The organism is Kutzneria buriramensis, assembly GCF_003387475.1.
Classification (GTDB): domain Bacteria; phylum Actinomycetota; class Actinomycetes; order Mycobacteriales; family Pseudonocardiaceae; genus Kutzneria; species Kutzneria buriramensis.
Genome location: NZ_QUNO01000010.1, coordinates 1 through 57,671, shown reverse-complemented (window position 1 = coordinate 57,671; position 57,671 = coordinate 1). Strand labels below are relative to the sequence as shown.

The 57,671-nt window shown below is 70.4% G+C and carries 48 protein-coding genes and 1 pseudogene (1 of these 49 running past the window's edge); 32 read left to right on the top strand and 17 right to left on the bottom strand.

Annotation, left to right across the window (positions count from 1 at the left end; all coding sequences use genetic code 11):
- Window positions 1-157: the 5' portion of an HC3 family zinc finger protein gene (locus tag BCF44_RS59310; protein WP_116177385.1), read on the bottom strand. 140 nt of this gene lie to the left of the window's left edge; only the first 157 of its 297 coding nucleotides appear in the window; it begins with the start codon at window positions 155-157; the stop codon falls past the left edge of the window.
- A 211-nt stretch (window positions 158-368) separates the two neighbouring features.
- Here BCF44_RS59310 and BCF44_RS27915 point away from each other — a divergent pair, with 211 nt between their 5' ends.
- Window positions 369-1,553 (top strand): NsdA family TPR-like regulatory protein, encoded by a 1,185-nt coding sequence (locus BCF44_RS27915; protein ID WP_246015633.1) that lies wholly within the window; start codon window positions 369-371, stop codon window positions 1,551-1,553.
- 268 nt (window positions 1,554-1,821) lie between these two features.
- On the opposite strand, the gene BCF44_RS59305 is transcribed toward BCF44_RS27915, so the two are convergent.
- The 3 genes and pseudogenes from BCF44_RS59305 to BCF44_RS54830 form a co-directional block, all read right to left on the bottom strand.
- Window positions 1,822-2,205, bottom strand: a complete 384-nt coding sequence (locus tag BCF44_RS59305) for a pentapeptide repeat-containing protein (RefSeq protein WP_246015631.1) — start codon at window positions 2,203-2,205, stop codon at window positions 1,822-1,824.
- Window positions 2,206-2,220: 15 nt separating this feature from the next.
- Window positions 2,221-2,934: pseudogene (locus tag BCF44_RS59300) on the bottom strand (hypothetical protein); the annotation flags it as partial.
- Complete coding sequence (locus BCF44_RS54830; protein ID WP_147328658.1) at window positions 2,935-3,429, bottom strand: hypothetical protein; 495 nt, start codon at window positions 3,427-3,429, stop codon at window positions 2,935-2,937.
- 466 nt (window positions 3,430-3,895) lie between these two features.
- On the opposite strand from BCF44_RS54830, the gene BCF44_RS27905 reads away from it, so the two are divergent.
- Window positions 3,896-4,234 (top strand): hypothetical protein, encoded by a 339-nt coding sequence (locus tag BCF44_RS27905; RefSeq protein WP_246015629.1) that lies wholly within the window; start codon window positions 3,896-3,898, stop codon window positions 4,232-4,234.
- A 23-nt stretch (window positions 4,235-4,257) separates the two neighbouring features.
- Here BCF44_RS27905 and BCF44_RS27900 read toward each other — a convergent pair whose 3' ends face one another.
- Entirely contained in the window at window positions 4,258-5,100 is an 843-nt protein-coding gene (locus BCF44_RS27900) for a LysR family transcriptional regulator ArgP (RefSeq protein ID WP_211353284.1), read from the bottom strand.
- Window positions 5,101-5,169: 69 nt separating this feature from the next.
- On the opposite strand from BCF44_RS27900, the gene BCF44_RS27895 reads away from it, so the two are divergent.
- Both BCF44_RS27895 and BCF44_RS27890 read left to right on the top strand, forming a co-directional pair.
- Window positions 5,170-5,781 (top strand): LysE/ArgO family amino acid transporter, encoded by a 612-nt coding sequence (locus BCF44_RS27895; protein WP_116177382.1) that lies wholly within the window; start codon window positions 5,170-5,172, stop codon window positions 5,779-5,781.
- 292 nt (window positions 5,782-6,073) lie between these two features.
- The gene (locus BCF44_RS27890) at window positions 6,074-7,567 is read left to right on the top strand and encodes a TROVE domain-containing protein (RefSeq protein WP_116177381.1); all 1,494 of its coding nucleotides are present in this window, start codon (window positions 6,074-6,076) and stop codon (window positions 7,565-7,567) included.
- Window positions 7,568-7,611: 44 nt separating this feature from the next.
- Here the strand turns inward: BCF44_RS27890 and BCF44_RS56835 are convergent, their stop codons facing one another.
- The 4 genes from BCF44_RS56835 to BCF44_RS27870 form a co-directional block, all read right to left on the bottom strand.
- On the bottom strand, window positions 7,612-9,042 hold the full coding sequence (locus BCF44_RS56835; protein WP_116177380.1) for a glycosyltransferase 87 family protein: 1,431 nt from the start codon (window positions 9,040-9,042) through the stop codon (window positions 7,612-7,614).
- A gap of 114 nt (window positions 9,043-9,156) precedes the next feature.
- Window positions 9,157-10,515, bottom strand: a complete 1,359-nt coding sequence (locus tag BCF44_RS27880; protein WP_116177379.1) for an MFS transporter — start codon at window positions 10,513-10,515, stop codon at window positions 9,157-9,159.
- Window positions 10,512-11,978: an FAD-dependent oxidoreductase gene (locus BCF44_RS27875; protein ID WP_116177705.1), complete on the bottom strand. Its 1,467-nt coding sequence runs from the start codon at window positions 11,976-11,978 to the stop codon at window positions 10,512-10,514. The genes BCF44_RS27880 and BCF44_RS27875 overlap by 4 nt, the downstream gene beginning before the upstream one ends.
- Window positions 11,975-14,047 carry a molybdopterin oxidoreductase family protein gene (locus tag BCF44_RS27870; protein ID WP_116177378.1) on the bottom strand — a complete coding sequence of 691 codons (2,073 nt, stop codon included), beginning with the start codon at window positions 14,045-14,047 and terminating at the stop codon, window positions 11,975-11,977. The genes BCF44_RS27875 and BCF44_RS27870 overlap by 4 nt, the downstream gene beginning before the upstream one ends.
- A 435-nt stretch (window positions 14,048-14,482) precedes the next feature.
- Between BCF44_RS27870 and BCF44_RS27865 the strand changes: the two genes are divergently transcribed.
- The 19 genes from BCF44_RS27865 to BCF44_RS27775 all read left to right on the top strand — a co-directional run bounded on the left by BCF44_RS27865 (window position 14,483) and on the right by BCF44_RS27775 (window position 35,578).
- Window positions 14,483-16,897: a sensor histidine kinase gene (locus BCF44_RS27865; protein ID WP_246015627.1), complete on the top strand. Its 2,415-nt coding sequence runs from the start codon at window positions 14,483-14,485 to the stop codon at window positions 16,895-16,897.
- Complete coding sequence (locus tag BCF44_RS27860) at window positions 16,894-17,322, top strand: roadblock/LC7 domain-containing protein (protein ID WP_116177377.1); 429 nt, start codon at window positions 16,894-16,896, stop codon at window positions 17,320-17,322. Before BCF44_RS27865 ends, BCF44_RS27860 begins: the two co-directional genes overlap by 4 nt.
- Window positions 17,319-17,747, top strand: coding sequence for a DUF742 domain-containing protein (locus BCF44_RS27855; RefSeq protein WP_116177376.1), 429 nt, complete (start codon window positions 17,319-17,321; stop codon window positions 17,745-17,747). The genes BCF44_RS27860 and BCF44_RS27855 overlap by 4 nt, the downstream gene beginning before the upstream one ends.
- Window positions 17,731-18,324, top strand: a complete 594-nt coding sequence (locus tag BCF44_RS27850) for a GTP-binding protein (protein WP_116177375.1) — start codon at window positions 17,731-17,733, stop codon at window positions 18,322-18,324. Before BCF44_RS27855 ends, BCF44_RS27850 begins: the two co-directional genes overlap by 17 nt.
- A gap of 13 nt (window positions 18,325-18,337) precedes the next feature.
- Window positions 18,338-21,199, top strand: a complete 2,862-nt coding sequence (locus tag BCF44_RS27845; protein WP_116177374.1) for an AfsR/SARP family transcriptional regulator — start codon at window positions 18,338-18,340, stop codon at window positions 21,197-21,199.
- 240 nt (window positions 21,200-21,439) lie between these two features.
- Window positions 21,440-21,913, top strand: a complete 474-nt coding sequence (locus BCF44_RS27840) for a hypothetical protein (protein ID WP_170217794.1) — start codon at window positions 21,440-21,442, stop codon at window positions 21,911-21,913.
- A gap of 242 nt (window positions 21,914-22,155) precedes the next feature.
- Window positions 22,156-23,058 (top strand): ATP-binding cassette domain-containing protein, encoded by a 903-nt coding sequence (locus BCF44_RS27835; RefSeq protein ID WP_116177372.1) that lies wholly within the window; start codon window positions 22,156-22,158, stop codon window positions 23,056-23,058.
- A gap of 4 nt (window positions 23,059-23,062) precedes the next feature.
- Entirely contained in the window at window positions 23,063-23,755 is a 693-nt protein-coding gene (locus tag BCF44_RS27830; RefSeq protein ID WP_116177371.1) for a hypothetical protein, read from the top strand.
- Window positions 23,756-23,771: 16 nt separating this feature from the next.
- Window positions 23,772-24,932: a sensor histidine kinase gene (locus tag BCF44_RS27825; protein ID WP_147328657.1), complete on the top strand. Its 1,161-nt coding sequence runs from the start codon at window positions 23,772-23,774 to the stop codon at window positions 24,930-24,932.
- Window positions 24,929-25,579, top strand: a complete 651-nt coding sequence (locus BCF44_RS27820; RefSeq protein ID WP_116177369.1) for a response regulator transcription factor — start codon at window positions 24,929-24,931, stop codon at window positions 25,577-25,579. Before BCF44_RS27825 ends, BCF44_RS27820 begins: the two co-directional genes overlap by 4 nt.
- Before the next feature lie 181 nt (window positions 25,580-25,760).
- On the top strand, window positions 25,761-26,459 hold the full coding sequence (locus BCF44_RS27815) for a hypothetical protein (protein WP_147328656.1): 699 nt from the start codon (window positions 25,761-25,763) through the stop codon (window positions 26,457-26,459).
- 380 nt (window positions 26,460-26,839) lie between these two features.
- Window positions 26,840-29,269, top strand: a complete 2,430-nt coding sequence (locus BCF44_RS27810) for an MFS transporter (RefSeq protein ID WP_116177703.1) — start codon at window positions 26,840-26,842, stop codon at window positions 29,267-29,269.
- A 2-nt stretch (window positions 29,270-29,271) separates the two neighbouring features.
- Window positions 29,272-29,721, top strand: coding sequence for a MarR family winged helix-turn-helix transcriptional regulator (locus BCF44_RS27805; RefSeq protein ID WP_116177367.1), 450 nt, complete (start codon window positions 29,272-29,274; stop codon window positions 29,719-29,721).
- The gene (locus BCF44_RS27800; protein WP_116177366.1) at window positions 29,721-30,476 is read left to right on the top strand and encodes an MSCRAMM family protein; all 756 of its coding nucleotides are present in this window, start codon (window positions 29,721-29,723) and stop codon (window positions 30,474-30,476) included. The genes BCF44_RS27805 and BCF44_RS27800 overlap by 1 nt, the downstream gene beginning before the upstream one ends.
- A 12-nt stretch (window positions 30,477-30,488) precedes the next feature.
- Window positions 30,489-31,316: a YceI family protein gene (locus BCF44_RS27795; protein ID WP_116177365.1), complete on the top strand. Its 828-nt coding sequence runs from the start codon at window positions 30,489-30,491 to the stop codon at window positions 31,314-31,316.
- A gap of 215 nt (window positions 31,317-31,531) precedes the next feature.
- Window positions 31,532-33,799 (top strand): sensor histidine kinase, encoded by a 2,268-nt coding sequence (locus BCF44_RS27790; RefSeq protein WP_116177364.1) that lies wholly within the window; start codon window positions 31,532-31,534, stop codon window positions 33,797-33,799.
- Complete coding sequence (locus BCF44_RS27785) at window positions 33,796-34,215, top strand: roadblock/LC7 domain-containing protein (RefSeq protein ID WP_116177363.1); 420 nt, start codon at window positions 33,796-33,798, stop codon at window positions 34,213-34,215. The genes BCF44_RS27790 and BCF44_RS27785 overlap by 4 nt, the downstream gene beginning before the upstream one ends.
- A gap of 32 nt (window positions 34,216-34,247) precedes the next feature.
- Window positions 34,248-34,805 carry a GTP-binding protein gene (locus tag BCF44_RS27780; RefSeq protein WP_116177702.1) on the top strand — a complete coding sequence of 186 codons (558 nt, stop codon included), beginning with the start codon at window positions 34,248-34,250 and terminating at the stop codon, window positions 34,803-34,805.
- Window positions 34,805-35,578, top strand: coding sequence for an MHYT domain-containing protein (locus BCF44_RS27775; protein WP_116177362.1), 774 nt, complete (start codon window positions 34,805-34,807; stop codon window positions 35,576-35,578). Before BCF44_RS27780 ends, BCF44_RS27775 begins: the two co-directional genes overlap by 1 nt.
- On the opposite strand, the gene BCF44_RS27770 is transcribed toward BCF44_RS27775, so the two are convergent.
- From BCF44_RS27770 to BCF44_RS27750, 4 genes are all read right to left on the bottom strand, one after another.
- Window positions 35,522-36,991, bottom strand: a complete 1,470-nt coding sequence (locus BCF44_RS27770) for a sensor histidine kinase (protein WP_116177361.1) — start codon at window positions 36,989-36,991, stop codon at window positions 35,522-35,524. The two genes, BCF44_RS27775 and BCF44_RS27770, sit on opposite strands and share 57 nt — an antisense overlap.
- Entirely contained in the window at window positions 36,991-37,719 is a 729-nt protein-coding gene (locus BCF44_RS27765; protein ID WP_116177360.1) for a response regulator transcription factor, read from the bottom strand. The genes BCF44_RS27770 and BCF44_RS27765 overlap by 1 nt, the downstream gene beginning before the upstream one ends.
- Before the next feature lie 95 nt (window positions 37,720-37,814).
- Window positions 37,815-40,073, bottom strand: coding sequence for an ArnT family glycosyltransferase (locus BCF44_RS56830; protein WP_211353262.1), 2,259 nt, complete (start codon window positions 40,071-40,073; stop codon window positions 37,815-37,817).
- Complete coding sequence (locus BCF44_RS27750; RefSeq protein WP_116177359.1) at window positions 40,070-41,341, bottom strand: bifunctional glycosyltransferase family 2/GtrA family protein; 1,272 nt, start codon at window positions 41,339-41,341, stop codon at window positions 40,070-40,072. Before BCF44_RS27750 ends, BCF44_RS56830 begins: the two co-directional genes overlap by 4 nt.
- Window positions 41,342-41,610: 269 nt before the next feature.
- Here BCF44_RS27750 and BCF44_RS27745 point away from each other — a divergent pair, with 269 nt between their 5' ends.
- Window positions 41,611-42,363, top strand: a complete 753-nt coding sequence (locus tag BCF44_RS27745; protein ID WP_116177358.1) for a hypothetical protein — start codon at window positions 41,611-41,613, stop codon at window positions 42,361-42,363.
- A gap of 148 nt (window positions 42,364-42,511) precedes the next feature.
- On the opposite strand, the gene BCF44_RS27740 is transcribed toward BCF44_RS27745, so the two are convergent.
- The 3 genes from BCF44_RS27740 to BCF44_RS27730 all read right to left on the bottom strand — a co-directional run bounded on the left by BCF44_RS27740 (window position 42,512) and on the right by BCF44_RS27730 (window position 44,853).
- Window positions 42,512-43,021 carry an RNA polymerase sigma factor gene (locus tag BCF44_RS27740; RefSeq protein ID WP_116177357.1) on the bottom strand — a complete coding sequence of 170 codons (510 nt, stop codon included), beginning with the start codon at window positions 43,019-43,021 and terminating at the stop codon, window positions 42,512-42,514.
- A gap of 350 nt (window positions 43,022-43,371) precedes the next feature.
- Window positions 43,372-43,827, bottom strand: a complete 456-nt coding sequence (locus BCF44_RS27735) for a MarR family winged helix-turn-helix transcriptional regulator (protein WP_170217792.1) — start codon at window positions 43,825-43,827, stop codon at window positions 43,372-43,374.
- A 354-nt stretch (window positions 43,828-44,181) separates the two neighbouring features.
- The gene (locus tag BCF44_RS27730) at window positions 44,182-44,853 is read right to left on the bottom strand and encodes a hypothetical protein (RefSeq protein ID WP_246015624.1); all 672 of its coding nucleotides are present in this window, start codon (window positions 44,851-44,853) and stop codon (window positions 44,182-44,184) included.
- Between the two features lie 703 nt (window positions 44,854-45,556).
- Here BCF44_RS27730 and BCF44_RS27725 point away from each other — a divergent pair.
- The 5 genes from BCF44_RS27725 (at window position 45,557) to BCF44_RS27705 (ending at window position 53,620) form a co-directional block, all read left to right on the top strand.
- Entirely contained in the window at window positions 45,557-48,349 is a 2,793-nt protein-coding gene (locus tag BCF44_RS27725) for an AAA family ATPase (protein ID WP_116177354.1), read from the top strand.
- Between the two features lie 284 nt (window positions 48,350-48,633).
- The gene (locus BCF44_RS27720; RefSeq protein ID WP_116177353.1) at window positions 48,634-50,229 is read left to right on the top strand and encodes a S53 family peptidase; all 1,596 of its coding nucleotides are present in this window, start codon (window positions 48,634-48,636) and stop codon (window positions 50,227-50,229) included.
- A gap of 278 nt (window positions 50,230-50,507) precedes the next feature.
- Window positions 50,508-51,146, top strand: a complete 639-nt coding sequence (locus BCF44_RS27715; protein WP_246015623.1) for a TetR/AcrR family transcriptional regulator — start codon at window positions 50,508-50,510, stop codon at window positions 51,144-51,146.
- A 33-nt stretch (window positions 51,147-51,179) separates the two neighbouring features.
- Window positions 51,180-52,178 (top strand): D-cysteine desulfhydrase family protein, encoded by a 999-nt coding sequence (locus BCF44_RS27710; RefSeq protein ID WP_116177352.1) that lies wholly within the window; start codon window positions 51,180-51,182, stop codon window positions 52,176-52,178.
- 47 nt (window positions 52,179-52,225) lie between these two features.
- Window positions 52,226-53,620 (top strand): dihydrolipoyl dehydrogenase family protein, encoded by a 1,395-nt coding sequence (locus BCF44_RS27705; protein WP_246015621.1) that lies wholly within the window; start codon window positions 52,226-52,228, stop codon window positions 53,618-53,620.
- A 12-nt stretch (window positions 53,621-53,632) separates the two neighbouring features.
- Here BCF44_RS27705 and BCF44_RS27700 read toward each other — a convergent pair whose 3' ends face one another.
- Window positions 53,633-54,781: a hypothetical protein gene (locus tag BCF44_RS27700; RefSeq protein WP_116177351.1), complete on the bottom strand. Its 1,149-nt coding sequence runs from the start codon at window positions 54,779-54,781 to the stop codon at window positions 53,633-53,635.
- 275 nt (window positions 54,782-55,056) lie between these two features.
- On the opposite strand from BCF44_RS27700, the gene BCF44_RS27695 reads away from it, so the two are divergent.
- The 3 genes from BCF44_RS27695 to BCF44_RS27685 all read left to right on the top strand — a co-directional run bounded on the left by BCF44_RS27695 (window position 55,057) and on the right by BCF44_RS27685 (window position 57,510).
- The gene (locus BCF44_RS27695) at window positions 55,057-55,560 is read left to right on the top strand and encodes a DUF3145 domain-containing protein (protein WP_116177350.1); all 504 of its coding nucleotides are present in this window, start codon (window positions 55,057-55,059) and stop codon (window positions 55,558-55,560) included.
- A gap of 20 nt (window positions 55,561-55,580) precedes the next feature.
- On the top strand, window positions 55,581-56,168 hold the full coding sequence (locus BCF44_RS27690; RefSeq protein WP_147328655.1) for a hypothetical protein: 588 nt from the start codon (window positions 55,581-55,583) through the stop codon (window positions 56,166-56,168).
- A gap of 112 nt (window positions 56,169-56,280) precedes the next feature.
- Window positions 56,281-57,510, top strand: a complete 1,230-nt coding sequence (locus BCF44_RS27685; protein ID WP_211353261.1) for a cytochrome P450 — start codon at window positions 56,281-56,283, stop codon at window positions 57,508-57,510.
- The last annotated feature ends 161 nt before the right edge of the window (window positions 57,511-57,671 follow it).

The window sequence follows — 57,671 nt, the reverse complement described above, 5'->3', positions numbered from 1 at the left end:
TCCACTCGGTTGATCCGAGTCGCTGGAGCGGTACCGTCACGCGCTCGCCGACCAACGTCGTGATCTCTTCGCCTGGTTCGACCCGGCCTCCAGGGACGGCATGCCGCTTACCGCAGGCAGGCAGCCACCGAAAGGTCCGAGTCTCGGCCCCAGTCAATCCGCCTCACCTCCAGTCGTCAGACCACGGCGGAAGCCGGAAGGACGGCCGGCTCCCGCCGTGGCGTGGTTGTCCGGCGTGTGCGGAGCGGTGCACGTGACGGAATCGCCGGACGGCCTGCTGACCAGCAGTGAGTGGCCGTGGCAGACTGAAATCAGACTGTCGTCATCCCGCGTCGGGGTCCAGGACGCGGGCATGACATAGGCACGACATGGCGGAGACGGGAGGCGGCGAGATGCCGCAGGGCGACACGTCGGCACGGCCGCCGCGAACGGTGCTCGAACAGAGAATCAGGGAACGTCGGCAAACCTTCGAGGAGTTCGCCCAGTTCGCCGAGCAGTTCGCAGTCGAGCACGGTGAACCTGGGACCCTCAGCGCTCGCCACCTGCAAAGGCTCGTCTCTGGTCGCCACCCGGACGGTCGCCCGATTGGCCAGGTGCGTCCCGCAACTGCCCGCCTGCTCGAACGCATCTTCGGCATTAGTGTTGACGAGCTGCTCGCTGTGCCTGTCGCGAGCGAGGCAATTGTCGATTCAGACCGCGAACTACAGCTAATGCTCAGCGTCTCACGGCGAGTTGACGGTGCTGTAATCAGGCTGCTGACGGAGCAACTCAACGCCATACGACGGCTTGACCGTCAGCTGGGCGCGATAGTCGCGTACGAAGAGGTTAAGACGAAGGCTCGGCAGGTGGAGCGACTGATGTCGTACAGCCTGTCTCCGGTCGTCCGAAACCAACTAGCTGCCCTGCTCTCCGAGCTTCACACCCTCGCGGGTTGGCAAGCCTTGGATGTCGGCAGTCTCTCCGAGTCCTGGCAGCACTACGAAACGGCGAAGTCGGCTGCGGCTGAATCCGGAATCCCGTCGTTCGAGACGCATTCTCTCGCGGAACAAGCCTTTGTGTTGCTCGACATTGGCCGGTCGGGTGATGCCGTCGATGTACTCGCTTACGCTAGGACGCGGACAGATGACTCGTGTTCGCGCCTGGTTCGTGCGTGGCTCGCTGCCGCTCACGGCGAAGCACTGGCGGCGAAGAGCATGCGTAGTGAAAGCCTGTGCGCGTTCGATGAAGCAGAAATTCTGCTTCCCGCGGACTCGACAAGCGCCGACGGTCCTTACGTCGTGCTCGACTCAATTCATCTTGCACGGTGGCGTGGGCATGCGCTTGCGCGGTTCGGGGACGCCTCAGCTGTCGACGTCCTTTCCGGTGCGCTCGACCGCCTTGATCCGTCGTTTACCCGTGCCGCAACTGCTCTCCATGTCGATCTAGCAACTGCGTTTGCCGTCCTCGGTGAACACGCCGAGGCTAGGATCCAAGCCTGTCGCGCCGTCGAGCTTGCCGATCAGATAGGATCGAAGCGTCAGAAGAGGCGTCTACGAATATTTAATGGGCTATAGAACGCGGGCGCGCTGTTGCTGAATGAATGAATTCGGCAGCGGGGTGAAGGTGGATACGACGCCTTGGCGCTAATGTTAACCATCATGATCTTCACCTGTGACCCTGTGTAGATCTATTTGTTTGGCTGGTCGCGGTTTTGCAAGGGGTGGCGTGGGTAATTGGTTGGACATTCTTCGCTTATGTGTGCGACGTTTGGCGGGTTGGTCGGAGGTGTTACCCTCGCGTGAACCACGCGGTACGTTGGTGGTCAACTGGAGCGTGGGCGCTTTATTCTGTGGCTGGATCCGAATGTAACTCTTTCTTGATGCCGGCTCGCTTCCAATCGAAGTGCTCTGGCCATTCTGTATTATCGTCGGCCACTGCCTCGAGCAAGTCTGTGCTCGAGAGGTCGACATTGACCAACTTGGCTCCTTGAAGCTCCGCTTTTCGGAGATTGGCTCCGTGGAGTTTCGCCTCCTGTAGCTCCGCGCCACGAAGCTTTGCCTCCTGGAGATTTGCGCCTCGAAGGTCGGCGGCATGGAGGTTGGCGCCACCCAGATTTGCCGAATTCAACTCTGCGCCACGTAATTGTGCATCACGGAGATTTGCCCAGCCTAGGTCGGCGAACATCAACTTAGTATCAGATAAATCCGCGCTCTCCAGATTGGCCACGACCATGCGCGCTCCGGACATGTCTGCGCCCGCGATCCTAGCCGAGACCAGGTTTGCGTGTCGGAGGTCAGTTCCGACTAGATCGATCTTGACTATTGCTGCCCCGTGGGGTAATCCCCCCAAAATGGTTAAGATAGCTTGGATATCTGGTGACCGCTTTTTTAGTGGCGGAATACCGCCTTGGGACGCGCCTTTGTCAATTATGTCAGGATGCGAGGGTGGCCATGGCGAATGTGTACGAACATATGCAGTGAGAATATCTACGACTGCTAAGCAGTCTTCTTTGGAGTCGCGAGCAATGCGGGCCAGAGCCTGGATGCCGCCAAGACGGACGTCAAGTGTGTTGCTGCCAAGCTGTTCCACCGCCCGGGTAAATCGCTCTGTCACCTGGCTGGATCGAGCGATGTCAAGCTGTTCTTGGGTGTTACGGAGGGTTTGGAGCGTAAAATAGGCGCCAATGATAGCGCTTGTTAGAACAAGGAGGCCGCCGACAGCCTGGAGGAGGGTAGTGCGTACGTCGTTCTGACTACGGAGGGCGTCGGCTTTACTTGGGAAGTCCCGGGGTGGGTCGAAAAGGGGTGGAAAGATGACAACGACCAGCCATATTAGCACCACCAAAGCGACGCCTGTGGCTGACAGCCAGAGAAGGGGTCGAATAGACCACTGTTGCCGATGATCTCGGTACGCGTAATCTGAAGATGGTCGGATGCTCGAAGGCAAAAATCGCATCTACAACCCCCTGGCGAGTTTGCTGGCGCTGGTATCCATAAGATAGGCGTCCCTCTCAAGTCCGTCTGCCCTTAGTTTTGATGCCCAATCGCGGAGCGCCTTGGCTGCCTCGACGCGCTGCCCATTTTTATGTGCGGCCTTCTGTATGAGGTCATATGCCGACGTATCCATAAGAAAGGCGCCGTCTTTAAACCCGTCTGCCCTTAGTTTTGATGCCCAATCGCGGAGCGCCTTGGCTGCCTCAAGGTACAACCCTTGCTTATGTGCGGCGTTTTGGATAAGTTCGTATGCCGCAGTCTCGAGGAGATGACGGTCTTGATCTTTTCCTTGGCGCCTACAGATATGTGCAACTTCGAGCTTCTTTCTGGCCGCCGCGATGTAGTCTCCATGCTTAATAGATTCTTGTGCAGCCAAAGATAGAATATATTTCGTCTGTTCTATCTGTGGCGGTTTTGGGCCCCGGTAATTCTGGTACGCGCTGAGGTCATCGTTCACTGGCTACATCTCCTGTGGGTCAGCTATTGGAATATGACTCTGGTGGTACATCGCGACATTCGCTGATGGCTGGAACATCGTTACTGTCGCACTCCTCAAATCACCCATTCGGTCGCAATGATATGAACCCGTCTCACGTAGTCGCATGTCTGCGCGTGGTTCGTTGCCTGACATCTGGCAGGTTCTGTGGTCGAATGGTAGAGCCTGGTCAGCTAGCATCCATAGTGGACAAACCTGTCCATGGGACTGTCCATGAACTCGGCTGGGCGAGTGCCTCTGGTGCGGTATTTTCTTCCTCAACTACCGGCGAACTGCCTGCTCAGCTACTCCTGCCGGGTGAACTTGGACACTCATAATCTGTCAGGTCGTGGGTTCGAGCCCCACCCGCCCTACAGAGATCGCCTGGTCAGTGCATGGTTGTGCAATTTGCGCACGGGCGGGTGGCGTTGTCGGTAGCCTTCGGGCGGTGGCGGCCATGGACGTGGTCAACGACTCGATCGGGTTGTTGGTGCTCTTTCTGGAGCCGGTGGGTGAGGATCGGTGGCTGAGGCCGGGGGAACGGTTCCGGATCCGGACGGACTACCGCGGCGACGAACCGGCGTTCTCGGTGACCTACTGGGTCAACGACGGGGATCGCGCGGCCGGTATTGAGAATGTCACGGTGTGGGTGGAGAACGGTGGCGTCGATGCAGAGGTCTCCGATGTGGACGGCGCGGACGTGGACTGCGGCCACCAACGCCCGGAAGATATCGACCGGAAGTGGCAGGCGAATCTAGAGAAGGCTAAGAGTCCCGAGAAGCGTTGAAAAAGGCCGGCGGCGGCGGTGGGTTACTGGATGAGGGTCGCGGTGGCCACGGACACGATGGCGGCGGCTGCGGCGGCTAGGGCGGGGGAGTCGAGTTTCCACTGCTGCCAGAAGAGCGGGACGTCCATGTGCCGGCTGGGGGCGAGGTTGACGAGGGTGCCGGCGGCGAAATGGGGGAGGGCGTGGGAGACGGGGATGAGCCCCCATCCCATGCCGCTGACGACGGCCTCGAGGTAGGCGGCGGACGACGGCATGTAGTGGCGGAAAGGGCTGGCGCCGCCGACGAAGCGGTCCTGGAGCTGGTCGTGGCGATCGAAGAGGATCACGGGCGTCTCGGCCAGCGACGTGACGGGGAGCGTGGGGGCGGCGCAGGCGAGGTAGCGGAGGGACCCGAGCGGACGCACGGAGCAGCCCTGCACGGGATCGGGCGTCGAGGTGACGGCGGCCATGACGAGGCCCTCGCGCAGCAGCTGGGTGGTGTGCCCCTCGTCCTCCCGGTGCAGCTCGAAGCACACGCCGGGCACGCCGAGCACGGCGGGGAGGAACCAGGTGGCGAGGGAATCGGCGTTGACGGCGATGGACAGCCGGGTGGGCTCGCCGGCGGTGGTGAGGCCGAGTTCGGTCTGTGCATCGCGTTCGAGCTGGGCTAGTTGGCGGGCGAAGCGCACGACGACCTGACCGGATTCGGTGAGCTGCACGGGTTTCGTACGCATCAGCAACACCCGGCCGGTCCGCTGTTCGAGGGCCTTGATCCGCTGGCTCACGGCGGACGGCGTGAGGTGCAGGGCCGCGGCGGCGGCGTCGAAGGTGCCGGCGTCGACGACGGCCAGCAGCGTCCGAACCTGGTCGACGGGCAGGTCTGTCATCACGAGCGCTAATGATACGTAAGAATAGTTAGCTGGACTGTTGACAAGGGTCTGCTTAGCGTCGACGGCATGACCAACGTGGCGCTCGTCGTGCTGGCGGGCTTCGGCACCTGTATGTCCCTGATCGCCGCGATCGGCGCGCAGAACGCATTCGTGTTGCGCCAGGGCATCCGACGAGACGCGGTGCTGACGGTGGTGGCGATCTGCGGCGCCTCGGACGCGGTGCTGATCGGCCTGGGCGTGGGCGGCGTGGGCGTGCTGGTCCAGGCCTGGCCGACAGCGGTGACGGCGGTGGCCGTGGTGGGCGGTCTTTTCCTGCTGTCGTACGGATTTCTGGCGGCCAAGCGGGCGATGAAGCCGTCGAGCATGTCGGTGGACGGCGCGACGACGGGCTCCCGCAAGCGGGCGGCGCTGACCTGCCTCGCGATGACCTGGCTGAACCCGCACGTCTATCTGGACACGGTCCTGCTGATGGGCTCGATCGCGGCCGGCTACGGCGCGCTGCGCTGGGACTTCGCGATCGGCGCGGTGCTGGCGAGCCTGTGCTGGTTCACGGCGATCGGCTTCGGCGCTCGCCTGCTGAGCTCGTTGTTCACCAAGCCCTCGTCCTGGCGCGTGCTGGACGGCCTGGTGGCGGCGACGATGGCGGTGGTCGGGATCGGCCTGCTCGTCGGGGCGTGAGTAAATCCGTCGCGCGCGACGCGCCGAGAGATCTAGCATTGCGGAGCACTTCCGGTGCGAAGCCCAACGGTTACTTCCTCTAATGAAAACACTGTCGGGCGTGAATGAACTCGGGAGTGCTGGTCGCGGGCGTGTCCGGTGCGCAGGCGACGGTTACTTCCGGATCGACGGGTTGCGGGTTCGAGTCCCGCCCGGGCAACCGGTAGCTCAATTGGCAGAGCAGTTGGCATAAAAACCGTCACCGACATTGATCTCGGACGCGTCCGCGATCGCCGAAAGGGGGTAGGAACAAATGGCCAAGTTCAACGTGCTGCGTCGACCGGTCACGCACGAGGGTGGCGTGGCGCTCAAGCGCGGCGTCAAGCACGAGCTGTTCCTGCTCGCCGTGGCGAACATGGTCGGCGAGCGCAGCTTCTACGAGACCGCCGAGCAGCGGGACGACCGGTTCACGCAGCTCGTGCGTACCGCGACGGTCGAGGACCCGGAGTGGACGGCGCGGCTGCTCGGCTGGCTCCGCGGCACCGCGAACATGCGCTCGGCGTCGATCGTGGGCGCGGCGGAATTCGCGCACGCCCGCACCGAACCCGGTCTGACCCGTCAGGTCGTGAATTCGGTTCTCCAGCGGGCGGATGAGCCGGGTGAGTTCCTGTCCTATTGGCTGGCGCGGCACGGACGCGCGATTCCGAAGCCGGTTCGGCGCGGTATCGGCGACGCGGTGCGCCGCCTTTATGACGAGCGTTCGCTGCTGAAGTGGGACAGTGAGGCGCGCGGCGTCCGAATGGGCGACGTGCTGAACCTGACGCACCCGAAGCCGGCGGAGAACTGGCAGGGTGCGCTGTTCACGCACGCCCTCGACCGTCGATACGGAAACGTGGCGGAAATCCCCACGAATCTGCCGGTGGTCAAGGCGCGCGAGGAACTGCTGGCGTGGCCGGTGGAGCGCCGCCGTGAGCTGTTCGCGGGCGACGCCGTGGCGGTGCTCAAGGGCGCCGGCATGACGTGGGAGGCGGTCGCCGGCTGGCTCCAGGGCCCGCTGACGGCGGAGGTCTGGACGGCGCTGATCCCGACCATGGGCTACATGGCGCTGCTGCGGAACCTACGCAACTTCGACCAGGCGGGCGTCCCGGACGACGTGGCGGCGACGGTCGCGGCGAAGCTGGCGGATCCCGAGCAGGTGGCGCGGTCCCGGCAGCTGCCGATGCGGTTCCTGTCGGCGTACCGGGCGGCCCCGTCGCTGCGCTGGGCGTGGGCGCTGGAGCGGGCGCTCGACGCCAGCCTGGCCAACGTGCCGAGCCTGCCGGGCCGCACGCTGGTGCTGGTCGACCGGTCGGGATCGATGTTCTACAGCAAGGTGTCCCGCAACTCCGACCTGACCAGGGCGGACGCGGCGGCGGTGTTCGGCACGGCGATCGCGCGGCGCGCGGCGAAGGCGGAGCTGGTGCAGTTCGGCAGCACGGCGGCGCGGGTCGCGCTGCGGTCGGGCGAGTCGGTGCTGCCGGTGGTGCAGAAGCGGTTCAGCGACCTCGGCGGCACGGACACGGTCGGCGCGCTGCGGAAGTTCTACCGTGGCCACGACCGCGTGGTCATCGTGACGGACGAGCAGCACAACGGCCGCACGCTGCCGACCGCGGTGGTGCCGGCCGGCGTGCCGGTCTACACGTGGAACCTGGCCGGCTACGAGTTCGGGCACACTGAAGGGCGGTTCACGTTCGGTGGCCTGTCCGACGCGGCGTTCGGCATGGTGCCGCTGATGGAGGCCGGGGGCCGGGACATCTGGCCGTTCTGAGGGAAAGGCGGTCCGCCGAGGCGGGCCGCCTTTCTGCCTGAAACCTACATTCGTTCTGTCTGAGAGCGCGACTCGCGGGGGTCGTGGCGGAACTCCTGGATGGTGACCCAGAGGGCGAGGACCAGGGCGGCGAGCATGGCGGTGGCCAGGATCCGCATGTCGATCATGGACGTGTTGACGGCGCCGCCGCCGAAGCCGCCGCCCCCGAACCCGCCGGAGCCGAGCGCCGCGCCGCCGCCGGGCCGGCCGCCGAAACCGCCGCCGGAGCCGCCCGGAAAGCCGCCGGACCCCGAACCGCCGAATCCGCCTGAGCCCGAGCCGCCGCCTGAGCTTGAGCCGCCTCCGGGGAACTGCCCGCCGCCGCGGAAACCGCCGCCGGGACGCCGACCACGTCCGCCGCCACCGCCGCTGCCCAGCAGGAACGGCAGGTACGCGCAGAACGACGCGAACTGCTCCAGCACCGGCAGCGCCCACAGCCGCCGCGGCAGGTAGAACGCCGCCACCACCGTCATGGCATCGGCCAGGAAGAAGTACCGCTCATGCATGGCCGGCAGGAAGAACGGCACCAGCAGCACGGAAACCGTTGCCGCCAGCACGATCCGGGTCGGGGTGAGCTGCACCCGACGCCACCACGCCAGGCCGATCAGCCCCAGCACGAGCACCCCGGTCACCACGATCCCGGCGATGCGCAGCGGCGACGACGTCACCGACGTCCCCAGGTACTCATACACGTTGGGGGCGTTCAACGTCAGCAGGTCGAAGGTCCCGGTCTGCGAGACGTACACGGAGATCAGCTGCGACGGACTGGTGCCGATGATCAGCGCCGGGATGTCCAGCACCACGTACACCAGCGGGATCGCCAGCAGCGCCTTCCACGGCACGAAACGCAGCAGCACCAACAGAAGCAGCACCGGGAACACGAACACCGTCTGGAGCTTCAACGCGAACGCGACGCCGATGAACGCGCAGGCCAGCCAGGGCTGCCGACGCAGCACGAAGTACACGCCGCCGACGGCGAACGCCGCGTACATGGCGTCGGCCTGCCCCCACATCGAGGCGTTCACGACGACGGTCGGCAGGAACAGGGTGATCGCCCCGGCCAGCACCGGCCACCACTTGCCGGGGTAGCGCAGCGCCACGATCCGGTAGACGAAGTACCCCAGCAGGAAGTCGAACGCCGCCGACACGACCTTGATGCCGATCAGCGGCGTCACCGGCAGATAGCTCAGCGCCGCCAACACGTACAGGTAGGTGACGTTGTAGTTGGCGAACGAGATGTCCTTCAGCGCGGCGAAGCCGCCGCCGGAGGCGATGTGCTCGTACCAGGACAGGAAGATCCGCGAGTCGCCGGTCTCGTAGTTCAGGAACGCCATCCGCAGCGCCGCCGCGGCGATCACCACCACCGCGACCACGCCGATCTTCGCGACGGATCGTCGCGGCGGCGCCGCGGACGGGGCGGCCAGAACGCTCGCCATGCTGGAGTTCCTCTCCGCTCGACACAGAAAACAGCCTGCACTCGAGTCTCGCGGGCTCGACTGAGTGCAGGCTGTGAGCGGAGCGGTGCTACCTGGGAACTGTGTGTGAGAACGCTAGACGTTCGCGGTGGCCAGGCTGGGCGCCGAGGCGAAGCTGCGCCGCAGGTAGAACCACCAGGTGATGGCGAAGCACAGCACGTAGAACACAATGAAGCCGTAGAAGGCGTTGTCGGCGGCCTTGGTGGCGGCCACCGAGCTGGCGATGATCCGGGTCACGAAGAACCCGCCGAACGCGCCGATCGCCGACACGATGCCGATCGCCGCGGCCGCCTCGCGCTTGCCCTTGCGCACGGCCTCGGCGGCGTCCGCGCCCTCGGCGGTCTCGCGCTTGGCCTGTGCCACGAAGATCGCCGGGATCATCCGGTACGTGGAGCCGTTGCCGACGCCGGCCGTCACGAACAGCACCAGGAACGCGCCGAAGAACAGGCCGAAGCTGCCGGACCGCTCGCCGGCCACGACCACCGCGGCGGCCACGCCCATCAGCACGAAGTTCCACAGCGTGACCCGGCTGCCGCCGACCTTGTCGGCCAGCCAGCCGCCGGTCGGCCGCGCGAGCGACCCGACCAGAGCGCCCAGCCACGCGAAGTACGTGCCGTGCACGGTGGGGAACTGCGTCTGGATCAGCAGCGGCAGCGCCGCCGAGAAGCCGATGAACGAGCCGAAGGTACCGATGTACAGGAAGGACATCACCCACGTCTGGGACCGCTTGACCGCCGCGGCCTGGGCCGGGAAGTCGGACTTGGCGGTGGCCAGGTTGTCCTGGTACAGGGCCGAGCAGATCGCCGCCGCGATCACGAACGGCATGTAGAACAGGCCGGCGACCGCGAGCCCGACACCCGTCGTCGCGGAGATCACCAGCGGGATGACCAGCTGCACCACCGCGGCCCCGAGGTTACCGCCGGCGGCGTTCAGGCCGAGCGCGAACCCCTTGCGGCTCTCCGGGTAGAAGAACGAGATGTTGGTCATCGACGACGCGAAGTTGCCGCCGCCCACGCCCGCGGTGGCCGCCGCGAACAGGAAGAACCCGAAGCTGGCGTGCGTGCCGACGGCGACCGTGAGCAGCGCGCATGGGACCAGCAGCATCACCGAGCTGAAGATGGCCCAGTTGCGGCCGCCGAAGCGCGGCACCGCGAACGTGTAGGGCAGCCGAAGCGCGGCGCCGACCAGGTTGGGCAACGCGACCAGCCAGAACTTCTGGTCCACGGTGAAGGCGAAGCCGGCGGCGGGCAGCGACAGCACCACCACGCTCCAGATGCCCCAGAGCGAGAAGCCCAGGTGCTCGGAGAAGATGGAGAAGATCAGGTTGCGGTTGGCGATGCGGCGGCCGGTGGCCGCCCAGAACCCCTCGTCCTCGGGGTCCCACTGCTGGATCCAGGTGCGGCCGGCGCGGAGGGGTGCCTCGGTAGTGGTCATGTGTTGCAGCCCAACTTCTCGGGATCGGGATCGGGATCGGGATGGGGGTTCTGCTCGGCCAGCCGTTGCGACAGCGCGCTGACGGTGTCCCGACAGCTGCCGCAGCCGGTGCCGGCCTTGGTGGTGCTGACCAGGCAGTCGAACGACCGGGCGCCGTCGCGCCACGCGCCGAGCAGGCCGCCCAGGTCGACGGTGTTGCAGCGGCAGATCACCGTCGATGCCGGCAGCGCCGCCGGATCTGACGACGGTTCCCCGGCGGGCATGGCGCGGCCCAGCAGCAGCGCCATCCGGTCGGGCGGGGCGGGTGTGCCCCGGTCGTGCAGCTGCGTGACGGCGGCGGCCACGTCGGGCGCCCCCAGCACGATCGCGCCCGTGACCCGGTCGTCACGCAGCACGAGTTTGGTGTAGCGGCCGCGACTGGGGTCCTCCAGCCGGATGACCTCGGCGTCGGTGGTGTGCGGCTCCACGTGCACCTCGCCCATCGAGGCCAGGTCCACGCCGCGGGTCTTGAGCCGGGTCACCGATGCCGTGCCCCGGTAGCGGGCCTGCGGGTCCGCCCCGGTCAACAACTTGGCCAGCGCCGCCGCCTGCTCCCAGGCCGGCTGCACGAGGCCGCCGACGGTGCCGGGATGCCTTGTGCAGTCGCCGATCGCGTACACGTCGGGGGCGCTGGTGCGTAACGAGTCGTCGATGAGAATGCCGTGGTCCACGGCAACGCCGGCGGCCTCGGCGAGGGAGGTCTCGGGACGGGCGCCGGCGGACACCACCACCAGCTCGGCCGCGACCAGCGAGCCGTCGTCGAGCTGGAGACCCTTGCCCGGCAAGTAGTTCGTGGCCACCTGGCCGAGCCGGAACTCGAGGCCCATGGCGCCGAGCACCCGGGCCAGCACATGCCCGCCGGCCGGATCCAACTGCCGTTCCATGAGGTGGCTGACGGCGTGCACCACGGTCACCGCGCAGCCGCGACCGGCCAGGCCGCGGGCCGCCTCCAGCCCGAGCAGGCCGCCGCCGATCACGGCGACGGGCGTGTCGCGCGTGGCCAGGTCGACGATCTGGCGGCAGTCGTCGAGGTTGCGGAAGGCGACGACGCCGGGCGCGAGCGTGCCCTCGTCCGTGACCAGGCCGTCCGTCGGCGGAATCCACGAGTTGCTGCCGGTGGCCAGCACCAGCGCGTCGTAGTCCACAGTGGACTCATCGGTCAGGCGGATCCGGTGTGCGCCGGGATCGATCGCCGCGACGGCGACGCCGAGCCGGAGATCGATGCCGTTGTCGGCGGCCCAGTCCGGCGCGTGCAGCAGCACGCTCGCCGGGGCCATCGAGCCGGCGACCACGTTCGAGAGCAGGATCCGGTTGTACGCGGGGTGTTTCTCCGCGCCGATCACGGTGATCGACGCGCCCGAACCGCGCAGGTGGTCGGCGAGGCGGGCGCCGGCCATGCCGTATCCGACGATGGTGATCTTCATGCCGGCCCCAGCCGCACGGCGCACACCTTGAACTCGGGCATGCGGCTGGTCGGGTCGAGCGCCGGGTTGGTGATCAGGTTGGCGCGCTGCGCGCCGGGGAAGTGGAACGGCAGGAACACGGTGTCCGGCCGGATGGTCGGCACGTAGCGGGCCCGGGCGCGCACCGAGCCGCGCCGGGACGTCACGGTCGCCCACTGTCCATCCTGGACACCGAGGCGCAGGGCGGTGTCCGGGTGGACCTCGACGAACGCCTCGGGGCTGGCGTCCAGCAGTTCCGGCACGCGGCGGGTCTGCGCGCCGGACTGGTAGTGCTGGAGCACGCGTCCGGTGGTGGCGTGCAACGGGAACTCCGGATCCGGCGGCTCGGCCGGGCCGGTGTGCTCGACCGGCTGGAACCGGGCCCGGCCGTCGGGGTGGCCGAACCGATCCAGGAAAAGCCTTGGCGTGCCGGGATGATCGGCCGCGGGCACCGGCCAGTGCAGCGCCTCGCCGTCGCGCAGCCGGTCGTAGCTGATTCCCGAATAGTCGGCGGGACCGCCGGCGGAGGCGCGGCCGAGTTCGGCGAAAACGGTTTCCGGATCGGTCGGAAAACGCTCCTCCGGTTGGCCGAGTCGGATAGCCAGGCCGTTCAGCACATCGAGATCCGTACGCACGCCGTCGGGCGGCGTGACGGCCTTGCCGCGCAGCAGGATCCGGCCCTCGAGGTTGGTCATCGTGCCGCTTTCCTCGGCCCACTGGGTGACCGGGAAGACGACGTCCGCGACCGCCGCGGTTTCGGACAGTATGAAGTCGGCGGTGACCAGAAGTTCGAGGGAATCGAGCCGGTCGGCGATGTGGCCGGCGCGCGGCGCTGACACCACGAGATTGCTGCCGAACGTCAACAGCGCCTTCGGACCCCGTTCGGTTCCCAACGAATCCAGCAATTCGTACGCCGACGGGCCGGGCCCGGGCAGCTCCGCCGGATCGACACCCCAGACGCCGGCCACGTGTGCCCGTGCCGTCGGGTCGTCGATCTTGCGGTAGCCCGGCAGCTGATCGGCCTTCTGCCCGTGCTCCCGCCCGCCCTGACCATTGCCCTGCCCGGTCAGGCAGCCGAAGCCCGAGCCAGCGCGGCCGCACAGGCCCAGCGCGAGGCACAGGTTGATCCACGCGGACACCGTCGCGACGCCGGTGGCGTGCTGCTCGGTGCCCCGCGCGGTGAGCACGTATGCGTTGCGCGCCTTGGCCAGCAGCGCGACGGCCGCGCGCTGGTCGGCCGCCGGCACGCCGGTGATCCGCTCCACCCGCTCCGGCCACCAGGCCGCGGCGATCCGCCACACTTCGTCGAAACCCGTTGTGCGATCGGTGATGTAGCTGTGCTGGAGCAGCCCGTCGGCGACGACGGCGTGCAGCATTCCCAGTGCCAGCGCGAGATCCGTGCCGGGCGCGGGTTGCAGGTGCAGCGCGGCGGCCTCGGCCGTGGCCGTGCGGCGCGGGTCGACCACGATCAGGCCGCCCTTGTCCGCGGCCGGTCGCACGTGCCGCATGAACGGCGGCATGGTCTCGGCGACATTGGCCCCGACCAGCAGGATCGCGTCCGCGTCGGCGAGGTCGGCGACCGGGAACGGCAGCCCGCGGTCCACGCCGAACGCCTTGATGCCCGCCGCGGCCGCCGACGACATGCAGAACCGGCCGTTGTAGTCGATCTTCGACGTGCCCAGCGCGACCCGGGCGAACTTGCCCAGCAGGTAGGCCTTCTCGTTGGTCAGCCCGCCGCCGCCGAACACGCCGACCGCGTCCGGGCCGTGCCGGTCGCGCAGTTCGTGCAGGCGCAGGGCCACATAGTCCAGGGCCTCGGTCCAGCCGACCGGCCGCAGCGGCGCGTCGCGGCGCTCCCGCAGCAGCGGGGTGGTGAGCCGGCCGGGTGTGGTCAGCAGGCTCGCCGAGGTCCACCCTTTCTGACAGAGACCGCCGCGGTTGGTCGGGAAGTCTCGCGGCGAGACAGACCGGTCCTCGCTCACCGCCATGCCGCACTGGAGCGCGCAGTACGGGCAGTGGGTGGCGACCTCGACGCGGGCGTCGACAGGCATGTTCGACCTCCGGCGGGTGGACGAGGCTTCGGTGCTCCGAAGCCTCGCAGGCGGCGTGGGCGGGCACCGTGAATGCGGCGTAAAGGGCCTGTTCCGGCGTCCTCACAGGGGAAGTTTTGGCACGGTGCGGGGGTGTCCGGCAAATCCTGGATAGCGACGCTAGCATGGGCTCACAGTGAGACAAAAGGACCTGTGAGGCGCGCTGTGCGCACTCGAACAGCGGTGCTGGTGTCGAATTTTGCCATTCCCGTGACAGTTGACCGAACACTTGTCATTGAGTGTGTCATATCAGTCGCTGCTAGCCCGTTTGTCCTATTGACAGTGCTTGTGGGCGTATGAAACCTTCCCTGCACTGGGGCTGGGTGGCGCATTCACGACGGTGTGGGGGTGCCTTTTCCGCTCCCGTATGCACGTTTTTCGACGAAGGAGCACGTGGTGAGTGCACGGCACCGGCCGGCCGGCGGCGAGGCGGACGATCCCGGACCCGGCCCGCTGGCCACACTGGTCGCGCCCGGCACCATTCGCGGGCGGCTCGCTCGCATCCTCGTCCTCTCCCTGGCGCTGGTGCTCGCGCTGCTCGGCGTGACCATCGCCGGCCAGGTCGTCGGCTACCTGACCGCGGGCGACACCGTGAGCTCGGTCTCGCTGGCGCTGAAGGTCCAGGACTTCGTCCAGGAGGTGCAGCGCGAACGCGGTCTCACCAACGGCATGCTCGGCGGTGAGACCCGGTTCCAGCAGACGCTGCTGACCCAGCGGACGGCCACCGACAAGGCGCAGACGGCGCTGAACCAGGCCCTGGCCGACGACTCCGGGCCGGGCGTGTCCCAGGTGCGCGACGCGCTGGCCCACCTGTCCGGTCTGACCTCGACCCGGGAGAGCGTGGACGCCGGCCGGGCCGACCGCAGCGCGACCTTCCAGTACTACACCGAGGGAATCGCCGCCCTGAACGGCCTCCAGCTGGGGCTCGACCAGGCGCAGGACCCGCAGCTGCGACGCGGCTTGCAGGCGCTTTACGCGTTGGGCGACGCCAAGGAATACACCGGCCAGGAGCGAGGATTCCTCAACGGCGTGTTCGCGGCGGGCAAGTTCGGCGCCGGCGAGTACGTGCACTTCACCGAGATCCGCGCCAGCAAGCAGGCCGGCCTCACCGAGTACGCCCGCTACGCCACGCAGCCCCAGCAGGCGGCCCTCGACGCCGCGCTGCGCTCCGACAACGCCACCAAGGCCGCCGCGTCCGAGGCGATCGCCATCGCCTCCACCAAGGGGCCGGTCGACCCGCAGGTCGACCCGGTGACGTGGTGGAGCCAGATGACGTCGGTGATCGACGCCGAGCGCAAGGTGCAGCAGTCGGTCGGCGACGACCTGACCGCGCGGGCCCAGGACCTCCAGGGGCAGGCCGCCGCCGCGCTGATCGCGTACCTGGTGGTCGCGCTGCTCGCGGTCGCCGCCGAGGTGCTGCTGGTCATCACCAGCATCCGCTCGATCGTCCGGCCGCTGGCGGCGCTGGCCACCGAGGCCGACGACGTGGCGACGCGCCGGCTGCCCGCCTCGATCGCCGCCTGGCACCAGCCCGGCGAGGTCGAGCCGGAGCGGCCGCAGCCGGTGCGCACGCCGCCGAAGGCCGGCGCCGAGATCGCCTCCGTGGCGCAGGCGCTGGACCGGGTGCAGACCACGGCCTTCGAGCTGGCCTCCGAACAGGCCCTGGTGCGTCGCAACACCACGGAGTCGCTGGCCAACCTGGGCCGCCGCAACCAGAACCTGGTGCGCCGCCAGCTGACGTTCATCAGCGACTTCGAGCAGGAGGAGCTCGACCCGTCGGCGCTGGCCAACCTGTTCGAGCTGGACCACCTGGCCACCCGTATGCGACGCAACGCCGAGAGCCTGCTGGTGCTGGTCGGCGAGACCAGCCCGCGGCGCTGGGGCGAGCCGCTGTCGCTGTCCGACGTGATCCGCGCCGGCCTGTCCGAGGTCGAGGACTACCGCCGGGTGGTGCTGCGCCGGGTGGACGAGACCATGATCACCGGCGCGGTGGTCAGCGAGCTGGCGCACATGCTGGCCGAGCTGATCGAGAACGGCCTGGCCTTCTCGCCGCCGGACCTGGAGGTCGAGATCTACGGCCGGCGGCTGGCCACCGGCTACATGCTCGCGGTCGTCGACCACGGCGTCGGCATGACCAAGGAGCAGCTGGCCAAGGCCAACGCCCGGCTGCGCGGCGAGGAGGACTTCATCGTCGCGCCGACCCGCTTCCTCGGCCACTACGTGGTCGGCCGGCTCGCGCAGCGGCTCGGCATCGAGGTGGAGCTGACGGTGTCGCCGGTCAGCGGCATCGTGGCGCGGCTGCTGCTGCCGCCGGACCTGCTCGCCGAGGCGCCGTCGTCGCCGCAGCAACCGGCGCCGCCCCAGCTGGAGGTCCAACAGATGGAGGTCCGGCAGGCGGAGCCGCGTAGGCCCGAGGCGCGCCAGCCGGAGATCACCTGGCCGGCGGCGGAGCCGGAGGCGGCCGAACCCGTTGTGCGGCAACCACAACCGCCAGCGCCGGTGCGCACCCGGCAGGAGCGCCTCGCCAGCACACCCGCGGCGGTAGTCGCCGTGCCGGCCCAGCCCGCGGCCGAGTCCCGCGGCGACGTGCCCGTCCAGCGTACGAAGAACGGCCTGGTGAAACGGAATCGCGGCCGCGCCGAGGACACGTCCCGGCCGGCGGCGCCCAGCCGGCCGCCGACCGCGGTGGAGAACCGCTCGCCGGAGGAGGTCCGCTCCATGCTGTCCAGCTTCCGGACGGGCCACCAGCGTGGCGAGCGCGGACCGCTGCCAGCCCGAGTGAACACGCTTCCCGAGGAGGAGCACCGGTGACCGCCGAGGTGCAGCACGCCGACCCGCACACCTTCAACTGGCTGCTGGCCAACTTCGTCCGCGGCACCGACGGCGTCCGCGACGCGGTGGCGGTGTCCTCGGACGGGTTGCTGATCGCCATGTCGGAGGGGCTCGACCGGACTTCCGCGGACCGGCTGGCCGCGTTGGTGTCGGGGCTGTCGAGCCTGGCCAAGAGCGCTTCCCGCAACTACGACTTCGACGGCCTGAAGCTGATCATGATCGAGATGAAGCGGGGCTTCCTGCTGGTCTCGGCCATCGACGACGGCAGCTGCGTGGGCGTGATCGCGGACAGCAACTGCGACATCGGCCTGGTGGGCTACGAGATCGCGGTGCTGGCCGACCGGGCCGGCGTCCTGCTCACGCCGGCGCTGATCTCCGAGCTGAGAGAGACGCTGCGGCGATGAGCGACCAGCCGCGCATGCCGGACCCACGGATGATCCAGGTGAACCAGGCCCCGTCGTGGTTCTCGCCGAACACACCCACCCCGCCGGCGCCGGAGCCGGTGGCCGAGGAGCCGTTCGTGCGGCCGTTCATCGTCACCGGCGGCCGGACCCTGCCGCTCGACGAGCGGCTGCGGATCGAGACGCTCGTGGTGGCCAACGGCGCGGCGCTGTCGGCCCCGCTCCAGTTCGAGCCGGCGACCGTGGTGCGGATGTGCCAGCAGCCGCGCTCGGTCGCCGAGATCGGCGCGGCGCTGCGCGTGCCGCTCGGCGTGGCCCGGGTCGTGGTCGGCGACCTGCTGGCCGCCGGGCACGTGACCGTGCACCAGACCACCGACCTCAGCGTCGCCACCATCGAGAGGATCAGGGACCTTGTCCGGGCGCTCTGAACAGCAGCCGACGTCGGTGAAGATCGTGATCAGCGGGGGCTTCGGCGTCGGCAAGACCACGCTGATCGGGGCCATCTCGGAGATCGAGCCGCTGGTCACCGAGGCCGCCATGACCGAGAAGTCGGTCGGTGTGGACAATCCCGGGGCGTTGAGCGACAAGCACACCACCACTGTCGCGCTGGACTTCGGCCGCATCACGCTGGACTCGTCGCTGATCCTGTACCTGTTCGGCACGCCCGGCCAGGACCGGTTCGTGTTCCTGTGGGACGACCTGGTGGAGGGCGCGCTGGGCGCGGTCATCCTGGTCGACACCGGCCGGATCGAGGACTGCTACCCCGTGCTGGACTACTTCGAGCGCCGGGACACGCCGTTCATCGTGGCGGTCAACTACTTCCCCGGGCAGGAGCGGTTCGAGCTGGACGAGGTGCGCGAGGCGCTCGGCGTGGACGAGGCGGTCCCGGTGGTCGCCTGCGACGCCCGCGACCGCGAATCCGTCAAAGAGGTCCTGGTGGCCGTCATCGAACAGGTACTGTTGGCCCGGCTGACAGCTCCGCCCCAGGTCAGCGCCACACACTAAGGCAGGTGCGGCCGTGCGGTACGGGATCCTCGGACCACTGGAGGTCACCCGCACCGGCCACGGAGTCACGCCCAGCACGCCGCAGCAGCGCACGGTTCTCTCCCTGCTGCTGGCCCATGCCGGCCAGTGGGTTTCGCTGGGCACCATCGTCGACGAGCTGTGGCCGTCGCAGACGCCCCGCAGCGCGCGGGTGATCGTTCAGGTGGCGGTGTCCAAGCTGCGCAAGGTGTTGCCGGCGGACGCGATCCGCACCGGGCCGGCGGGCTATTTGTTGACACTTGACGGTTCCGAGTTCGACCAGTCCGAGTTCGTCGCCGAGGCCCGGCGCGGGCGCGAGCTGCTGGCCGCCGGCCGGCTGGGGCCGGCGCGGGAGCTGTTGGCGGCGGCACTGGGTCGGTGGCGCGGGGACGCGCTGCGGGACGTGGCGTGCGGGCCGGTGCTGGAGGCGCACGCGCGGTGGCTGGAGGAACTTCGATTATCCACTGTGGACAGCCGGGTGCGGATCGACCTCGCCGCCGGGCGCTGCCACGATGTGATCGCCGAGCTGACCGTGTTGCTGGCGCGCGATCCCGGCCAGGAGGTGCTCGCCGGTTCGCTGATGGTGGCGCTGCACATGGCCGGCCGTGCGGCCGAGGCGGCGGACGTGTTCGACCGGGTCGCCGCGCATCTCGACGCCGATCCGGGGCCGGTGTTGCGCCGGCTGGTGACCGACCCGTCGTCGTGGGAGCTGCCTCGGGCGGTGCTCCGGACCGCGCAGCTGCCGCCGGCGGTGCCGGACTTCGTGGGGCGCGCGGGGATTCGGTGTGACGGGCCGCTGACCGTCCTGTGTGGACCGTCCGGTATCGGGAAGACGGCGTTGGCCGTTCGGGTGGCGCAGGATCGTCGATGCGAGTTTCCGGACGGCCAGTTGTACGCCCAGCTGCGTGGCGTGGAGACCGCCGAGGTGCTGGCATCCTTTCTTTCCTCCCTTGGCTGTGAGGTGCCGGCCGGGTTGTTGGAACGCCAGCAGCTGTTCCGCAGCGTGACCGCCGATCGCCGGATTCTTGTCGTGCTGGACGATGCGTCGTGCGAGGCGGAGGTTCGGCCGCTGCTGCCGGGCGGTGGCGGTTGTACGGTCCTCGTGACGTCCCGGTCGCGGCTGTCGGGTCTTGAGGGTGCGGCTGTCGTCGAGGTTGGCGAGCTGTCCGAGGCCGAGGCGGTGGAGCTCCTGTCCGCGGTCGGCGGTGCGGATCGTGTGGCGGCGGAACCGGATGCGGCCCGGCAGTTGGTGCGGTTGTGCGGGTATCTGCCGCTGGCGGTACGGGTCGCCGGGGCGAAGCTGGCGTCGACCAAGTACCTGCTGGTGGGGGAGTTGGTCACGCGGATCGCCGACGAGCGTCGCCGGCTGGCGGAGTTGCGGGTCGGCGACCTGGACGTGCGGGCCGGCGTCGAGGTCGGCTACCGGTCGTGCGATCCGTTGCAGCGCAAGCTGCTGCGATTACTCGGCTGGTTCGACTCCGTGGACCTGCCGGAGTGGGCGCTGTCGACGCTGCTCGGCGTCGACGCCTCGGAGGCATTGGCAGGCCTGGTCGAGGCCCAGCTGGTGGCGGTCGTCGGGCGGGATCGCCTGGGGCAGCTCAGGTATCGGCCGCACGAGCTGATCCGGGTCTTCGGCTACGAGCGGTTGCTCGCCGAGGAACCCGCCCGTGAAGTGGCGCTGGACCGGCTCCTGTTGTCCTATTTGGATGTTTCGACGCGAGCCGACCGCAAGCTGCCGGTCGGACGGTTTCCCGTTGCGCCGGCGGAGAAAGTTGCGGATCCGGCGGTCGTCCGGCGCGCGGAGGCCGATCCGCTGGGCTGGCGGGCGGCGGAGTCCGCGGTGCTGCACTGCCTGGTCGGGTTGGCGCACCGGCTCGGGCGGTGGGCGCTGGCCGGGCGGCTCGCCGAGGTGTGCGCGGCCCGCCCCGGCGACCGGCGGATCGAGGTCATCGGCCTGGTTTCGGCCCGGCACACCGGGGATCGCCGCGCCGAGGCCGTCAGCCTGTGCCGGCTCGGCGACCTGCACTGGGAATCGAACGGTCGGGCGGCCAGGGCGCGCGTCTACTACGACATGGCGTGCCGGATCTTCACCGGTCTCGATGACCACTCCGGGCTTGGTCGTGCGCTGGCTGCCCGGGCGGACATCGACGTCGAACGCGGCGACATCGAGCGTGCCCAGGTCGCGTTGCAGAACGGCCTGAGCATGCTGCGCGAGGTCGACGACCAGGCCGGTCAGGCGGATGTGTTGCGGCAGCTGGGAACCCTGCTCGCCGACCGCGACCACCCCGTCGAGGCGACCCGGTGCTTCGAGGACAGCCTCCGGCTCGCGCGGGGGCTCGGCGACCGCCGGCGTGAGGCGTACGCCGGCAAGCAGCTGGCGGATGTGTTGCGGCGCAATGGTGATCTCGACCGTGCCGGCGCGCTGCTGGAGGCCGCGCTGGCTGCCAGCGTCCGGCTCGCGGACCGGCACTGGGAGGCGCACGTGCTGCGCAGCCTGGGTGAACTGTCCGGTGCCGAGGACAAGCTGACCCGCTCCCTGGAGATGTTCCAGGAAGCCGGCCACGAGCACGCGAGCGGATATGCCTTGCGATCGTTGGGGGAATGGAACCGGCGGCGCGGCCGGGACGACCGGGCCGACGCGCTGCTCACCGCCAGCCTCGCGGTGTTCGACGGCATCGACGACCGGCGCGGCCGCGCGTACGCGTTGCTGGGCCTGGGACAACTCCGCCACCACGCCGGCGATGCCACCGCCGGCCGCCGCGCCGTCCGGGAATCCCTGCGCCTCTTCGCCGCCCTCGGCTTCACCCACTGGCAATCCGAAGCCCGCCGCACCCTCCGTCACCTGACCCCCGCCTGAACCCCCGCGAGTCACGCTCACAGACACACCGAATGTCGGTTTCAGGCAGAAACGTGCCTCGGGTCGCAGTTCTGCACGAAGCCGACATTCGGTCTGGTGGTGGGCGCGACTCGCCGGGGTGTGCCCGGGGTGTGCATTCGGTGTGTCTGAGAGCGCGACTCGCGGGGGTTCGTGGCGGCGTTTAGCGGTCTTTTAACGGGGGTGGGTTTGCTGGGCGCCCCTGACCCGAGGAGCGTGTCCATGAAAGCCGTTCTGGTCGCCGCGGCCGTCGCCGGAGCCCTGATCACCGGCGCGGGCGCCGCCAGCGCCGCACCGGCCGTGACCAAGCTGACCCAGGCACAGGCCGCCTCCGAGCTGCGGGCCGCCGGCATCACCTGGTCCTCCAGCGGCAACTGCACCACCCGCAGCGACCCGCACTGCACCTCGTTCGACCAGATCAACGCCAGCACCGTCGACGGCGTGATCACGCTCCGGCACGCCAGCGGCTGCGCCATCAACATCACCGGCGGCACCGAGGTCGGCCACGCGTCCGGCACCTACAGCCACTACAACGGCTACAAGGTCGACATCTCGCACAACACGTGCATCGACAACTACGTGCACAACAGCTTCAGCTACATCGGCCTGCGCGGCGACGGCTACCCGCAGTGGAGGTCGGCCGCCGGCAACCTGTACTGCGACGAGGGCAACCACTGGGACATCACCTACTTCTGAGCGGACTTCTGACGTACGCCACCTGACGCGGAGGGCCGGCCCATCCCCCTGACGGGCCGGACGGGTGGCGCACGAGGCCCCTGTGGACGCACCCCCGTTGTCCACAGGGGCCCGTACACCTTTTGACGTACCCCCAAGTCGGACCCCACGGTGACGACGTGGCACGCCCGCAGCGGCGATCTTTGGTGCCACACAGCCGCGGCCAGCCGGGCCGAGGCGCACACCGCGAGGGTTGTGAGCGGATGATCGTCGCGCGCGGACTGACCAAGCGCTATGGATCGGTGACAGCGGTGGACGACCTGTCGTTCACCGTCCAGCCCGGAGTCGTCACCGGGTTCCTGGGCCCGAACGGGGCCGGCAAGTCCACCACCATGCGGCTGATGCTGGGCCTGGACCACGGTGCCGGCCGCACCGAGTTCGACGGCCGCGGCTACGGCGAGCTGGCCCACCCGGCGCGGACCGTCGGCGTCATGCTGGACGCGCGGGCCGTGCACCCCGGGCGCACCGCCCGGGCCCACCTGAGCATGGTCGCCGCCGGTGCCGGGCTGCCGTCCGGCCGCGTGGACCGGGCCCTGGACCGGGTCGGCCTGCTCGAGGTGGCCAACCGCCGAGCCGGTGGCTTCAGCCTCGGCATGTCCCAGCGGCTCGGCCTGGCCGCCGCGCTGCTCGGCGACCCCGGCACGCTGATGCTCGACGAGCCCGCCAACGGCCTCGACCCGGAGGGCGTGCGCTGGCTGCGTGACCTGCTCAAGGCGTTCGCCGCCGAGGGCCGGACCGTGTTCGTGTCCTCCCACCAGCTCAACGAGATGGCCGTGCTGGCCGACGCCCTGGTGGTGATCGGGCAGGGCCGGCTGGTCGCCGCCGAGGCGACGAACGCGTTCGTCGCCCGCAACTCCCGGCCGGAGGTGCTGGTCCGGGCCAGCGACCCGGGCCTGCTCGCGCACCTGCTCGGCCAGGGCGGCCTGCGGGCCATGCCGTCGCCCGACGGCGCGCTGGTCGTCGACACGCACGACACCGACGCCGTCGCCACCATCGCCATGCACGCCGGCATCGTGCTGCGTGAGCTGACCGTCCGTCACAGCAGCCTGGAGGACGCGTTCTTCGCCGCGACCGCCGGCGCCGCGCAGTTCCGTGGGAGGGCCTGACCCGATGCTCGACGCGATCCGCTACGAGGTCGTCCGGCTCCGCTCGCTGCGCTCCACCTGGGTGCTGTTCGCGACCGGACCGGTGATCCAGTTCCTGTTCGCCCTGATCTGGGCCACCCACCACGACCTGCCCGTCCAGACCCGTTTCGACAACGCCTTCGCCGGGCTCTTCCTGGCGCTGGCCGTGCTGCCGGCGCTCGCCGTCGCGGTGGCCGCGTTCGGTCACGAGTACCGCTACCGGACGATCATCACCACCACGCTCACGCTGCGGACGCCGAGCCGGATCCTCGGCGCGAAGGCGGTCGTCGTGGCGGTCTTCGCCGCCGCCTCCGGCCTCGCCCTCGTCGCCGCGACCCTGCTCGCCAACGCCGTCGGCGGCGACGGACTGCCCGGTGGCGCCGTGATCGGACAGGCGGTCGTCGGCGCGATCGTGTACACCGTGCTCGGCTCGCTGGTCGGTCTCGGCGTCGCCGCCGTCACCCGCAACGCCACCGTGGCTCTGGTCGCCCTGATCGCCTTCCCGACGGTCATCGAGACGCTGCTGGCGCTGGCCCGGGTCGACCCGGCGGTGATCCCGTTCGCCTCGGCGACCAGGCTCATCACCTCCGGGCGGTGGACCTCGCCGCTGGCGCTGCTGGTGCTGGCCGCGACGTTTCTGGTCGCCAGCTGGTTGACGCTGCGCCGGCGCGACGCCTGAGCCTAGGGTTCTCCGCGTGAAGAGGTTCGTGTCCTGGTTGGACAGTCCGGTCGCGGTGATCGGGCGGGACGCCGTGATCGCCGCGCTGGTCGGCTGGTTCAGCGTGAACAACGCGTACACCAGCTCGTACGGGCTGCTGTACTACGGCCCGGTGGCGATCGCGGTGGCCGTCGCCGGCTCGGCCGTGCTGGCGGTGCGCAGCCGGTTTCCGCGCACGGTCGTGCTGCTGACGTCGTTGCTGGTGGTGCTCGACGGCGTGTTCACGCCGCTGCTGTTCGCCGTCTACACGCTCGGCGCGAAGCGGGGCAGCACCAGGAGCACCTGGCTGGTCGCGGCGTGGGCGCTGGTCGTGATGCTGGTGCCGTGGTGGCCCGGCTTCCAGCTGCGGTTCCGGGTCAACGACATCAACGACGCCATCGCGGCGGCCCTGTTCCCGCTCGGGTTCATCGGGTTTCCGCTGTTGCTCGGGCTCTGGGTGTGGCAGCGCCGGCAGCTCGTCGCCAGCCTGCGGGAGCGGACCCGGCAGGCCGAGCTGGAGCGGGACATGCTCGCCGTGAAGGCCGTCGCCGACGAACGCACCCGGATCGCGCGCGAGCTGCACGACGTCGTCGCGCACCGGGTCAGCCTGCTCACCGTGCAGGCCGGCGCGGTCTCCCTGTCGCCGAACAAGGAACTGGCGGAGTTCGCCGAGGGCATCCGACAGAACGGCGCCGCCGCCATGGAGGAGCTGCGGGAGATGCTCAGCGTGCTGCGCCGGGAGGACGGCGACCTCGCGCCGAAGCATCCGCAGCCCACGCTGGCCGCCGCGTGCGAACTGATCGCCGACGCCTCGGCCGCGGGCCAGCACGTGCAGGCCTCGCTCCCGGAGGAACTGCCCGAGGTGCCCGGAACCACCGCTCGCGCCGTCTACTGGCTGCTGCACGAATCCCTGGCCAATACGGCAAAGCACGCGCCGGGCGCCGACATCGAGGTCGTGCTGCGCGACCATGACGACCGGCTGGACGTGCGGGTGGCCAACACCGTCGGCCTGCCGCGCGCCACACCCGTGCCGAAGTCCGGCTTCGGGCTGATCGGCATGCGCGAGCGGGTGGTGCTGTCCGGCGGCACGCTGGCCGTCGGTCCGCTGCCCGGCGGCGGCTTCGAGGTGGCAGCGACGTTCCCGAAGGAGTCCCGGTGATCAAGGCAGTGCTGCTGGAGGACGAGGAACTGGTCCGCGTCAGCATCAAGATGATCCTGGAGAGCAGCGGCCGGGTCGAGGTCGTCGCCGACCGGGACGACGGCGTCGACGCCGTCGAGCTGGTTCGGCAGCACCGACCCGGCATCGTGGTCACCGACATCCGAATGCCCACTGTGGACGGTCTGGAGGTGACCCGCCGGCTCCAGGAACTGTCGGCGCCGCCACCGATCCTGCTGCTGACCACGTTCGACCTCGACGAGTACGTCTACGAGGCGCTGGGCGCCGGGGCCGCCGGGTTCCTGCTCAAGGACACGCCGCCGCGCGACCTGGTGCGGGGCGTGGAGATGGTCGCCGCCGGCAACGCCGTGCTGGCCCCGTCCGTGCTGCGGCGGATGGCGCTGCGGTTCTCCGGCGGGGTCGTCGCCAAGCAGGCCGCCGCGCAGGCGCGTTTGGACACGCTGACCGACCGTGAGCGCGAGGTCGTGCTGGCGGTGGCGACCGGGGCCGGCAACACCGAGATCGCCACGCGGCTGGCCGTCAGCGAGGCTACCGTCAAGGTGCACGTCAGTCGCGCGATGACCAAGCTGGGCCTGGACAACCGCACCCAGCTGGCCATTCTGGCGTTCCAGGCGGGTGCGGCCGGGTGACCCTTTGGTGACTGGGTTGACGCAAGGCGGTACAGTCCGTGACAAGGCACACGCGGGTGCCCAGCGGCGTCACAACCCCGGCTTCGGTGACGCTTCTCGTTGAAGGGTTCTGATAGCCCACCGCGTTCCCCCAAGTCCCCGTGTGGGTGCGCCGTGCCGGGCGGCCGCCGCGAGGACTGCCATGCCCCGTCATTCCCCGTTGGTCAGCAGCGTTGCGCGGCTGCGCCGGCCGTACACCGGCGAGCCCGAGTGGGCCGTCGAGCCCGAGGTCGGCGGCGCGCTGGCCGACCTGTCGCCGCTGGAACTCGCGCAGTTGCTCGGCCACGCCCCCGGTCCGGTGCCCGATCGCGTGCGCCGCATCGTGCTGCCCGACGCCGTCGATCCCGCCCAGCAGCAGCTGGAGGCCGCCGTTTTCGACGCCGCCTCAACGATTTCGCGGCCCGTGTTCTGGATGATCCAGCCCCGCCCCGACCAGGTTCGGCTGTCCCTGATGCCCGACGTCGCCGCCGAACTCGTGCAGGCCCTGTACGCGCGGGTGCCCGGCCTCATCTCGCGGCCCATCGGCATGCACGTGTTCCTCTCGCACGGCCCGGCGACGATCGTGTTGGCCGGTATGGGTTCCGAGCGGTGGACGGCGCTCATGGACGACTTCGCCGCCTCCGCCGCTCCGTCCTCGCCGGTCGAACTGGCCCCGCTGGTCAGCAGTTTGCTGCGCCGCAGCTGCCTTTTCCCGGTGCCGGCCCGTATCGACGACGGGGTGCTCCGCTGGGAGGACGGCCCCACCGTCGAGTGGATCGCCGCCGCCCTGGCCCACCCCGTCACGGGCCTTTCCGTCGCCCAGACCCTGAAACTGGCGGCAACCCCCGCGAGTCGCGCCTAGCACCACACCGAATGTCGGTTTCGTGCAGAACTGAGACTCGAGAGTCGTTTCTGCCTGAAACGTACATTCGGTGTGTCTGTGAGCGCGACTCGCGGGGGTACGCGACGGCGGGCCGGTTCCGGACGCCGACCCCGCACCCCGGCTGGACCAGGGGAGAGCTCCGACATTTCGTGTGACACCCGGCACACGGGCCCCTCGGGCGGAAGAAACGGCAACCGTTGATAGTTGTGCGAAGCAACAATTTCGGTTAGCCTACGTCAAGCAAGTTCCGTCCGAGGGGAGGGCCCGTGTCGACGGCTCAGCACGCCAAGGCGACACCCAAGACCGCAACGTTAGGCCCGCGGTACAAGTGGATCGCGCTGTCCAACACCACGTTGGGCATGCTGATGGCCACGATCAACTCGTCGATCGTGCTGATCGCGTTGCCGGACATCTTCAAGGGCATCGGCATCAACCCGCTGTCCCCCGACAACACCAGTTACCTGCTGTGGATGATGATGGGCTTCCTCGTCGTCACCGCCGTGCTGGTGGTCAGCTTCGGCCGGCTCGGCGACATGTACGGCCGGGTCAAGATGTACAACATGGGCTTCGCGATCTTCGCGATCTCCTCCGTGCTGCTGTCCGTCACCTGGTTCGACGGCACGAACGCCGCCCTGTGGCTGATCGGCTGGCGCGTGGTGCAGGGCATCGGCGGCGCCTTCCTGATGGCCAACTCCAGCGCCATCCTCACCGACGCCTTCCCGGCCAACCAGCGCGGCACCGCGCTCGGCCTGAACGCCGTCGCCGCCATCGCCGGCTCCTTCCTCGGCCTGGTGCTGGGCGGCGTGCTCGCCCCCGTGAACTGGCACCTGGTCTTCATCGTCTCCGCGCCGTTCGGCGTGTTCGGCACCATCTGGGCCTACCTGAAGCTGCACGACAACGGCATCCGGCAGAAGGCCAAGATGGACTGGTGGGGCAATCTCACCTTCGCGGTGGGCCTGATCGCCGTGCTGGTCGCGATCACCTACGGCATCCAGCCCTACGGCGACTCGACCATGGGCTGGGGCAACCCCTGGGTGTACGGCTCGCTGATCGGCGGCGTGGTCGTGCTGATCGCCTTCGGCGTGATCGAGACCAGGGTCGCCAACCCGCTGTTCAACCTGAGCCTGTTCAAGATCAGGGCGTTCACCGCCGGCAACGTGGCCAACCTGCTCGCCTCGCTCGGCCGCGGCGGCCTCCAGTTCGTGCTGATCATCTGGTTGCAGGGCATCTGGCTGCCGCAGCACGGCTACAGCTTCGAGTCGACGCCGCTGTGGGCCGGCATCTACATGCTGCCGCTGACCGTCGGCTTCCTGGTGTCCGCGCCGCTGTCCGGCGTGCTGTCGGACCGCTGGGGCGCCCGCTGGTTCACCACCGGCGGCATGCTGATCACCGCCGCCAGCTTCGTCGCGCTGATCGTGCTGCCCGTCGACTTCAACTACTGGGCGTTCGCGCTGATCCTGCTGGTCAACGGCATCGGCATGGGCCTGTTCTCCTCGCCCAACCGCGCCGACGTGATGAACAGCCTGCCCACCAACGCCCGCGGCGTCGGCGCCGGCATGACCGCGACCTTCCAGAACTCCGCGATGGTGCTGTCCATCGGCATCTTCTTCAGCCTGATCATCGCCGGCCTGTCGGCCAGCCTGCCGTCCACCCTGTCGACGGGCCTGGTCTCCAACGGCGTGCCGCAGGCCGCGGCCAACCAGATCGCGCAGCTGCCCGCGGTCGGCGTGCTGTTCGCCGCGTTCCTCGGCTACAACCCGATCCAGCAGCTGCTCGGCCCGGCGCTCCAGCAGCTGCCGGCCGACAAGGCCAGCTTCCTGACCGGCCGCAGCTTCTTCCCGAACCTGATCTCCGGCCCGTTCCAGGACGGCCTCCAGGTCGTGTTCTGGTTCGCCGTCGCCGCCTGTGTGGTCGCCGCCGTCGCCTCCTGGCTGGTCGGCAAGCGCAACAAGGCGATCAAGCCGGAGTCGGTCGGCGAGGAGCTGGCCGCGGTCGCCGGTGAGGGCGCGTTCGGCGACTCCGACCTGGTGGTGCCGGTCGGCTCGGTGGTCATGGCGGGCCGGGTGCACACCCGCGGCGGCTCGGGCATCGCCGGCGCGATCGTGACCGTGACGGGTCCGGACGGCTCCCAGGTGGACCGCGTGCCGGTCACCACCGACGGCCGGTACGAGCTCGTCGACCTGCGCAACGGCACGTACACGCTGATCGTGACGGCCGCCGGGTACAAGCCGGCCGCCGGCACGATCGCCATCACCGACACCGCCAGCGTGCAGGACTTCGAGCTGGCCGGCGGCGGTCTGATCACCGGCACGGTGCGCGCCGACGGCATTCCGGTGCCGCTGGCCGCGATCCTCGTCAGCGACGTGGACGGCCAGATCCTGGCGCAGGTCGCCGCCGACGAGGCCGGCCGGTACCGGATCGAGGGCCTGCCCGCGGGCGACGCCGTGCTGACCGCCAGCGCGCCGGGCTACGAGCCGACGGCCGAGCCGGTGGGAGTCTCCGCCACGGTTCCGTCCACTGTGGACCTGGAGCTGCCGGCGCAGGCGGCCGTGCACGGCGTGGTGACCGCGCCCGACGGGCCGGTGGTGCCCGGCGCGACCGTGACCGCGCTCGACGGCGACGGCCGCGTGGTGGCCAGCGCCGTCACCGGACCGGACGGCAGCTACCGGCTGACCGGCCTGCCCAGCGGCGACTACACGGTGGTGACCAGCGTGTACGAGCCGGTCGCCGTGCGGGTCAGCGCCCGCGCCGGCGAGCTGTCCACCGCGGACGTGGTGTTCGGGAGGTAGTCGTGACGGCCGTGCGCTCCACCGAGGACCTCGCGGGACGGCTGCAGCTGGCCATCAGCGCCATCTCGCACCGGATGAAGACGCACGCCGCGAGCGACGACCTGACGCCGACCCGGCTGGTCACGCTGGCCACGGTGGCCGAGCACGGGCCGCTGCGGATCAGCGACCTGGCCGACCGGGTCGGTATCGCCGCCGCCACCATGTCCCGGCTGGTGGACTGGCTGGTCGAGCACGAGCTGCTGACCAGGACGTGCAGCACCAAGGACCTGCGGGTGAGTTACGTCGCGCTCAGCCCGCGGGGAGAGGCGCTGCTGGAGCGGATGCGCGGCATCCGCACCGGCTACCTCGCCGACCGCATCAGCCGGCTGCCAGCCGATCAGGTGCGTGCGCTGGCCGGGGCGCTCGAGGTGCTGGAGGATTTCGCGACGGGCTCGGAACAGGAGCAGCACTGATGGACTCCTCGCTCATTCGCGGCAGGGTGCTCGGCGCGGACGGCGCGCTGATCGGCCGGGCCGCGCTCACGCTGATCGACGCGGGCGGGCGGCAGGTCGGCCGCACCTCGTCCGAGGTCGACGGCACGTACCACTTCAACGTGGCGGCCAGCGGCGGCCATGTGCTGATCGTGACCGCTCCCGGGCACCAGCCGCAGGCCGTCACGGTGATGGTGGAACCGAACGGCGCCCGCGTCGATGTGACCCTCGCGGGCACGAGCGGGCTCAGCGGCCTGGTGCACTCCGCCGGCGGCGCGCCGGTGCCGTCGGCCGCCGTGACGATCGCCGACGGCCGCGGCGAGGTCGTCGCCTCCCGCGTCACCGGCGCGGACGGCTGCTACTCGTTCGACGAGCTGGTCGCGGGCAGCTACACCCTCGCGGTCAGCGCCGCCACGCTGCGCCCGGTCGCCATGACGGTCACCATCCCGGCCACCGGCCGCATCACGCAGGACGTCGAGCTGGCCGGCGGGGCGCGGGTGCGGGGCGTCGTGCGGACCAACGGCAGCGGGCGGGCCGTCGAGGCGCGGGTGACCCTCGTCGACGCGGAGGGCGTGGTGATCGCCGCGACCGCCACCGAATCCGACGGCAGCTACGTCTTCGAGGACGTCCCCGAGGGCGAGTACACGATCATCGCCACCGGCTATCCGCCGGCGGCCAGTGCGCTGCGGGTGGCCGGCGGCAACCAGCGGCGGCACGACATCGAGTTGAGTTTCTAAAGGGGATTCGCCATGAGCCAGGCCGAAGGCGTGCACGCGCTGGTCCGCACCGGCGACGGCTGGGCCGTGCAGCACGCGGTGCTCACCGTCACCGACCTGTCCGGCAACCAGGTCGCGCGCAGCGGCGCCGACCAGGACGGCATGGTCAGCACCGACGCGCTGCCCACCGGCACGTACACCGCGATCCTCACCGCCGCCGGCTACGCGCCGGTCGCGCGCACCGCGATGGTCACCGCCAGCGGTTCCGCGCCGCTGGGCACGATCACGCTGAACCGGGTCGGCGGGGCCGAGCTTCCGCCGCCGGGCGTGTGGACGATCGACCCCGCGCACTCGTCGATCAACGTCTCCGCACGGCACCTGGGCATGTCCAGCGTGCGGGGCCGGTTCGACGACTTCGGCGGCACCGTGCGGATCGCCCATCCGATCGAGCAGTCCTCGGTGACCGCGGTGATCCAGTCCGCCAGCATCGACACCAACCAGAAGATGCGCGACGACCACCTGCGGTCCAAGGACTTCCTGGACGTCGAGCACAACCCCGTGATCACCTACCGCAGCACCGGGCTGGCGCAGCTCAGCGAGGAGCGCTGGGCGCTGGACGGGGAGCTCACCCTGAACGGTGTCACCCGGTCGGTGCAGCTGGACCTGACGTACCTCGGCACCGGCCCCGACTCGTGGGGCGGCACCCGCGCCGCCTTCCACGCCGTCACCGAGCTGCACCGGGACGACTTCGCCATCACCTACAACCAGGTGCTGCGCGCCGGCATCGGCGCCATCGGCGCGACGCTGCGCGTGGAGATCGACATCCAGGCCGTCCAGGGCGAGTCCCTCCCGGGCATGTGATTACCCACCGTCACATCGGGTTGTCTCCCTGTATGTCGGCCGCGCGCCCGGAATCCGTTACGCCACAATCCGGAAATCTCACCTGTAAGTGTGGTGGTTAGCCCTCAAGTCTGGCGCTCGTCGTCACAGCAGGTTAGGAATGCCGCCTGACTGTGGCTGCGCTCGCACCGTCGTGTCTCTCTCGTGCGGGCTAGGGGTGACGAGCCGAGGAAGTGATGGTGTTGACCGCCTCCGGTGGGCGTCGTGTACTGGCGATCGGGCGTATCCGGCGCGTCGCGGACTGGCCGCTGCGCACCAAGCTGGCGATGGTGCTGCTGACGCCCACGATCGTGGCGGTGGTGCTGGGCGCCACCCAGGTCCGGTCCGAGCTGGCGCTGGCCGGCCAGGCGTCCGCGCTGACCGGGCGGGTCGCGGTGTGGGACCGTGTCCGGGACGTGGTCCATGCCCTGCAACAGGAACGCGACGCCGGCGCCAACGCGCAGTCCCGGACCGACAGTGCGATCGCCGCCCTCGACGCGGCCCTCAAGGCCAACCCGGACGTGGCCGCCGCGGACGACGTGGCGCAGGCCCGCCGCGGGCTGCGCGGTCTCGACGCGACACGGAAGGGCGCCGACGGCTACGCCGAGATGATCGCGCCGCTGCTGGCGGTCGGCGTGCCCGTGCGGGACGGCGCGGGGAACCCGACGATCAGCACCGCCGCGGGCGCGCTGACCGACCTGGGCAAGGCGATCGAGCAGTACCGGGTGCAGGAGTGGCTGTTGGCGAACGCCGCCGACAGCCGTGGACCGTCACCCGAGACGATCGGCGAGGTGCGGGTGGCCGGCGCGCTGAGCGTGGAAGCCCTGGCCGAGCTGCGGCAATCCCTCACGCCGGCCCAGCGCGCGGCCTTCGCCGACGCGGTCGACGGGGACGCCCGGACCCGGTTCGAACAGCTGCGTGACGGTGCGCTGTCGCGCGGCGCGTCCGGTCGGCCGCTCGGCGTGTCGTCGCAGGCGTGGCAGCTGGCCGCGCAGCCGGTGGTCGACCAGCTGACGGCGTACGAGGGCACGCTGTCCGGCTCGCTGCGCTCCGCCGTGGACGGGCTCGGCGTGTCGTCGAAGACGAATTCGCTGCGGGACAGCGCCCTGGTCATCGGCGCGCTGCTGCTGGGCCTGGCCATCGCGCTGTACTTCGCCGCGACCATGCTCCGTCCACTATGGACACTGCGGCGGCGGGCGCTGGAGATCGCCGACCACGACCTGCCCGGCGTCATCGACCGGATCGCGCACTCCGCCTCCGACCCCGACGACCTGCGGCCGGACCCGGTCGAGGTGGACACCGCCGAGGAGATCGGCCAGGTGGCGCGGGCGTTCGACGAGGTGCACTCGTCGGCGGTGCGGCTGGCCGTCGAGCAGGCGTCGCTGCGGCACAGCGTCAACGAGATCTTCGTGAACCTGTCGCTGCGCACGCAGAGCCTGGTGCAGAGCCAGCTGAACATGATCGACGGCATGGAGGCCGAGGAGCTGGACCCCGACCAGCTGGACCGGCTGTTCAAGCTGGACCACCTGGCCACCCGGATGCGCCGCAACAGCGAGAACCTGCTGGTGCTGGCCGGCGCGACGCCGCGCCGCACGTCCGGCCAGCCGGTGTCGGTCGCCGACCTGCTGCGGGCCGCGGTGTCCGAGGTCGAGCAGTACACGCGGATCGTGCTCAAGCCGACGCCGGACCTGGCCGTGGTCGGCTCGGCGGTCAGCGACATCGTGCACCTGCTGGCCGAGCTGCTGGACAACGCCACGTCGTTCTCCGCGCCGGACACGAAGGTCACTGTGGTGTGCACGACCGACGACGCCGGCACGCTGCGCGTCTCCGTGTCCGACGAGGGCGTCGGCATGACCCCGGACGAACTCGGCACGTTCAACCGCCAGCTCGCGGACGCGGCCTCGATCGAGGCCGCCGCGTCGCGGCGGATGGGCCTGTTCGTGGTGAGCCGGCTGGCCATCCGGCGGGGGATCTCCGTGCGGCTGCGGGCGAACGTCGGCGCCGGCACCGTGGCGGACGTCGGGCTGCCGGCCGCTCTGCTGCACCCCGTCGACCCGCCGGAGACGACCGCGCTGGTGCCGGCGCAGAACCCGAAGCGCAACTACGCCATGGCCGCCGTGGTCGTCGCCGCCCGCAAGCGGTTCGTCGAGGGTCCGCCCAGCGACGAGCCGGCGTGGCCGTCGGAGGAGCCGGCCGAGGGCACGCCGATCTTCGAGGCCGTGGCCTCCACCTGGTTCCGCTCCGCCGGCATGACCGCCGACGACGAGAACCGGGACTGGCGCACCGACTCCGACGCACTCTGGAACCTGGGGGACAGTCTCGACAATCCGGTCATCGGCGGCTTCACCGCGGCCGGCCTGCCCCGGCGGGTCAAGGGCGCGCTGTTGCTGAAGGGCAGCGCGCCGGTCGCAGCCGATCCGGTTGTCCCAGCTCCACAAGTCACCAGTGGAAGGGCAACTCCGTGACATCCCCGCGTTTGTCCACTTCGGACGAATTCGCCTGGCTGCTCAGCTCGTTCACCCGCCGCACCCCCGGCGCCGCGCACACGATCGTCGTCTCCAGCGACGGTCTGCTGCTCTGCGCCTCGGATTCGCTACCGCGCGACCGCGCGGACCAGCTGTCCGCGGTCATCTCCGGCCTACAGAGCCTGACCAGCGGCGCGGCCACCCTGTTCGACGGCGGCGAGGTCGACCAGACCGTCGTCGAGATGCGGCGGGGCCTGCTGCTGGCGATGAGCGTCAGCGAGGGCTCGTGTCTGGCCGTGCTGGCTTCGCCGGACAGCGACATCGGCGTGATCGCCTACGAGATGATGGCGCTGCGGCAGAAGGTCGGCCGGCTGCTGACGCCGGAGCTGAGAACCGACCAGGCGGCCGCGTCGTGAGCGTCGCCGAGCCGGTCGCCTGGGTACGGCCCATGACCTCCACCAAGATCGTCGTCGCCGGCGGCTTCGCGGTGGGCAAGACGACGTTCGTCCGGGCGGTCTCGGAGATCGAGCCGCTCACCACCGAGGCGCTGCTCAGCGCGGCCGGCCACGAGGTCGACGACCCGGACGCGATGACCGGCAAGGTCACCACCACGGTGGCGCTGGACTTCGGCCGCCTCACCCTGGACGCCGGGCTGGTGCTGTACCTGTTCGGCACGCCCGGACAGGACCGGTTCTGGTTCATGTGGGACGACATGGTGCGCGGCGCGATCGGCGCGGTGGTGCTGGTGGACTGCGAACGGCTGGCCGACTCCTTCGCCGCCGTCGACTACTTCGAGCAGTTCGGGCTGCCGTTCGTGGTGGTCGTCAACCGCGGCGAGCACGACCCGGACGAGCTCCGCGAGGCGCTGCGACTGCCGCCCGCGGTGCCGGTCCTGCACTGCGACGTGCGGGAACGCGTCGCCGTCCGGGACGTGCTGATCGAACTCGTGGAGCACGCGGCGCAGCGCCGTTCGCTGACGCCCCAGCAGGAATCGGCCCCGTCGTGATGCAGGACTTCTCGATGGGCCCGTGGACCCTTGTGCTGGCCATCGTCACCTCCTTCATCGGCTCGCTGATCGGGCTGTCCTGCGTGGCCCGCGCCCGCCGCGAATGCCGCCGGCGGCACGCGGTGCTGTGGACGGCCTGCGGCGCCGTCGCGATCGGCGGCGTGGCCATCTGGCTGGCGCACTTCATCGCCATGCTCGGCTTCGCCGTGACGGACAGCCAGGTGCGCTACTCGGCGTGGCTGACGGCGCTGTCCGCGATGGTCGCGATCGTGTTCGTCCACATCGGGCTGTCCATCGTGACGCTGCGCCGGTTCACCGCCCAGCGGCTGGTCTGCGCGGGCGCGGTGGCCGGCGTCGGCATCGCGTTCATGCACTACCTGGGCATGACCGCGATCCGCTTCCAGGGCGACATCGCCTACGACCCGCTGCCGGTGCTGCTGTCCGTGGTGATCGCGGTGGTGGCGGCGACGGCCGCGTTCTGGTTCACGGTCGTCGTGACGGCCACGCCGGCGCGGCTGGCCGCCGCGCTGGCAATGGCCGGCGCGGTCGCCGGCGTGCACTACACGGGGATGGCCGCCGTCAGCGTCATCGTGATCCCGGCGCAGCCGGCGCCACTCGACACCGACGCGTTCGACCTGGTGTTCCCGGTGTTCGTGATCAGCGGTCTGGTCATCGCCGCCCTGCTGTGGGCGCTGTTCACCAGCGTCGGACCGGAGCTAGGCCGGGGCCAGCAGCACGCGGAACCGGGTGCCCTCGCCGGGCGCGCTCACTAGCTCGATGCGGCCGGCGTGGGCCTCCAGGATGGCGGCGGTGATGGCCAGGCCCAGGCCGGAGCCGCCGCTGGCCCGCGACCGCGCCTGGTCCGCCCGGTAGAACCGGTCGAACACCAGCCGGCCCTGGTCCTCCGGGATGCCCGGGCCGGTGTCGATCACCTCAAGCACCGCGAACCGGGACGTCTTCGGCAGCTCGCCGCCGGCCACCGCCACCGCGTAACTGCTGGGCCGGGTCCGCTCCTGCCGCACCGCGACCCGTACGGCCGCGTCGGCCGGCGTGTGCGTGACGGCGTTCGTGACCAGGTTCATCACCACCTGCCGGAGCTTGTGCTCGTCGCCGATCACCCGCACCGCGCCGTGCGGGGCCTCCAGCACGATCTCGCGCTCCGGGGTCGCCGCGCGGGCGTCGTGCACGGCGTCGGCGGCGACCACGAGCAGGTCGACCTCGGCGAAGTCCAGCGACCGCTCCTGGTCCAGGCGGGCCAGCATCAGCAGGTCCTCCACCAGCAGCCCCATCCGGATGGACTCGCTCTCGATGCGGGACATCAGCCGCTCGACGTCGGCGGTCTCCGGCGCGCCGCCCCGCCGGTACAGCTCGGCGAAGCCGCGGATCGAGGTCAGCGGCGTGCGGAGCTCGTGCGAGGCGTCCGCGACGAACCGCCGCAGCCGCTGCTCGGACTGCGCGCTGGCCGTTAGGGCGCCGGATATCCGGGCCAGCATGACGTTCAGCGACGCCCCGAGCCGGCCCGTCTCGGTCCGGGGATCGGTGTCGGCGACGCGGCGGTCGAGCTCGCCGGCGGCGATCGCCTCGGCGGTGTTCTCGATGCGGGTCAGCGGCCGCAGGCCGACCCGTACGACGATCAGGCCGGTGACGCCCAGCAGCGCCAGCAGTACCAGCCCGGACACCACCTCGACGCCGGCCATCGTGACCACGGTGGACTGCGTGTCGCCGAGCATCGCCGCCACGGCAACGGTTCCGCCGTGCGGCTGCCACCTGTTCGGCTGCTGCGCGGCGACGACCACCCGCCACTGCCCGGATCCGTTGACGTCGTCGACGGTGAACGGGTTCGGGCTGTGGTGCGAGATCGACCCGACGTCCATCGGCGGCAGCTGCGGCATCGCCGTCTCGTCCTCGGGCGCCTGCTGGAACGACGGTGTGCCGTCGGGATTGAAGAAGTAGGAACGGAAGGCGGTCGGCAGCGACGGAAAGCTGTTGCCGGGCAACACCCTCGGCGGCGGCCGGTCCGCCGACTCGGACTTCAGCGCGGTCCCCCGCAGCTGGTCGTCGATCCGCCCCATCAGCGATTCCCGCAGCAGCAGGCCGGTCACCGTGCCGAACACCACGAGCCCGACCGCGGCGAACGCCAGCAGCGCCACCAGCAGGCGGGCTCGCAGGGTCCACGGTCTCCGCATCACTGGTCGCCGTCGGCGCGCGGCAGCCGCAGCGTGTAGCCGACGCCGCGAATCGTGTGCAGCAGCGGCGATCCCGCGCCGTCGACCTTGCGCCGCAGATAGGAGATGTAGGACTCGACGATCCGGCTGTCGCCGCCGAAGTCGTAGTTCCACACGCGATCCAGGATCTGGGTCTTGCTCACCACCTTCTCCGCGTTGACGAGCAGGTAGCGCAGCAGGTTGAACTCGGTGGGGGACAACCGGATCTCGCGGCCGGCGCGGCGGACCTCGTGCGCGTCCTCGTCCAGCTCCAGGTCGGCGTAGCGGAGCTTGCCGTCGTTGGGCTCGGGGTCGTCCAGGGCGTGCGTGCGACGCAGGATCGCCCGCAGCCGCAGCACGACCTCCTCCAGGCTGAACGGCTTGGTCACGTAGTCGTCGCCACCTGCGGTCAGGCCGGCGATCCGGTCCTCGACGGCGTCGCGGGCGGTCAGGAACAGCACCGGCACCCGGTCGTTGCCGGCCCGCAGCATGCGCGCCAGCGTGAACCCGTCGTAGTCGGGCAGCATCACGTCCAGCACCACGATGTCCGGTCTGACCTGGGCCGCCGTGGACAGCGCCGCCACGCCCGTGTCGGCGGCGTGCACGTCGAAGCCGCTCAGCCGCAGCGCGGCCGACAGCAGCTCCAGGATGTTCGGCTCGTCGTCGACGACCAGGACGGTCGCCGGCGGCCCGGCGGTCGGAGTGTCCACCGGCCCAGCATGGTCGGCCAACCTGTGAGGTCGCTGGGAGGAACCTGAGAACCGCGGTGGGATCCCCCTTTCGAGGGTCCCCACCGCGGCTCGGGTCACTTGGCCAGGCAGTCGTACAGGGTGTCGCCGCCGCCGCGGAAGCCGCCACGCTGGTCCGAAGTGGACGAAGCGGTCACGCCGTAGGCGCTGGCCGGCACCACCTTGCAGTTCTGCTGCACCCACTGCGTGCGCTGCTCGGTGATGCCGCCGCCGCGGCCGCCCTGCGCCGCCCCGGGGGCGCTCGTCAGCACGAAACCGAGGGCGCCCTGCGACTTCCACTGCTTGAGCAGGTCGACGCTGGGGGCGTCGTCGCTGCCCATGAAGCCGCCCATGCCGATCACCGTCACGCCGCTGTGCACGATGTAGGCCTCGGACGCCATCGCGCCGCCCTCGACCGCCAGCTTGATCCGGGCGTTCGGGGCGTTCTTCGTGACGTAGTCGAGGATCTTCTGGTCGTCCGCGGTGAGGGTGTTGCCGCCGCGGCCGCCGCCGGGGAACCCGGGGAAGTCGCCCCGCCCGTCGGCATTTCCGCCTTGGCCGCCGCCGAAGCCGCCGTTGCCGCCGCGTCGCCCGCCAGGCCCGCCGCCGCCGAAGGCACCCAGACCGCCACCGGGCGGGCCGGCGGTCGCCAGCCCACCCGGGCCGCCGGCGCTGTCCGGCGTGATCGCCGTGGCGCCCGCCCACACACCCGGCGCGAGCAACACCGCCACCACGCCCAGCACCGCCGCCACGCGCGCCCCCGGCACGTTGATCAGTTTCGCCAGCACCAGTCCGATCACCGCGATCGCGGCGACCGCCGCGACGGCGTAGCGCAGCCAGCCGTTCCAGGCCACGTCCCGGGACACCAGCACCCAGGCCCACACCGCCGTCAGGACGATGCCGGCCGGGAACAGCAGCCAGCTCGCGCCGACCGGATGCCGGTAGTGACGCCACAGCAATGCGAGGCCGCCGCCGGCCAGCGCCGCGATCGCCGGGCCCAGCTGGGTCGTGTAGTACTGGTGGAAGATGCCCTGCTGGAAGCTGAAGACGAGGCTCAGCACGATCAGCCAGGTGCCCCACATGAACCAGCCGGCACGGCGCTGGTGGTCCGCCGGCAGCCGGCGCCGCCACGAGACCACCCCGGTCACCGCCACGATCGCCAGCACGAACAGGCACAGCGGCATCAGCCAGCTGATCTGGCCGCCGACCTCGTCGCCGAACATGCGCCCGATGCCGTTGCCCTGGGAGAACCCGCCGAAGCCGCCGCCGCGACCCCCGCCGGGAAAGCCCCCTCCGCCGCCGGCACCGCCACCGAATCCACCTGTGCCGCCACCGGATCCGCCTGTGCCGCCGCCGAAACCACCTCCAGCGCCGCCGCCGAATCCGCCACCGGCAGCGCCACCAGCGCCGCCCCCTCCGCCGAAACCGCCTGCGCCGCCCGGGAATCCGCCACCGCCCGGCCCACCGCGGCCCACGCCCTCGCCGAACACCCGCCCGAGGCCGTTGTAGCCGAAGATCAGCGACAGCTCACCGCCGTCGGTGCTGCCACCCACATACGGCTTGGGACTGGGCCACACCACCGTCAACAACACCCACCAGAACGAACTCGCCAGCAGAACTCCGCCGGCCGCCAGCAGATCCACGATCCGCCGGCCCCACGAGGCGTTGCGCCCGAACAGGTAGCCCACGCCCAGCGCCGGCACGATCATCCACGCCGCCAGGCTCTTGGTGAGAAACCCACAGCCGACCCAGAAAGCCGCCTGTAGCAACCACTTCGTCGCGCTGCGGGCCGGAATCCCGGCCTCCACGGACCGCGTGAACGCATACGCCGCGGCCACGCAGAGCAGGGTCAGGGCGGCGTCCGGGTTGTTGACGCGGTCGATCGCCACGGTGATCGGCGTCAGCGCCAGCACGGCCGCGGCGATCAGCGCCACGTTCTCGCCGGCCCAGCGGCGAACCGTGCGGTGCAACAGGAAAACCGCCGCCACGCCCTCCAGGGCCTGCGGCAGCGCCAGCGCCCAGGCGTGCCAGCCGAAGATCCACACCGACACCACCTGCGGCCACAGGCCCATCGGCGGCTTGTCCACGGTGACCACGCCGGCCGGATCGTACGAGCCGAACACGAAATTGGTCAGGCCCTGCGACATGGACTTCACGGCCGCCGAGTAGAACTCGTTCCCCCAGCCGGCGTTCCAGATGTCCCAGCCGTACAACCCGGTCGCGACCACCAGGATCGCGCCCAGCGCGTACGGACGCCACCGCACCGGCTGGCCCGGCGACTCCGAGGGAGTCGCCGGGCCAGCCGGTGGCGCGGTCGCTTCTGCGGCCGTCGTCATGCTTTTCCTTCCTCACCGGTGTTCTTGAAGACCCAGGCGCGCAGCAGCACGAACCGGGCGGCGGTGCCGATCAGCGAAGACGCCAGCAGCACCAGGAGTTCCAGCGCCTTCGACGCCGTCGGGTCGAAGGCGCCCAGCGCGAGCAGCGCGCCGGAGGTGAACGCGTAGTAGAGCGCGAACACGATCAGGCCCTGCAGGTGGACCCGGCCGACCGCGCCGGCCGACCGCAGGAAGGTGAAGCGGCGGTTGGCCTCGGTGTTGAGCAGCGTCGTCACCGTGAGCGCGACGAAGTTCGCCACCAGCGCGGGCCACCACGTCCGCATGATGCCGTACAGGGCGAGGTTCGCGACCGTCGACACCGCGCCGATCGCCGCGAACGACAGGAGCTGCCACAGCAGACCGGTCTCCCGCCGGGCCACCACGGCGTCGGGGTGCGCGGGCTTCGGCTCCGGGCGGCGGGGCAGGTTGTCGACCTTGGCCGAGCCGGTCGCCTTCGCGCGGGCCACGCGGATCAGGCCGCGGATGTCCTCGGTGGCGGTCTTGGCCACGTGCACCCGGGTGTCGATGTCCTCGACCCAGTCCACCGGCACCTCGTGCACGCGCAGGCCGTTGTGCTCGGCGAGCAGCAGCAGTTCGGTGTCGAAGAACCAGGAGTCGTCGGCGATGTGCGGCAGCAGCCGCCGGATCACGTCGGTGCGCGCCGCCTTGAAGCCGCACTGGGCGTCGGTGAACTTCGCGCCGTGTGAGAGCCGGATCATCGCGTTGTAGCAGCGGGAGATCATCTCCCGCTTGGGGCCGCGGATGGTTCGGGAGCCGGCGGCCAGCCGGGAGCCGATGGCCACGTCGGAGTGGCCGTTGACCAGCGGCGCGACCAGCGGCAGCAGCGCGTTCAGGCCGGTCGACAGGTCGACGTCCATGTAGACGACGATGTCGGCGTCGCTCCACCCCCAGGCCTTGCGCAGCGCCAGGCCCCGGCCCTTGCGGTCCAGGTGCAGCACCCGCACGCCCGGGTAGGAGTCGGCGAGCTCGTTGGCCACGTCCAGGGTGGCGTCCGTGCTGGCGTTGTCCGCGACCGTGATCGTCCACTCGAACGGGAACTGCTCGGTGAGGAAGCCGTGCAGCACCTCGATGCAGCCCGGCAGCGAGCGCTCCTCGTTGTAGACCGGAACGACGACGTCCACGGTCGCGGTTCTCCCCACCGACCAGCGCCCCGAATCGGCGCTGGTGTCGGTGTCGCCGCGTTCGCCGGCGACGGCCGCTCCACTCATGTCTGACCACCTGACCCCAGTCGGTTGCTGAGGCTCTGGATCGAGCCCACGTTCAGGTATGGCGGCCCACTGTGCGAGCACGCTGGACGCTTCCTTGGAGGAACCTGGGAGTCGGTCACGGGCGGGTGAACATCACAGCGCGTATCGGATCAGTGACGCGAATCGCCTGATCCTTTTTCTTCGCGACCGGTGAACCGCTCGGGTGGCCCCGGTCGTAGAGGTGGTCAGCAAGACAGCAAGGCACGACCACCTACACCCGGAGGCTTCTCGTGACACGAGGCCGTCGTATCGCGATCGGTATCGCCAGCGGCCTGACCGCCGTGACCGCACTGACCTGGCTCGGCATCCAGGAGCTCGGGGCGACTCAGTCCGGCCCCGGCACGGTGACGAACGCCGCCGCGCAATCCCCGGTCACCGTCCAGCTCGGTGCCCCGTCCTCGTCCGCTCCGGCCGCCCCGACCACGACGGCCGCGGGCGCCCCGGCGGGAGCGGGCGCGGGCGCCAACGCGCTCGGCCCGGCCCACCTCACCGCGACGACCATCCCCAAGATGGGTTCCGTCATCGAGGACAGCAAGGGCTTCGTGCTCTATCGCTTCGACAAGGACACCGCCAACCCGCCCAAGTCCAACTGCAACGACACCTGCGCCCTGATCTGGCCGCCCGTGCTGACCAACGGCACGCCGGTGATCGACGGCGTCGACCCGGCGCTGGTGGGCACCGTGGCCCGCGCCGACGGCACCATGCAGGTGACCCTGGCCGGCTGGCCGATGTACAACTTCTCCAACGAGAAGGAGCCCGGCAAGTGGGCGGGCCAGGCCGTCGGCAAGACCTGGTGGGTCATCGACTCCGCCGGCAAGAAGAACCTGACCTGCGTGCCGTCCACCCCGCCGCCGGCCCCGACCGTGCCGCCGCAGGCCCCGCCGCCCGCTGACAACGGCACCGGCGCCGCCGGCACCGACCCCAACGCCGGCAACAACAACACCGGCACCGCGGGCGGCGCCAACTCCGGCAGCGGCTACTAACCCCCGCGAGTCGCGCTCACAGACACACCGAATGTAGATCTCAGGCAGAAAGATGGGCCTTCCCCTGGTGGGGAGGCCCATCTGTCGTTCGGGGATCTACCTCAGATCTACGTTCGTTCCGGTCCTGGGCGCGACTCGCGGGGGTGGGTCACTGCTGCCAGGACTTGATCTTGCCTCGGACCCGGTGGATGGCGGTCTGGGTGGCGCGGGGGGTGGTGCCGAGGATGCGGGCGATGTCGGAGTGGGCGTGGCCGTTGGCGACGAGGACGACCAACTCCCGCTCGTACTCGGTGAGGCGGGGGAGCGTGGAGGCGACCCAGTCGGCCTCGGCGCGGTCGCAGGTGAGCTCCGCGGGGTCGGCGGGGGCGGCGGGGTCGAGCTTGGTGTGCGAGTGCGCCCGGGTCGCGGTGCTGCGGCGGCGGGCCTCGTCCACGCACAGCCGCTTGACCACGGTGACCAGGAAGGGGTGCAGGCGGTCCAGGTCCAGCTCGGAGAAGTGCGCGGCGCGCAGGAGGGCGTCGTGGACGATGTCCTCCGCCTGCCCGCTGCCCGCGGTGTGCCGTGCCGCGATCCCGACCAGCTGCGGCCGGACCCTGGCGCACTCCTCCCAGAACCGGGCCGGGACCTCGGCGGTCTCGCCCGGTGACTGCTGTCGCATTGCCGTCCTCTCGTAGGCACAACAGGAAGAAGTTGCGAATTCACTTGTTTTCGCTGAAAACTTTCCTGTGGCACACGGCACTGTGTGCCCCGTTTGTGTCTACGGTGTAACAACGTTTGCTGTCACTGCCGGTCGAGGGTTATTTACGTCACGTGACAAAGCGTCGTTCGGCCGCTTGCTCATCCGTTCGAGTGAAGGTTGGTGAGACAGGCCCGCCGTCGTGCGTAGACCCGGTGGAACGAGGAGTTCAGTTCCGCAGACCAGGTGCCGGTGTGGTGGCAGGGACCACGCCGATCACCTGACCGGTGGGCCGGCGCGGTGGCAGGGACCGTGTCGGCCCACACCTATATCTAGCGGTAGCTCTCGAACAGCTTGAGCAGCAGGCGGTGTAGCTCCTCCCGCTCGGCCGGGGTCAGCGGCGCGAGCATCTCCTGGTTCAGCCGCTCCACCTCGACCAGCCGCTGCCGCAGCGCCTTCGCGCCGGCCGGTGTGGGCATCACGGCGTAGCGCCGCCGGTCCCGCTCGTCCCGCTTGCGGTTGGCCAGCCCGGCCTTCTCCAGATCGTCGAGCAGCGCCACCAGGTCGCTGGCGTCGATGCCGAGCCGCTCGCTGATCTCCTTCTGCGACGAGGCCCCGTGGTCCTCCAGCGACGCCAGGATCATCAGGTGCTGGCCGCGCAGATCGTGCTCGAATCGCGCGCCACCCAGTCGGCGCCATTGCTTGGCCAGGTGCACGAACAGGAAACTGGGCAGCCGCAACATCCGTTCCGGCAGCGCCAGCTGATCGATGCGGTCCGGGGCGCTCATGCCGGCCATTGTACGGGTGTCCCATGTTGGGTGTGGCCCACGATGTGGCACGCTGCGGAGGTTGAGTGTGGTGTTGATCACACGTGGCTAACACGCGCCATCATGATGGCGTTTGTGCGCGCGAGCTGGCGAAGTAAAGGTTTTCTCCGCACTTCTGCGCAGTCAAGACGCCCCTCGGGTAGCTTTTTCATGGTCGATCGCCAGGATTCCCGGCCCCGGGGGTTGCTCTCTGAGCCGGATGCCCTAGGCTGGTCCCAGCAACAACAACAGACCTCCCGTCACCCCTCCCCCCTGGTGACGGGAAAACCGGAGCCCCCGTCCTAGACGGGGGCTCCGTGCTTTTCCAGGGTCTTTTCAGTGCAGGACGTTCACCGCCCGCGCCACCACCAGGACCACGATCACCAGCGACACCATCGACTGGGCCATCATCGCCAGCTTCGCCCACGGCCGCATCGGCAGCACGTCGGTCGGGCTGAACGCGGTCGCGTTGGTGAACGACAGGTAGAGGTAGTCCACGTACCAGGGCTCCCAGTCCTTCGGCGCCATGTCGGGGCTGGACATCTGCGGGAACAGGAAGTCCGGGTACTGCCGTACGCCGCGGGCCCGCATGCCCGGCCCGCCCCGGTCGAACTCCCAGTACCAGAGCGCGAACACGATGACGTTGGTGACGTAGATGTCCGCGCCGGTGGCCAGCAGCTCCACCGCGTTGTCGCCGATGGTGCCGTCCAGGATGTGCCGGATCAGCTGCACGCCGTTGAGCGCGTTGGCCGCGCTGACCAGGAAGCCGACGGTCAGGCCGATCCGCCGCTCCACCACGCTGTGCTTGCTGATCCGCCGCGGGTTGGCCACGATCAGCGCCACCATGAGCGCCAACGTCAGCGAGGGCAGCACCCAGATCGGCAGGAAGGTCATCGTCTGCGGCAGCGGCAGTTGGAGGCCCAGCGCCACCAGGATCGCCCCGGCGACGGCCCAGCGCTGCTCCGTCTCGGTCTCCCGGCGCCACGCCGGCATCTCGGCTTGTGTCACGGCGCCTAGGTGACCACGCAGACGGGCGGTGCGCCCGAAGGACACACCGCCCGTCACGTTAGCGGTCAACCAGTAGGTCGCCTCTCGGCGAGTGACACAGTACGGCTCCAGCCGAACGGTATTCCGTACCGGTTTTTTCAGATGCGGCCCGGGGGACACGTACTGGCCAACCACTTCCTACAACGGTACGGGGCGTCGGCTTGTTCCCGCATCCCTCGGCCGGTGCAAACGCCTGCGTGAGCATGATCACTCACGGTGGTCGTCGCCCCGGCCGCCGGCGGCACCGGTCACCGCGGTCCGGCCCGGCGGGACATGCGCGCGCCGGCGGCGGGCCACGGGCCCGGGGCCGGCGACGGCCGGCGCCGGGTGGCAGCCAGGGGAGGGTGGTCCGGGTGCCGCGCGGCACGGGAATGGGGCGCTTCCGCCCGTTGGGATCGCGTTGACAAAAAATGGTCGGCGCGGTCTTGTTGTGCCATGAAGGCTGCCGCGAACCGCTCGAGTGACGGCGTTGTCACGGGCGTCCCTCGCTGTCCGCGCTGATCGTCCTCGCTGGTCGCGAGGCGCGCCCGAAATGGCGGACTACCGACGAAAGTCGTAGGCCAAATCGCCCAGCGGCTCACACGAATACGCGGTTGGAATACCGGTGTGTGGCCGATGAGAATAGTGGAGTACCAACTCTGCCCTGCGGTTGAGGTACCACATCATGAATGAACCTGGCCCGGTTGGACGTGGCGAGCTCCTGCGCTCGGCACGGGAGGCACTGCGGGCGAGCGGCAGCGTGCTGTTCTGCGGCCCCGCCGGCATCGGCAAGTCGACGCTGCTGGGGGCGCTGGCCGGCGAGCTGAGACTGGCCGGCCCGGTGCTGCGCTGTGCCCCGGCCGAGTCGGACCGAAGACTTCCCTTCGTCTGCCTGATCGACCTGCTCGCCGACGTCTCCGACGAGCTGCTCGCGACGCTGCCGGGCCCGCTGCGCACCGCGCTGGACGCCGCGCTGCTGCGCGGCGAGCATCCGACGTCCGACCAGAGCCGGCTCGGCGTGCGGCTGGCAGTGCTCCAGGTGCTGCAGATGCTGTCCGACCCTCCGATTTCCCGCGGCGGCCCGGTCACGCTGGTGATCGACGATCTCCAGTGGGTGGACCGCCCCAGCGCCGAGGTGCTGGCGTTCGTGGCGCGGCGGCTGACCGGCGACCGGCTGCGGGTGCTGGCCGCCGAGCGCGTGCCGGACGGGGAGCAGCCGCTGCACCGGCAACTGTGCCCGCCGACCGCCGTCGAACTGCCGGTGCCGCCGCTGACTCCGCGTGAGGTCGCGCGATTGTTGCTGCGGGACAACGGTGTTCTGCTGCCGCACGGCTCCGTGACGCAGATCCACGAGCTGGCCGACGGCAATCCGTTCTACGCCCTGGAACTGGGCCGGGCCGTGCTGCGCTCGGGCGTGCCGGAGAGCCCGGGCCGGCCGCTGCCGGTGCCGCGCCGGCTGCGGGCGCTGCTGCTGGACCGGTTGGGCGAGCTGACCCACCGCGCGCAGGCCACGCTGCTGTCGGCCAGCGCCGCGACCCGTCCGAGCCTGACCTTGTTGCGTGCCGCCGGTCATCCCGACGCCGCCGCCGATCTGGTCGCCGCCGAGCGCTGCGACCTGGCCGTGGCCGACGACGAGGGTGTTGTGCGGTTCAGACATCCGCTCATCCGAGCGGCGATCTATGCCGAGGCGGCCTCGCACCTCCGCATCGACGCCCACGCCCGGCTCGCCGACGTCGTCACCGAACCAGTCGAACGGGCCCGGCACCTCGCGCTGGCCAAGCCGCACGAGGACGAGTCCGTGGCCGCCACCCTGATGGCGGCCGCCGCCTCGGCCCGCCGCCGGGGCGCGCCGGTCACGGCGGCCGAGCTGGCGGCGATGGCCGCCGACCGAACTCCCTGGGACAACCAGCAGATACGGGCCGAGCGCCGGCTCGCCGCCGCCGAGCACGCCTGCGACGCCGGGCTGCGCGTCGAGGCGCGGGCGGCCGCCGAGTCCGTGCTGGCCGACGCCGAGTGCCCGCGGCTGCGGGTGCGCGCCCGGCTGGTGTTGCTGCGCAACGCCGGGCAGGCCCTGCACGGTCTCGGCCCGTTGATCGAGGACGGACTCGTCGACGCGGCCGGCGATCCCGAGCTGGAGGCGCCGCTGCGCATGTGGCTCGCCGGCCGGCTGCTGCTCGGCGGCGACACCCTGGAGGCGGCCGCGCAAGCCGGCCGTTCGGCCGAACTGGCCACGCTGGCCGGGGATCCGACCACCGCGGTGCGCGCGCTGACGCGGCTGGCGCATCTCCAGTCGCTGCGGGGAGATCCGGCCGCGCGGGAGACGGTGGCGCGGGCGCTGGCCATTGTCGAACGGAATCCGCAGGCCGAGTCGTGGGAGCTGGAGCGGCACCAGGCCGTGCTGGAGCTGTTCGACGACGATCTCCAGCGGGCCGAGCGGCGGCTGGTGTCGTTGCTGCGCAAGGTCGAGGAGACCGCCGCCGTCGAGGACACGGTGGCGATCATGGTGACGCTGGCCGAGGTGCAGTCGCGGACCGGGCAGTGCGGCCGGGCCGTGGACACCGCGCGGCGGGCGATGCGGCTGTTCTCCGAGGCCGGCGTCAGCTGCCCGCCCGCGCTGTACGCGGCGGCGCTGGCCGAGGCCAACGGCGGCAGCGTCAAGGCCGCGACCGAGCACGCCGAGCGCGGCGCCCGGGAGTCCGCGGCGGACGGTGATCAACTGTATTTGATGCGTAACTTGGCTGTGCTGGGCCAGGTCCAGCTCACCACCGGCGACGCCCCGGCCGCCGTGGAGACCCTGGGCCGGGTCGCCGAGATCGGCCGCCGGATGGACATCCGGGACCCGGCGGTCGTGCGCTGGCACGCCGATCTCGCCGAGGCGCTGGTCGCGACCGGCGCGCTCGACGACGCCCGCGAGCTGATCGACCGGACCGCCGAGCAGGCCCGCGACCACGGCCGGCGCGCCGTGTCCGCCACCCTCGACCGGGTTTCCGCGCTGCTGGCCGTGGCATCGGGTCGGCCCAACGACGGCGTCGCGCAGCTTCGCGAGGTCGCCGCCCGCCAGACCGGCCTGGACCGCGCCCGCACCCTGATCGCCCTGGCCGGCGTCGAACGCCGCTGCCGCCGGCGCGCCGCGTCGCGGGCCGCGCTGTCCGAGGCGCACGACATCTGCGTCGCCATCGGCGCGACCCCGTGGGCCGAGCGGGTCCGCGAGGAGCTCGACCGCGCCGGCGCCCAGTCCCGCGCCGACCACGCCGTGGCGCTAACCGTTGCCGAGCAACGAGTTGCCGAGCTGGTCCGTGCCGGATCCACCAACCGCGAGGTCGCCGCCGTCCTGTTCATCAGCGTGAAGACGGTGGAGGCCACCCTGTCGAGGATCTATCGCAAGGTGGGCGTTCGGTCCCGAACGGAGTTGGTCCGCGCCATGGACGTGCCCGCGCCGCGCACGCCGGCGGACGCGCTGAGCAGCCAGGCCGTGTGAACAGTCTGGAACAAGACCTGCCCCGAACCGCATTTCGGTGTGACCGTGCTCGTGCCGCGCGTTCCGCGCGGGGTGAGGCCGCTCGTGACCGGTCTCTTCCCTTGGCTCAGCTCGATCGATGGACCGACTCGATCGAGCTGAGCCCGCGGTCCGGAGCCCGCGCGGCCTCACGCGCGACTCGCGGGGGTTCTTGCCGCAGGGCAAGGGTTTCCCCGCTTACACGCAGGGTGGTCGGTCAATAGCGTTGGGTGCGTCCCACCCCGTCCTGCACTGGGAGAGCAGTCGTGAAAACTGTGAGGATCATCGGCGCGTTGGTCGCCCCGCTCGCCATCGCCGCGGTCGCGGCGCCGACCGCGCTGGCCGCGCCCGCGCCCCGGGTCGCGTTGTCCGCCGACGCGGTGAGCCTGAGCGACGCCGCGCAGCTGGGGGCGGTGCCCGCCGACCAGAAGGTGTCGGTCGCGGTGAGCCTGAACCTGCGCAACGGCGCGGAGCTGGACCGCACCATCGCGGCGGTGAACGACCCGCATTCGGCCCAGTACGGCCACTTCCTCACCCCCGAGCAGTTCACCGCCCGCTTCGGCCCGACCTCCGACCAGGTCGACCGGGTCACGAACTACCTGCGCGGCCAAGGGCTGTCGGTGGACGCGGTGAGCGGCAACCACCTCACGGTGGACGCGAGCGGCCCGGCGGCGGCGGTGCAGAAGGCGTTCGGCACGACGTTGCAGAACTACCGGGACGGCAAGACGAACCGTCCCTTCTACGCCAACGTCTCCGCGCCGACGCTGCCGGCGGACCTGGCCGGCGTCGTGCTGGACGTGGCCGGCCTGAACAACCGGCAGATCCGCGTGCACCACGGCGCGGTGAACCCGCACGCCGGCCCCGGCGGCGGTTTCACGCCGACGCAGCTCAAGGGCGCGTACGACGTGAGCTCGGCCAACAACGGTTCCGGCCAGACGGTCGCGCTGTGGGAGTTCGACGGCTTCCAGCAGTCCAACATCAGCCAGTACGACAGCCACTACGCCACCGGCTCGCCGACGCCGAAGGTGCAGCAGGTCTCCGGCGGCTCCGGCCCGCTGGGCGACGGCCAGGTCGAGGTGGAGCTGGACATCGAGGCGATCCAGGCCATCGCGCCGAAGGCGGCGATCACGGTCTTCGAGGCGCCCAACACCGACCAGGGTGAAGTGGACCTGGCCAATGCCATCGTCTCGAGCAAGATCTCCGTTACCTCGATCAGCTGGGGCCTGTCGGAGAAGGGCCGCACCACCTCGGGCATCCAGGCCGTGGACAACGTCTTCAAGCAGGGCGCGGCCCAGGGGCAGAGCTTCTTCGCCGCCTCCGGCGACAGCGGCTCCGACGACAACGGCGACGGCAGCACCAGCGTCGACTACCCGGCCAGCGACCCGAACGTGACGGGCGTCGGCGGCACCAACCTGTCCACCTCGACCACCACCACGTGGAAGAGCGAGACCGCGTGGAACGGCTCCGGCGGCGGCGTTTCCTCCGTCTTCACGCTGCCCTCGTTCCAGACCGGCGTGAAGGTCGGCACCTCGGGGAAGCGCCAGGTGCCCGACGTGTCCGCGCAGGGCGGCCCGACGGGCATCTCGGTCTACACCCAGGGGCAGTGGACCTCCGTGTACGGCACGTCCGGCGCGGCCCCGATCTGGGCCGGCGTCGCCGCCGTCTACAACCAGGCCGCCGCGGCCAAGGGCAAGACGGGCTTGGGCTCGGCCAACAGCAAGCTGTACTCGCTGGCCAAGACGGACTTCCACGACATCACCAGCGGCAGCAACGGCGCCTACAAGGCCGGCGCCGGCTTCGACCTGGTGACCGGCATCGGCACGCCGGACACCGCGAAGATCCTGGCCGACGGGATCAAGTAGCCCGCCCGGCGATCCGGTCGCCATCTGAAGAACGCCACGCCCCGTCCGGCCTCCGCCGGGCGGGGCGTGCCCGTGTGATCACGCGGTGTTGCAAACACCTTGCCGGAGGGTGAGCGTTACTCGGCCGCTCGGGTGATGACCCCTCACATGCGCCGTTTTCGCGTTTCGCCAGGTCAGCGGGGAAACGCTTTCTGCGGCGCCGTCCCATTCCTGGCAGTCCGCTGAGTGTTTGCCCCGAACACTGCGTGAATCGGGCGTGCAGGCCGCACCATGTTCGCGTGCAGGACGATCACACGAACAGCAGACTTGCCCTGCTGATGCGCAGACAGCCGGTGCAGGCAAGAGGCGCGGCCACCGTGACCGCGATCCTCGACGCGTGCCAGGCGCTGCTCAACGAGCGGGACTACGACTCGATCACCACGGCGCGCATCGCGGAGTCCGCGGGCATCCCGATCGGGTCCTTCTACCAGTACTTCCCGGACAAGCGGTCGGTGGTGCGCGCGCTGGCGCTGCGCTGCACCGACAAGTTCCTCACGGAAGTCGACGAGTACTTCGAGACGGCGCCCGACGACTGGCGGCAGGCCGTCGCCGGCGTGCTCGCCGTCCACGAGCGAATGCGCAAGCAGGACGCCAACTTCGGGCGGGTGCGCTTCGCCGAGGTGCTCGACAACCACCTGGAGGACCCGGAGTCCGATCACCGTCGGCTGGTGGCCGACCGGATCGGAGCCCTGTTCGCCTCCCGGTACAAGGTGCGAAAGGGCGCGGGTTACCGACTTGCGTTCCTCGCCGCGGTCGAGTCGGGCGGGTCACTGCTGCAGATGGCCGACCGGGTGCCGAGCCGGCAGCGACGCCAAGTGGTCGCGACGGCACAGGAAGTCATCACTACGCTGTTGGCGAAGGCCCTCGAGAAGTCCTGAGGGCCCGTCCCGACGGCGAGAGGACCCGCGCGGATGGCTGCCGACCTGTCGAGCTTCCCTCGCATCCAGTTGGGACAGTGGCCGTCGCCGCTCCAGCGGTGCGCGCGCCTGTCCGAACGGCTGGGACCGACGGTGCTGGTCAAGCGCGACGACGTCGGCCTGATCGGCGTCGGCGGCAACAAGCTGCGGAAACTGGAGTTCCTGCTGGGCGCCGCCGTGCGGGACGGCGCCGAGCGGGTGATCACCTTCGGCGCGGTGCAGACCAACCACGGCCGGCTGACCGCGGCCGCCTGCGCGCGCCTCGGGATGCCCTGCGACCTGGTCCTGACGCGCGCGGTGCCGCGCGCCGGCGAGGCGTACGAGCAGTCCGGCAACATCCTGCTCGACCACGTGTACGGGGCCACGGTGCACGTCGTCGACACCGATGACGAGGCCGAGGTCCGTCACCAGGAGTTGTTGGCCGGTCACGGAAAAGCCGCCTCGATCCCGGTCGGTGGCTCGACCGGCGTAGGGGCGCTCGGCTATGTGGCGGCGGTCGCCGAACTGATCGGGCAGTTCGGCGACACCGGTGTGTGGCCGACCCGCCTGGTGTCGCCGCTGGCCAGCGCCGGCACCGCGGCGGGCCTGATCGTCGGCGCGGCCGCGTTCGGCTGGGAGATCGACATCGACCTGATCGCCGTGTCCCGCCCGGTGGAGCAGGCGCGGCAGGTGCTGGCGCCGCTGATCGAGGAGACGGCCGCGCTGCTGGACATCGCGCCGCCCGCGCTGGACCGCGTGCGGATCACCGACCGCACCCTCGGGCCCGGCTACGGCCAGCCCACCGACGAGGTGTGGCGGGCGATCTCGCTGTTCGGCTCGACCGAGGCGATCACCCTGGAGCCCGTCTATTCGGGCAAGACCGCGGCGGGTTTCGTGTCGCTCGTCGAGGACGGCTCGATCGGACCGCACGAGACGGTGTTGTTCCTGCACACGGGCGGTCTGCCCGGCCTGTTCGCGTACACCCCGGAGGCCACCGCTGCCTTTGGTCGGTGATGTGGGGTCGGCTTGCTCCTGGCTGCCTCGTAGTGTGAGGTGGCGGCGTGACAGACACCTTCGACGTAGTGGTGATCGGCGCCGGCCCGGTCGGCGAGAACGTGGCCGCGCGGGCGGTCCGGGGCGGGCTGACCGCCGCGCTGGTGGAACACGAGCTGGTCGGCGGCGAGTGCTCGTACTGGGCGTGCATGCCGAGCAAGGCTCTGCTGCGGCCGGGGCATGCGCTGGCCGCCGCGCGCCGGCTACCAGGCGTGCCGGTCGGCGACCACCTCGACGCCGCCAAGGTCCTCGAGCGCCGCACCTACTTCACGTCCAACTGGGACGACGCCGGCCAGGTGCAGTGGGCCGAGGGCGCCGGCATCACCGTGATCCGCGGCAGCGCCCGGCTCGACGGCGAGCGCCGGGTGGTGGTCGGCGACCGCACGCTGACCGCCCGCCAGGCCGTCGCGGTGTGCACCGGCAGCGTGCCGGTCGTGCCTCCCCTGGAGGGTATCGCCGAGACGAGGGTGTGGACGTCGCGTGATGCCACCTCGGCCAAGGCGGCGCCGGGCCGGCTGATCGTGCTCGGCGGCGGCGTGGTCGGCGTCGAGCTGGCGCAGGCGTGGCGGCGGCTCGGGTCCGACGTGGACCTGGTGATCAGCGGCGAGCTCCCGCTGCCGAAGCTGGAGCCGATCGCCGGCGAGCTCGTCGCCGAGGGGCTGCGTGAGGACGGCATCAGCCTGCACACCGGGGCGAAGGCGGTGCGCGTGTCCCGTGACGGCGGCGAGGTCACCCTCGGCCTCTCCGACGGCACCGTGCTCACCGCGGACGAGTTGCTCGTCGCCACCGGCCGCCGGCCCGCCACCGACAGCGTGGGCGTGGAGACGGTCGGCTTGAAGCCGGGCGACACCCTGCACGTGGACGACTCGGGGCTGGTGTCCGGGGTGGACGGACAGTGGCTGTACGCCGCCGGCGACGTCACCGGCCGCGCGCCGCTGACCCACCAGGGCAAGTACGAGGCGCGCGTGGTCGGCGACGTGATCGCCGCACGGGCCAGGGGGCCGGTCGAGACGCCGCCGTGGAGCCAGTTCACCGCCACCGCCGACCACGCCTCCGTGCCGCAGGTCGTGTTCACGGACCCGGAGGTCGCCGCCGTCGGCCTGACCGCCGCGCAGGCGTCCGCCGCCGGCATCGAGACCCGCGTGGTGGATCTGGACATCGCTGTCGCCGGATCGTCCGTGCACGCCGATGGCTACCGCGGCAAGGCGCGGATGGTGGTGGACGAGCGGCGGAAGGTGCTGGTGGGCGTCACCTTCGTCGGCCCGGACGTGGCGGAGCTGCTGCACTCGGCGACGGTCGCGATCGTCGGAGAGGTGCCCCTGGACCGCCTTTGGCACGCCGTGCCGTCGTATCCGACGATCAGCGAGGTGTGGCTGCGGTTGCTGGAGGCTTACGGCCTCTAGGACAAATCCCGATCAGGACAGGGCCAGCTTGAGCATGCGCTTCGCCAGCGCCACGAGGGCGGGATCGTCGGCAGTGCTCGGCCGTCCGATCCAGACGGTCTCGACCAGTCTCACGGTCCCGCCCGACCGGTTGCTGTCGAAGGCCGCGTTGTCGAACGACACGGGGCCGCCCGGCCACGGGCGTTCCCGCACCAACTCGTTGACGCCGCCGCCGCCCGGCTTCGCGGCCGCCGCCTGGAACTCGACGGCGGCTTCCTGTGCCGCGAAGCGCACCTCGGCGATGGCGACCCCGGCGTCGCCGGATCGGTAGTTCCACCGCCGCAGATCGGTGCACGGGTGCTGGCTCAGCCACACCTGCACGTCCCCGTACGCGTGCTCGGCGCAGTTGGCGCCGTCGTGCACGTCGGCGACGCGGGTGTAGGCGGCGTCCGCCGCGGCGGGGGAGGGGCCGCCGGTGGTCAGGGCGGCGATCACGCTGCCGACGGCCAGCGCCCCGAGCAGCGCCGCCGCCCCGATGGGCAGCCAGCGCCGGCGCTTCTTGGCCGGCGCCGGCGGGGCCGCGGCCTGGGCGGCGGGGAAACCCTCGGCGAGCAGCTCGTCGGTGGTGAACCGCTCGTCCGGGCAGAGGTGGATGAGCAGGCCGCCGGCCTGCTCGGCGGTGCACGCCGGCGGGTCGCCGGCGACGTCGCGCACCGCGGCCAGCAGCGTGGTGGGCATCGGGTGCAGCACGCGGATGCCGCGGTCGAGGTCCAGCTGCGGCTGCGTCACCTGACCGACGTAAGGGCCGACGGCCAGCACCAGCCGAACGGGTAACCCGGTGTCCCGCACGACCTCCGCGACCGCCTCGGCCACGCCGAGCGCCTCGGCGGCGGGATTGGCGTTCGGGTCCGGGCCGACCAGCGGCCAGCCGTCGATCTTCCACTGTCCGGCCAGCGGCGCGTCCAGCTTCATGGCGGGGTCGGGCAGGTCGACGCCGGCGATCACCACCACCGCGTTGGGCAGCAGCACCAGCATGTCCACCGGCCGCGGCCGCCCCGGCGGCAGGTAGCCCGCCAGCGCGACGCCGCCCAGCACGGCGTCGCCGCCGCCCCACGACGCCAGGGCCGACTTGACGTCGGCCGCCACCGCGGACTGCGCGTCGCCCAGTCGCACCAGTCGCACGGCGCCACCTCCCCAGATCCACATCGGTCCGGCCCACGAATGCGGACCGCACAACGGTAACCGGCGGGCCGGTTGCGTCCACGTCCCGGCCTGTGATCGACCTCACCCGTGTCGGTCCCCCTCGCACGGGTGATCTCTGTCCCGGGATGTGCCGGTTGCGGTGGCGGTTGGGCCCGATCACGGGGCAGAATGGCGCATCGGCTTGATCCGCTGGTGATCGCGGCACGCGTGAGGGCGTAGGGGAAGACGTCCCTCGGCGAGTGCGGAGGTCAGCAGTGAACAACCGTGGTCAGACCAGTGGCGTGGTGTACGTCCACTCGTCGCCGTCTGCGGTCTGTCCGCACGTCGAGTGGGCCATCTCGGGCACCCTCGGGGTCCGGGCCGACCTGCGTTGGTCCGCGCAACCGGCCGCCCCCGGCCAGTTGCGGGCGGAGTGCGCGTGGACCGGCGACACGGGTACCGGCGCGCGCCTGTCCGGCGCGCTCAAGGCATGGCCCATGATCAGATTCGAGGTCACCGAGGAGCCCAGCCCCGGCGTGGACGGGGAGCGGTTCTGCTTCGCGCCCGGCATCGGGCTCTGGCACGCCCGCGCGGCCGCCAACGGCGACATCGTGGTGGCCGAGGACCAGTTGCGCGCGCTGGCCGCCAAGGCCCGCGCCGGCGAGTCGTTCGCTCACGGCGTCGACTCGCTGCTGGGCAAGCCGTGGGACGACGCGCTGGAGCCGTTCCGGCGGGCCGGCGACGGCGCGCCGGTGACCTGGCTGCACCGGGTCGGCTGAGTCGTGGCACTCTCGGTGTCGTGACCCCGCAGGCTTCACCCAATCGGACGACGTTGACCTGGCTGATCCCGATCACCCTGCTCGTCGCCGTCTGCGCCATGGTGGGCGGCCTGATCGCCCGCCAGGTCTACGCCGCCGACCGGCAGCCCGCCGGCGCGCCGTCCGCGCCGGCCACCGACAGCGGCACGCCGACCACCACGACGTCGCCGTCGAACCCCAAGACCGTGGCATTCCGGGACGCCGCCCGGAGCGTCCCGCAGTTCGGGGACGTCCAGAACGCCATCCAGAACTACTTCAACGCGATCAACGACCGGAAGTACTCGCTGTGGAAGACGACGGTGACGACCCGGGTCGTGCAGTCGCAGACCCAGGAGGACTGGGCCAACGGGTACAAGACCACCACCGACAGCGACATGACCGTCTACCGGATCGAGGCCAACGGCGACAACCTCGATGTGTTCGGGACGTTCACCAGCCACCAGGAGCCGGCCAACGCGCCGCAGGACCTGCGGGTGGGCTGCATCGACTGGGCGATGGTCTGGCCGTTCGTGAGGTCCGGCAACGGCTACCTGATCGACACCCCGTCGTTCACCAAGAAGGCGTGCTGATCGGGCAGATCCTTCGGGCGGACCACCCCTTGCCCGTCGCGGGGCCACCCCTGTTCGGTGAATAGTGTTAACCCGAACTGGTGGGATGTTTTACCGCACAAGGAGTCGTCTCGTGTCGTCGACGATCAGCGCCCGACCCCTGCCCGTGCCCCGCGAGGACCTCTGCCCGTTCGGCCCGGCGCCCGAGGTCGCCGAACTGCGCAGCGAGTCCCCGGTGGTCCGGGTCACCTGCCCGACCGGCATCGACGCGTGGCTGGTCACCCGCTACGCCGAGGCCCGGGAGGTGATGGGCGACCCGCGGCGCTTCAGCAACCGGTCCGGCCAGGCCGGCCACATGCTCGCCAACATGCCGCCCGACCAACCGGTCGAGGAGGGCGACTTCTCCAAGATGGACGGCCCCGAGCACGTCCGGTTCCGCCGGGTGTTCGCGCCGGCGATCTCGACCGTGAAGCGGATCGAGGAGTTCCGGCCGATGGTGCAGCGCACCGCCGACGAGCTGCTGGACGGGCTGGCCGCCGAGGGCGGGCCGATCGACCTGCACGAGCAGTTCTCCAAGCCGCTGACCACGTCGGTGATCGCCGAGCTGCTGGGCGTGCCCTACGCCGACCGCGCGATCTTCCACCGTGTCGCCGACGCCCTGTTCAGCGGCAAGTCCGATGTGGACGACCTGGACGCGCTGAAGTTCCCGCTGTTCTCCTACGTCGGCGACCTGGTCCGGGCGCGGCGGGTCGAGCCCGGCGAGGACGCGATGAGCGTGCTGGTCACGCGCGGCCAGCAGCAGGAGCAGCCGTTCACCGACCTCGAGCTCACCAAGATGGCCGCCGGCCTGCTGGTCGCCGGCTACGACACCACCGCCAGCATGATCACGTACGGCACGCTGGCGCTGCTTCAGGACCGGCCCCAGTTCGACCGGCTGGCCGCCGACCCGTCGCTGGCCGCCAACGCCGGCGAGGAGCTGGTGCGGATGCTCGGCGTCGGCGCCGGGCTGATGCGGGTGGCCACCGTGGACACCGAGATCGCCGGCCAGCCGATCGCCGCCGGCGAGTTCGTGGTCGTCGCCATCCAGGCCGCCAACCACGACCCCGCGCGCTTCGACGAGCCGGAGCGGTTGGACATCGGCCGCGAGACCAGCGGCCAGATCGGCTTCGGGCACGGGCCGCACCAGTGCGCCGGGCAGCAGATCGCGAGGCTGGAGCTGACCACCGCGCTGGCCACGCTGCCCCGGCGGGTGCCGAGCCTGCGGCTGGCCGTGCCGTTCGCGGAGATCGAGTTCAAGGCCGACACCACCGTCTACGGCCCGGTCGCCCTCCCCGTCACCTGGGACGAGATCCTGCCGGCCTGAAGCCCCGATGCTGAAGCCCCAATGCAGGGAAGGACGCCTTACCCGCGTTCAACGCGGGTAAGGCGTCTTGAAGTCAGGTGGTTGTTGCAACACCCCGTCTGAGTCAGGTGGTGTGTTGTGCAGACCGGACGTCCCCCTCTTGCCCGCTCCGTCCAGGTCCT

Bases quoted from the DNA above. Each gene is read 5' to 3' on its own strand.
- BCF44_RS27915 (WP_246015633.1), top strand. From the start codon at position 369: ATGGCGGAGACGGGAGGCGGCGAGATGCCGCAGGGCGACACGTCGGCA.
- BCF44_RS27900 (WP_211353284.1), bottom strand. From the start codon at position 5,100: ATGACAGACCTGCCCGTCGACCAGGTTCGGACGCTGCTGGCCGTCGTC.
- BCF44_RS27895 (WP_116177382.1), top strand. From the start codon at position 5,170: ATGACCAACGTGGCGCTCGTCGTGCTGGCGGGCTTCGGCACCTGTATG.
- BCF44_RS27890 (WP_116177381.1), top strand. From the start codon at position 6,074: ATGGCCAAGTTCAACGTGCTGCGTCGACCGGTCACGCACGAGGGTGGC.
- BCF44_RS56835 (WP_116177380.1), bottom strand. From the start codon at position 9,042: ATGGCGAGCGTTCTGGCCGCCCCGTCCGCGGCGCCGCCGCGACGATCC.
- BCF44_RS27880 (WP_116177379.1), bottom strand. From the start codon at position 10,515: ATGACCACTACCGAGGCACCCCTCCGCGCCGGCCGCACCTGGATCCAG.
- BCF44_RS27875 (WP_116177705.1), bottom strand. From the start codon at position 11,978: ATGAAGATCACCATCGTCGGATACGGCATGGCCGGCGCCCGCCTCGCC.
- BCF44_RS27870 (WP_116177378.1), bottom strand. From the start codon at position 14,047: ATGCCTGTCGACGCCCGCGTCGAGGTCGCCACCCACTGCCCGTACTGC.
- BCF44_RS27855 (WP_116177376.1), top strand. From the start codon at position 17,319: ATGAGCGACCAGCCGCGCATGCCGGACCCACGGATGATCCAGGTGAAC.
- BCF44_RS27840 (WP_170217794.1), top strand. From the start codon at position 21,440: ATGAAAGCCGTTCTGGTCGCCGCGGCCGTCGCCGGAGCCCTGATCACC.
- BCF44_RS27835 (WP_116177372.1), top strand. From the start codon at position 22,156: ATGATCGTCGCGCGCGGACTGACCAAGCGCTATGGATCGGTGACAGCG.
- BCF44_RS27830 (WP_116177371.1), top strand. From the start codon at position 23,063: ATGCTCGACGCGATCCGCTACGAGGTCGTCCGGCTCCGCTCGCTGCGC.
- BCF44_RS27815 (WP_147328656.1), top strand. From the start codon at position 25,761: ATGCCCCGTCATTCCCCGTTGGTCAGCAGCGTTGCGCGGCTGCGCCGG.
- BCF44_RS27810 (WP_116177703.1), top strand. From the start codon at position 26,840: ATGCTGATGGCCACGATCAACTCGTCGATCGTGCTGATCGCGTTGCCG.
- BCF44_RS27800 (WP_116177366.1), top strand. From the start codon at position 29,721: ATGGACTCCTCGCTCATTCGCGGCAGGGTGCTCGGCGCGGACGGCGCG.
- BCF44_RS27795 (WP_116177365.1), top strand. From the start codon at position 30,489: ATGAGCCAGGCCGAAGGCGTGCACGCGCTGGTCCGCACCGGCGACGGC.
- BCF44_RS27790 (WP_116177364.1), top strand. From the start codon at position 31,532: ATGGTGTTGACCGCCTCCGGTGGGCGTCGTGTACTGGCGATCGGGCGT.
- BCF44_RS27780 (WP_116177702.1), top strand. From the start codon at position 34,248: ATGACCTCCACCAAGATCGTCGTCGCCGGCGGCTTCGCGGTGGGCAAG.
- BCF44_RS27775 (WP_116177362.1), top strand. From the start codon at position 34,805: ATGCAGGACTTCTCGATGGGCCCGTGGACCCTTGTGCTGGCCATCGTC.
- BCF44_RS27770 (WP_116177361.1), bottom strand. From the start codon at position 36,991: ATGCGGAGACCGTGGACCCTGCGAGCCCGCCTGCTGGTGGCGCTGCTG.
- BCF44_RS56830 (WP_211353262.1), bottom strand. From the start codon at position 40,073: ATGACGACGGCCGCAGAAGCGACCGCGCCACCGGCTGGCCCGGCGACT.
- BCF44_RS27750 (WP_116177359.1), bottom strand. From the start codon at position 41,341: ATGAGTGGAGCGGCCGTCGCCGGCGAACGCGGCGACACCGACACCAGC.
- BCF44_RS27740 (WP_116177357.1), bottom strand. From the start codon at position 43,021: ATGCGACAGCAGTCACCGGGCGAGACCGCCGAGGTCCCGGCCCGGTTC.
- BCF44_RS27735 (WP_170217792.1), bottom strand. From the start codon at position 43,827: ATGAGCGCCCCGGACCGCATCGATCAGCTGGCGCTGCCGGAACGGATG.
- BCF44_RS27725 (WP_116177354.1), top strand. From the start codon at position 45,557: ATGAATGAACCTGGCCCGGTTGGACGTGGCGAGCTCCTGCGCTCGGCA.
- BCF44_RS27710 (WP_116177352.1), top strand. From the start codon at position 51,180: ATGGCTGCCGACCTGTCGAGCTTCCCTCGCATCCAGTTGGGACAGTGG.